A 57,671-nucleotide genomic window follows, 5' to 3' on the forward strand; every position below is an offset into this window, starting at 1 on the left:
TTGTCTAGTATATTACACCTAATACATAGAAAAGTATCAATATTTATTTTGATTGATTTATGCACTTTTTACAATACATATAGGAGAGAACTATCCCTCCTATTATTATCACAAGTTACACGTTTTGACGATATCATTGAACGCATATTCGTACCTTTTCTAATCAAGTATATTATTGTTAATATTATGCAGTATTAAGTATTCATATTTTTCGATATAGATATTATGCACTATCTTCATGAAGATAAGATGAAGAAATGTGAAATTATTTCAAGAGGTGTTCAAATCTATCTTTTCATCGATTGTATAACGTACATACAAAAGACACCCAGCCTTTCGACTGAGTGTCCATTTTTATCATACTCTAAGGCATTCACCTCATGTAAGCTGTATTATTTTTTTGCTTCCAGCATTGTTACACGTTCGATAAGCATTTTAATTTGTGCTTTCATTTCCTCATTCTCTGCATCTTTTTTAGCATTCTCCGCATCTTTGCGAGCATTTTCAGCTTTCAGAGCAGTGATTTCATCTTGCATTACATACACAGAAGAAATTGGACCACCTTTGTAACGTTCTGGAATCATGCTGTCTTCGCCACCGAATCGGTACGTCATGCCTGCATTCACCATGTTTTCACCATTGCCTACGCTGACCCCTACGTTGAATAGAGTATCTTCGTTAGCATAGTGTGCCACGCCGAGTGCCAATGCACTATTACCTTTATAAGCGCCGTATCCAGCCATGACTTGGGATTTTTTGAGAGGATCATAGCTCAATGGATTCATCGCTGCTAGTGCCGCTGCATGAGCCCCAGTTTGGTTCACCTGACGACTCACCGCGCTGGCTGCTGCCACCACTTGACCAAGGGTCGCCGCATCATCTGCTGCTGTACCCGGTCCTACATGATGAATCGCATTGCCACCGTTATCCAGTCCATCTGCGGTCAAGCTAACGGATGGTTTGTTCAATCCTTTCACTGGAGTAATCGTTACACCTTCTCCATTCACAGTAGTTGTGACTAAGTTAATCGGATTACCCGTTTTGTCTGTTTGGTATTTCACAGTTCCATCTGCGTTCTTAGCGATGTCCTTCGTACCATCAGGTTTTGTGATTACCTCAGGCAAGTAGTAATTGTAGGACGTAGAACCGTCTTTCATTTGTACATCTTTCGCTAAGCGCACTGTCATAGTAGCTGGCGTTTTGCCATTAGCTGAAGTTAATTCTACACCAATATTGTGGTCTGTTAATGCACCTGTAGCTCCACCTTTAATCGCTAACGTATCTCCTAATGCCACTGTAGTAGATACTACACCAGTATCAGCTGCAAATACACGGCCTTTTTGTAATGTGTCAGACACATCTTTCACTTGACCTTGTGTAGCTGCCTTACTACGATCAGTATCCGTTACTTTTGTTGGATCCCATTTCGTATTTGTCAAGCCAGATACTGTGCCATCTTTAATGATTACAGTGGATGTTACTGTACCATCAGGTTGTTTTGTCGTTACCGTTACACCTTCAGGGGTTACCGCCGTATTTGTTGTATTAGCATCACCCGCTTGAATTGTATTCGTGTTCACTACATTGATCGTAGCATTTGGTACTGTAATAGTACCTGTTGTGCCATCGATAGTAATTTTGTTACCATCTTTACCAAATGTCACTTTGTCATCCAGTTTCGCTGTGAAAGTTTTTACTCGTGATGTATCATCCGTAGCATTTGTTACAGTAATACCATTTGTGCCTACTACATTGACTAAACCTGTTACCACATCTTTACCAGCATTGGTAAGGTTGCTCAAATCTTTTGTCGCTGAATTACCTTGTAATGCTTGGATGGCTTGGGCATTCTTGCCAATATTAGTAGTATTATTCGCAATATTGGATGTGTTAGTTGCAATATTACCTGCATTTGTAGCTATATTTTTTGTATTAGTAGCTATATTGCCAGCATTAGTTGCAATATTCTTAGTGTTCGTAGCGATATTACCTGCGTTAGTTGCAATATTAGTTGTATTTGTTTTGATATTACCGGCATTGGTTGCGATATCTCCTGCATTTTTAGCAATATTGCTTGCATTTGTTTTGATATTGCCTGCGTTAGTTGCGATGTCTCCTGCATTTTTAGCAATATTAGCTTTGTTAGTTGCTATGTTTCCTGCGTTAGTAGCGATGTTGCCTGCATTCGTAACAATGTCTGCTTTAGCTTTCGTCATATCCCCTTGTAAAGCAGTGATATTTCCTTCCGCTGTGGTTAAACGAGTATCGATACCTGCGATTCTGTTGATTTCTGCTTTTGCTGCATCTGTCAAATCTATTGTGTATTCTCGTTCGCCTTTAGCATTTAGATTGCCACCTGTTACAGATACGCTGCCACCTGTAGCTGCTTTCACAGTGGTATCACGACCATTCACAGTATACGTTGTGACATTATCTTTCGTTTCTGTACCAATCGTTACATTGTTGCCAGCCTCTACCTTAACTGCCCCTTGTGCTGCATCGGTAATTGCTTTTTTACCTGCTGGAGTCAAGTTGCTCAAGTCTTGGTTCGCTGCATTGTCGATAGCACTGCGTGTGTCGCTGTCTAAACCGATATTGACCACACCATCAACGTCTGTGGAAATAGCGATACCTTTTTTAGTCGCCACAGAATCTGTCGCCGCTGTTGGGCTAGTTGCAGTTGTTACGCCTCCTGTTGGATTTGTGCCATCTGCTGCTTGAGCTTTAGGTGCTACTGTGCCAGTGCCTGCTACGAAGTTGAATCCGTCTGCTAATTTAACAGAGCTTGCTGTTGCTTTTTCTGCATTGTTCGCACGGTATTTAATGGATGCATCTAAGTTTTTAGCTACTACATTGCTGTCACCGAAGTCTACAGTAGCCGGTTTAGCTGGTGTTGTCACGTCACCTGTCGTAGGATCGTTCACAGCTGGTTTTGCCGGCTTCAAGGTAATCGTTGCATCACCATTTTTGATCACTAGGTTATCTGTACCATTACCAGCAACTTCTTTGATATTCGCAAGATTTTCTGCCAATTTCACATCGAATCCATCGCCTGCCGTGTTTTTCACTACATCAATGTTATTCGTACCAGTACGTGTAAAGTTCTCGGCGCCTTTCACTTTTAAAGTTTCACCAAGGTTACGGTGTACTTTATCTGAGTCTGCAGTATCTTTATTGCCGTAGAAGTCTAAGCCTTTTGTAGCTAAGGAGCTGTTTGCATTGTTGATACGGCTATCTAATTTAGAAATCGCATCCCCTACGGTTTTCGCTTCTTCGGTTGTGTTAGTACCGTCATCTTTTGTGATGTTGTACGTAGGACCTGTAAAAGATCCATCAGCATTGACTTTGGAATCACCGCCAAGGGCTGTAGCTAGGTCAGATTTCACAGTGTGTAATTGACCACCGTTCACAGCTTCTTTGGAGTTAGCTGCTACTTTGCCATCTGCAATGTTAGATAGTGTGGTCGGAGCTTTTGTATCTCCATTACCGTTCACCACACGTGCTTGTGGGTTGTCGATTGCTTGTGGTGCTTTGCCATTGTTTTCATCAGCAGTTTTTACAGTACCATCAGCTTTTACTTCGTCAGCTTTGTAGTATTTGCCATCTTTTGCTTTTACCACACGGTCGCCAGCTTCGTTAGTGTATACCACAGATCCAGCTTCACCATTACGTAAAGCGTTTACTTTGTCATTCAATGTGGCATTGTTTAAGCCATCTGCACCCGTTAAGCCTTTCGCACCAGATACTCCATCTTTACCATCACGGCCGTTAGAAGCTGTATCCCCAACTTTAGCTAATTGGTCTTTCACAGCTTGTGCCAATTCCACAGTAATCGTATCGCCTTTTGCTGTAGTTACAATGTTGGTATTATCACCGTTGACATGTAATGTACCTTTCGCTAAGGATAAGCCTACTTTTTCTGTATCTTGATCCTGTGCGTCTTTCGTCACATTACCAGCAAAGTTCAATGTCGCGTTATTCGTTAAAGTTTCACCTAACTTATTGATAGCGCTATCTACGTATTGTTTGTTCGTCGCATCGCCATCATTTTTAGCTTCTCCTACATTTGTGATGTTCATGTTACCAGCATTAATACCATCTTTACCGATAGTGACAGTTTTCGTTTCTCCTGTTGTAGCACCTGCTACTGGAGCTTGCGTATTCGTAATTGTTACGCCATCAGCACCTAACGTAATTTTGCTACCTGGTTTATTATCTGCATCGGCATTTGTGATAGATGTGATGTTTTTCAAATTGCTTGCCAATTTTACGTTCAATGTAGTCGCATCGGTACCATCTTTCTTCACGGAGATATTATTTTGACCATGGATGTTTAAAGTTTCTCCTAATTTACGAGCTACTTTATCTGCCATCGCATCATCACCGATGAACGTCATACCACCGTCTACCAAATTAGAAATTCTTGTATCTAAATTAGTAACCGCTGCATTCACATCAGCTTTATCTGCTGCATTGTCGATAGCGCTACGTGTGTCACTGTCTAAACCGATATTTACCACACCATCAACGTCTGTGGAAATGACGATACCTTTTTTAGAAGCTACAGAATCTGTAGTCGCGCTTGGACTTGCCGTACCTGCTTCTAGATTTTTTGGCGCTACTGTACCAGTACCTACTACAAAGTTCAAACCTTTTTTCAGTTTTACTGTATTTGCAGCTGTATCTTCAGCATTATTCGCACGGTATGTAATAGAGGCATCTAAGTTTTTCGCTACCACATTGCTGTCACCAAAGTCCACTGTAGCTGGTTTAGCTGGAGTCGTTTCATCTCCAGTAGCAGGATCCTTCACAGCTGGTTTTGCCGGTTTCAATGTAATTGTCGCATCACCATTTTTGATCACTAAGTTATCTGTACCATTACCAGCAACTTCTTTGATATTCGTAAGGTTTTCTGCCAATTTCACATCGAATCCATCACCTGCTGTATTTTTTACCACATCAATGTTATTCGTACCAGCACGTGTAAAGTTTTCTGCGCCTTTCACTTTTAAAGTTTCACCTAAGTTACGATGTACTTTATCTGTATCTTCAGTATCTTTATTGCCGTAGAAGTCTAAGCCTTTTGTAGCTAAGGAGCTGTTTGCATTGTTGATACGCGTATCTAATTTAGAAATCGCATCGCCTACATTTTTCGCTTCTTCAGTTGTATTACTACCATCATCTTTTGTGATGTTGTACGTAGGACCTGTAAAAGATCCATCAGCATTGACTTTGGAATCACCGCCAAGGGCTGTAGCTAGGTCAGATTTCACAGTGTGTAATTGACCACCGTTCACAGCTTCTTTGGAGTTAGCTGCTACTTTGCCATCTGCAATGTTAGATAAAATCGTCGGAGCTTTTGTATCTCCATTACCGTTCACCACACGTGCTTGTAGGTTGTCGATTGCTTGTGGTGCTTTGCCATTGTTTTCATCAGCAGTTTTTACAGTACCATCAGCTTTTACTTCATCAGCTTTATAGTATTTACCATCTTTTGCTTTTACCACACGGTCCCCAGCTTCGTTAGTGTACACCACAGATCCAGCTTCACCATTACGTAAAGCGTTTACTTTGTCATTTAATGTGGCATTGTTTAAACCATCTGCACCAGTTAATCCTTTCGCCCCAGATACGCCATCTTTGCCATCACGGCCGTTAGATGCTGTATCGCCAACTTTAGCCAATTGGTCTTTCACAGCTTGTGCCAATTCCACGGTAATGGTATCGCCTTTTGCTATCGTTACAATGTTTGTATTATCGCCGTTGACATGCAATGTACCCGTTGCTAAGGATAAGCCTACTTTATCTACCGCTTTATCTTGTGCGTCTTTTGTCACATTACCTGCAAAGTTTAGGTTTGCATTATTAGTGACTGTTGTTTGTAGCTTAGTAATCTCATTATCTACATATTCTTTATTTGCTGCATCGCCATTCTCTGTTGCTTTCGCTACATTAGTGACTTTCATTCCACCAGCATTGATACCATCTTTGCTAATAGTTACAGTTTTTGTGTCCCCAGCTGCGCCATCTGCACCTGCTGCTGTATTAGCAATGGATACACCATCTGCGCCTAAGGTAATTTTGCTACCTGGTTTGCCATCTGCATCGGCATTTGTGATGGATGTGATATTTTTCAAATCACTAGCTAACTTAACATTTAATGTAGTCGCATCGGTACCATCTTTTTTCACAGTGATGTTGTTTTGACCATGGATGTTTAAAGTTTCTCCTAATTTACGAGCTACTTTATCTGCTGTTGCATCATCACCGATGAACGTCATGCCACCATCTACCAAGTTAGTAATTCTTGTACCTAGATTCGTAATCGCTGTATTTTGACCTTGGTTAGCTGCATCCAATTTTTCGATAGCATCTTTTAAAGTATTTGCAGTATCAGTACCACCAGTTGCTTTCGTAATATTGAAAGTTGGTCCTGTTACTGTACCATCTGTAGCAATCGTTGTGCCACCAATGACATTTGCCAAATTACCTACCGCTGCTAATTTACCTTTGGTAGCATCAGATAAGTCTAATGTATAAGCACGAACTTTTGAAGTAGCATCTGGAGTGCCACCAGAGATTGCTAATGCATCTCCATTTACAGCTACTGTTGTGTCATTTGCATTCACTTTGTAGATTGTTGTACCTACTGTAGTCGTTGTATCCGTAGTAACCGTTGTATTGATACCGTCAGCCACTTTTACCGCTGTTTTCGCTGCATCTTTTGCTAATTCTTTGAATTTTTCTTTACCAGCATCAGATAAATTGCTTAAGTTTTTATCGGCTGCATTGTCTACTTTACTACGAGTATCTTTATCTAAGCCGAATGTAACTTTACCATTATCCTCTGCTGTAATCGCTAAACCAGATTTAGGACCTTCTGCAGTTGTGGTTGCATCGTTACTTGCTACGTAATTAAATCCATCTGCTAATTTAACGGATTTCGCATTCGCTACTGCTTCATCATTTGCACGATATTTGATAGACGCATCTAAGTTATTAGCAACTAATTTCGTATCTCCGAAATCAATGCTGCCTGTATTTCCAGCTTTAGGAGCTTTTACTGTAACCTTAGTATCCCCGTTTTTAATCACTAAGTCATGGGTACCATCCCCAGTGATTTCTTTGATGTTCGCAAGGTTTTCAGCCAATTTCACATCGAATCCATCGCCTGCAGCATTTTTCACCACATCAATGTTATTCTTAGTACCTTCAGCACGAGCAAAGTTTTCTGCGCCTTTCACTTTTAAAGCTTCACCCAAATTACGGTGTACTTTATCTGTGTCAGCTATATCCTTGTTACCATAGAAGTCTAAACCTTTTGTAGCTAACGTAGAGTTTGCATTGTTGATACGAGTATCTAGCTTAGAAATCGCATCACCTACATTTTTAACATGTTCAGTCCCATTAGTACCATCATCTTTTGTGATGTTGTACGTAGGACCTGTAAAGGATCCGTCAGTATTCACTTTGGAATCACCGCCCAATGCTGTAGCTAGGTCAGATTTCACAGTGTGTAATTGACCACCATTCACAGCTTCTTTGGAGTTGGCTCCTACTTTGCCATCTGCAATGTTAGATAAGGTAGTTGCTGTTTTTGTATCTCCATTGCCATTCACCACACGTGCTTGAGGGTTGTCTACTGCTTGCGGTTCTTTGTTATTGTTTTCCGCTGCAGTTTTTACAGTACCGTCAGCTTTTACTTCGTCAGCTTTGTAGTACTTACCATCCTTAGCTTTTATAACTCGGTCCCCAGCTTCGTTAGTGTACACCACTGAACCAGCTTCGCCATTACGTAGAGCGTTTACTTTATCGTTTAATGTGGCATTGTTTAAACCATCTGCACCAGTTAAACCTTGTGCACCAGATGTACCATTTACACCATCACGGCCATTAGAGGCTGTATCGCCAACTTTAGCCAATTGGTCTTTCACAGCTTGTGCCAATTCAACAGTAATGGTATCACCTTTTGCTGTGGTAACAATGTTTGTATTATCGCCATTAACATGTAATGTGCCAGTAGCTAATGCTAAGCCTATTTTATCCGCAGCTTTATCTTGTGCGTCTTTTGTTACATTACCAGCAAAGTTTAGATTTGCATTGCCTGTAATTGTGCTATTTAGGTTAGTTAGTGCATTTTCTACATACTCTTTACTTGCTGCATTATCAAGAGTGGTACGTGTAGCTTTATCTAATCCAAATGTAACCTTACCATTATCCTCTGCTTTGATCGCTAAACCAGATTTAGGACCTTCTGCAGTTGTGGTTGCATCGTTACTTGCTATGTAATTAAAGCCATCTGCTAATTTAACGGATTTCGCATTCGCTACTGCTTCATCGTTTGCACGATATTTAATAGATGCATCTAAGTTAGAAGCTACTAATTTCGTATTTCCGAAGTCAATGCTACCTTTTTCTCCATCTTTAGGAGCTTTTACTGTAACCTTAGTATCGCCATTTTTGATGACTAAATCTGTTTTACCATCACCAGCGATTTCTTTGATGTTCGCAAGGTTTTCTGCCAATTTCACATCAAGAGCTTTATCATTTTTCACAACTTTAATGTTGTTCTCATTGGCTCCTCGTGTGAAGTTTTCTCCACCTTTGATCGTTAAGGTTTCTCCTAAATCACGGTGTACTTTACCATTGTCTGCTGTATCGTCGCCAGTGAAGTTCAACCCTTTTGTTGTGGCGGCTGTTGTAGCTTGGGTAATTTTGTTAGATAAGTCATTGTAATTATTAGTAACTGTTGTTCCCAAATCTGTTACTTTGCCCGCAATTTCAGAGATTTTTGTATTTTGTCCTTCATTGGTAGCATTTAATTTATCAATAGCATCTTTTAAAGTATTTGCAGTATCAGTACCACCAGTTGCTTTTGTAATATTGAACGTTGGTCCTGTCACAGTACCATTTGCAGCAATCGTTGTACCACCGATAACGGTAGCCAAACCACTTACAGCAGTTAATTTACCTTTTGTAGCATCGGATAGGTCTAATGTATAAGCACGAACTTTTGAAGTAGCATCTGGAGTTGCATTATTGATCGTTAATGCATCACTACCTACTGCTACAGTTGTATCAATTGCATTCACTTTGTAGATTGTTGTACCTGCGGTAGTCGTTGTATCTGTCGTTACCGTTGTGTTGATACCATCTGCTACTTTTACAGCTGTTTTCGCCGCATCTTTCGCTAATTCTTTTACTTTGTCTTTGCCAGTATCAGATAAATTGCTTAAGTTTTTATCAGCTGCATTGTCTACTTTTTCACGAGTAGCTTTATCTAAACCAAATGTAACTTTACCATTATCCTCTGCTTTGATCGCTAAACCAGATTTAGGACCTTCTGCAGTTGTGGTTGCTTCGTTACTTGCTACGTAATTAAAGCCATCTGCTAATTTAACGGATTTTGCATTTCCTGCTGCTTCATCGTTTGCACGATATTTAATAGACGCATCTAAGTTAGAAGCTACTAATTTCGTATCTCCAAAATCAATACTACCTGTGTTTCCATCTTTAGGTGCTTTTACAGTAACCTTACTGTCTCCATTTTTGATAACTAAGTCATTCGTACCATCACCTGCGATTTCTTTGATGTTCGCAAGATTTTCTGCTAATTTCACATCAAGAGCTTTATCATTTTTCACAACTTTAATGTTGTTCTCATTAGCTCCACGAGTGAAGTTTTCTCCCCCTTTGATCGTTAAGGTTTCTCCTAAATCACGGTGCACTTTACCAGTATCCGTTGTGTCGTCACCAGTGAAGTTCAACCCTTTTGTTGTAGCCGCTGTCGTAGCTGCTGTTCCAGCTTGGGCAATTTTGTTAGATAGGTCATTGTAATTATTAGTAACTGTTGTTCCCAAATCTGTTACTTTGCCCTCTAATGTTGTTACTTTACCTTCTAAGGTAGTTACTTTACCTGCAGTTTCAGAGATTTTTGTATTTTGTCCAACATTAGTTGCATTTAACTTATCGATAGCATCTTTCAAGGTAGTTGCATTTTCACTAGTGCCATCTGCTTTGGTAATACTGAAAGTTGGTCCTGTTACTGTACCATTTGCAGCAATTGTTGTACCACCGATAACGGTAGCCAAACCGTCTACAGCTTTTAATTTAGCTTTTGTAGCATCGGATAAATCTAAGGAATACTTACGTACTTTATCTGTACCTAGATCACCACCAGTAATTGCAAGGCCATCTCCTGTAACTGCTACTGTTGTGTCATTTGCATTCACTTTGTAAATTGTTGTACCTACTGTAGTTGTTGTATCTGTATCCACTGTTGTGTTGATACCATCTGCTACTTTTACAGCTGTTTTCGCCGCATCTTTCGCTAGTTCTTTTACTTTATCTTTGCCAGCATCAGATAAATTGCTTAAGTTTTTATCGGCTGCATTGTCGATAGCACCACGTGTGTCGCTATCTAAGCCGATGTTAACTACGCCATTTGCAGCTGTAGAAATGGCGATACCTTTTTTAATGGCTACTCCATCTGTTGCCGCTGTTGTGCTTGCCGTACCTGCTGGTAAATTTTTAGGTGCTACTGTACCAGTACCTGCTACGAAGTTAAATCCATCTGCTAATTTAACCTTATTCTTCGCTGTTTCAGTGCCCGCTTTATAGGCAATATCTGCGTCTAAATTAGATGCTACCACTTTTGCATTGCCAAAGTTAACCGTACCATTGTCGCCAGCTTTGCCCGGTGTGATAGTCACTGTATTCGTGCCATTTTTGATCACTAAATTATCTGAGCCGTTACCAGCGATTTCTTTCATACCAGACAGCTTGTCAGATAATTTAACAAGTAATCCATTGGCTCCATTAGAACCATCTTTTTCAACACGAATGTTCGTATTCGCTGTGGTAGATGTGTAATTAGCGCCGCCTTTCACCGTTAACGTCGTGTCTAATGTACGAGCTACGCCAGCATTATCGTCGCCTGTGAAAGTAATTGCTTTACCTTTGAAAGCGTCAAAATCAGATTGACTAACTTTTCCCCCTACCGCAGTAGTAAGATTGGAAATCTGTGTCGTATGGGTATTCACTGTTGTATTGATACCATCTACTACAGATTTTTGCGCAATGTCCTTAATTACTACACGAGTGCTTTGGTCTTGGTTATTACCATTTTGTTGAACCAAAGATGCTTTACCATCAGCACCAACTGTATACTCACCAGTTTTGATATGCATCTCTGCAGTTTTATCAATTTTATTATCAAGGGCAGTTTTCACGATGCCAGAAGTTACCAGTTTACCATCTTCACCAGTGGCTCCTACAGAGCTTGCAATATTAGGGGTAATGGTCACAGCTCCGTTACTAGGGTTCACCGTCAATGCTGTATTGTTTCCACTGGTAATAGAAGTCACTACATCCTTAGCTTTAATGGTAACCGTACCATTACTGTTTTCGATAGCGATGTTATCACCTGCTTTTAAGGTAACAGCTTTTTTCGTCAAACCACTCACAGTTTGTGGAGTAGCATCTGCTGTAGTAGTACCATTTTGCGTGCGTAGCATCCATTCATCAGATTTTTTTGCTACGTCCGTAATTTCAGCTGTTTCACCAGAAACATCTTCTCCTTTACCGTTTACGTAATTAAGAGTGATTTTACCAGTAGCATCTGGTTTATAGGCTGTATTTCCCGTTTTTGCTTTGATATGGCGCTCATTGGATTCTAATGCTTTCACCTGTTTCAAGTTTACCGCATCATAATCACTCACACCACCTGCTAGACCTGTCAAACGACGGGCGATAGTTTGTCCATCATTAGAGTCTCGTTTTTTACCGATTGCTACAATGCCGTTTCCTGCATCATTAGCCGCATCTTCCGATGATTTATCTAATAAATAAGCATATGTCTTTTGTGCGTCTGGTACTTTGTTGGAAAGTGTTACTTCATTCTCCCCAATCTCTGTTCCCCAGCCAATGGCTACGCTACCTTGTCCGCCTAATACTTTCGCACTCGTACCGATAGCCACACTGTGGTTTGCTTTAGCTTGTGCAGAATCACCTAACGCAATAGCGGAATTAGCAGCAGCAGTAGCACTATTACCAAGAGCTAGAGCTTTTTCAGCCGAAGAATTAGAAGTTGAACCAAGTGCTAAGGAATTTGAAGCCGTTGCTTTTGCCCCTTTGCCCATAGCAGTAGCACCTTCCGCTTTTGCTTGTGCCGAAGTACCAATGGCTACGGAGTTTGTAGCAGAAGCAATTAACTCATCCCCTGTATCTGGGTTAGAACCAATAGCAATAGCATTTTTGCCTCCTACTTTTGCTTTATAACCAATGGCTGTGGAGTACTGCGCTGCTTTCTCTGTAGTATTGGTGGAACCAACGTTAACCGATTGATTCCCCTGTGACGTAGAATTATAGCCTAATAACACACTGGCTGTGGCGGATTCACTAGCAGTCAGATTCATGCCTACTGCCGTTGTATACTCTTTCGCATTTTGTACGTTTTTACCGATAGCAACGGCTCCACTGCCACCTGCTGTTGTTCCAGAACCGATAGCAATGGTATACGATGCTGTAGCACTCGTTGTGTTGTTACCATCGTTATTACCAATACTGATGGCTCTATCGCCAGAAGCAGTCACTTTATAACCAATACCTACCGCTGCTGATCCGGATACGGCTGTATTAGAGCCGGCACCGAAAGACTGATTCCCACTTGCATTCACTGTATAACCAATGGCCGTCGATCCACCACCAGTTGCTTTGGCTGCATTACCAAATGCACTATCATTAGCATTCGATGCACGGGAAGTAGTACCTACTGCAATAGTATCTGCTGCTTGTGCTTGTGCATCATTACCCATAGCGATACCACTAGTACCACCTGAAACAGCTCCTTTACCAATGGCTACGGCATTTTCTTTTTCTGCATTAGCTCCATCACCGATAGCTGTAGCACTAGCTTCTGTTGCTTCGGCTTCATTACCGACAGCAATCGATTTAGCTTTTGTAGCTTGAGCACTTGTACCGATGGCTGTAGATGCATCGCCTTTACCTTCTGCTGATGTGCCAAGTGCAATGGCATTCGTATTCCCTGCTAGTGCCTCTTTACCAATGGCTGTAGAGCTATCATTATTCGCTTGTGCTTTTGTACCAACAGCAATGGCACTCTCTCCTGCAGCTACTATTTTTCTAGCATCTGCATCACTTGAACCGATGGCTACCGCATTTTTACCAGTCGCTCTAACTTCATAACCGATTGCTGTGGATCTAACTTTGCTTGCCTGTGCATCTGTACCAATTGATGTTGCATTAGCATCACTAGAATTAGCTTTAGATCCAATAGCTACCGCATTTTCTGCGGATGCAGATGCCTTGTTTCCTAGGGCAGAGGCACTTTTACCAGATGCTGTAGCGTTATATCCAATGGCAGTTGCTTTTTCAGCTGTAGCTTGTGTCCGTTCTGTATTATCATTAAAGCTATTGCCATTACCACCGCCGATAGCTACGGCATTTGTTGCTGTAGCCGCTGCATTACGACCTAAGGCTGTAGCATTACCACCGGTTGCCAAAGCACGTAAACCTACAGACATATCACCCCAGCTATTATAATCGTTAATCTTGCTCTCATTATCTTTATTAATGTCATTACCTGGTACACCAGCTGTATAGACATCAGCGCCAGCTAGAGATTGCCAACCAATGGCAATGGCACCTTTGCCATATCCACGAGAGCTAACACCTAGTGTAGTAGCCCCTTCTTTAACGGAGCGAGCTTGTTCCCCCATAGCAATACCATGTAGTGTAGCCCGTGTATTATAACCAATACCAACACCATAATCGCCTGTAGCTACCGCTGTACGTCCAATAGCAACCCCATAATTAACATCTTGAGGTGTTAATCCATTAACACGAAATCCAGACTGCGCATTACTACCTATAGCAATAGAGCCCGCACCATTTGTTCGTGCTGTATTACCAATAGATACCGAGGATATATCCTTATCACCAGCATTATATCTGTCATTTCCACCATAGGAACTACTACTTACCCCCAATGAAACTGAATTGGCTGTCGTAGGTCCTTCAGGTACCGCAGAAACTGTTACTTCCGACCCCACAGCCATAGCCGCCAAGATGCTTGCTACGACGATTTTCTTTTTCCCAGAATGGTTTTTCGCCATTTCAGAGACAACGATATAACATTGTTTAGACTTGCTCCAGATAACTTTAAATATCTTATTCATTGTGTTTTGACTCCTATACACACTGTTAACTACGTTCCATATATTCTGCACTCGCTGTTACTACACGCTTTCACCTTTGAAAGTCCTACTACGACCAGAGCGATTCACACTTACTTACTATCTCTCGTCAGCCTACTATTGAATGCTTATGTATATTATTATGTTTTCTTTCACCATCCTACGTAATCCCATAGATAAACATCCAATACATATTACGACATACCTGATAACCTCCCATACTATCTAGAACAGTTGATTTTTAAAACGTAAAATTGACATCATTCCCTTCTCAAAAAATGATGTCACATAATTACGATTATATACCCAATTAGTATTTTTTACAAATTGAAAAAAATAGAATTTCTTTTAAGTTGTAAGAAATTGTTTCACTTGCATCAATTTTAGTCAGCACAAACGTGTCGCCTAAAGCACATATTCACTAATTCATAATCATTCTAGCTTCTATAAATGTGCCTTCTTATTATAGCAAAATACTATAATACTAAGCAATTAGATTGTTACATTTTACCCTGCAAAATGTAAGCGTAGAATACATTTTTGACAAAACAATTAAAAGAGTCTTAATACTCTCTTAAAGGCACATCAAAGATATGCGAGTAGCTATAATACCCTAGCACAGAGAGGTGTCTATAACAATAAAAGGAACATCGGCATTGCTACCGATGTTCCTTTGTGTTGTATATAGTAAATTAACCTCTCATCTCAAGAGATAATAATTGTACAATTTCATTTAGATTAAGATTATTTTTATTAAAAATAATCTTAGATATATATTTTTTATCGTTACCTTTTTCAACAATTAAGTCAACCGGACTAGGATTTCTAAGCATATTACCTTTTAATAAAGTCAATGGCTTAGAATTTTTATCAAGAATAAATCCTAATGTACACGTTCCATCAGAGGTTGCAAAAGAGCACACAACCTTATTTTTTATAAATCGTTCTTCGACATTAATTGTATGTGTTCCATCAAAAAGGTTTACTGCTGTCTTTAATACCTTTATCTTTTTTCTAATCGAACCCTTTCTACTTTTATCACCTAGATCAAAATCACTTTCTTCTAATATTCTAGCAATACATTTATCAAAAAATACACTAGCTTTTAAATTAGTTATTACACCAGTCAAGTGCAAATAATTGTCTTTCTTAGCATCAATTATATAGTATGCATTTTGCGTAAAATTACTAGAATACACTACATATTTTTTTCCAATATAGTTATGTAAATAATCTAATGCACATTCTTCAAGAACTAATTTAACTCTTGTCTTAAATGATACTTCCATATTTACACCCTCCTAAAAAAATAGAGGGTGATGACTCACCCTCTAGCTGGAATTTTTCACAGTTCCCACTGCAATTGAAATGGGTTTTCAGTCTCCACTCCGACCACTTATTATAGATTTAACGTCTCTATACCGACTACTATCTATACTTATTCTAAAACTTCATTTGCGGTTTGTCAATCTCTCTAATGAGCTAGATACATCATAGTCTTATGACTTACCCAATTCTGCTCGAATCTCTTTTGTTGCTTGTACCATGTGTTGTAAACTAGCTACGGTTTCTCTTTCGCCACGAGTTTTCAATCCGCAATCTGGGTTTATCCATACATGTTCTACTGGGATTTTTGAAACGATCAAGCGTATGACTTCTTTGATTTCTTCTACGCTTGGTACTCGTGGAGAGTGGATATCGTATACACCAGGGCCTACTTCTGTTTGGAAGTTATTTTCCAATAATGCATCTAGCAATGTTAATTTGGATCGTGACGCTTCGAAGGTAATCACATCTGCATCCATGGCATCGATTTCAGAGATAATATCTTCAAACTCGCTATAGCACATATGCGTATGAATTTGCGTTTCCACTTTCACTTTTGCATGGCATAGACGGAATGCTTTGATGGCAAAGTCTAGGTAATCGCTATACCAGTCCACACGGCGCAATGGCAACTTTTCACGAAGGGCTGCCTCATCGATTTGGATAATACGAATACCTGCCGCTTCTAGGTCAAGTACTTCTTCACGGATAGCCAATCCGATTTGATACATCATTTCTTTCGTGGAAATGTCTTCACGAGGGAAGGACCAATTCAAGATAGTCACAGGACCTGTCAACATGCCTTTTACTTCTTTATCTGTCAAGCTGCTAGCATACGCATTATAATCCGTGGTGATTGCTTGCTTTCGTTTGATGTCACCGAACACAATTGGCGGTTTTACGCCACGTGTGCCGTAGGACTGTACCCACGCATTAGACGTAAACACATAGCCATCTAAGTTTTCTCCAAAAAATTCCACCATGTCATTGCGCTCGAACTCACCATGCACTAGTACATCTAAACCGATGTCTTCTTGTAACTTGATGCAGTCTTTGATGAACTCTTTCGCTTTTGCACGGTATTCCGTTTCAGAAATCTCACCTTGGCGGAACAATTTACGATTTTCTTTTACGGCCTTTGTTTGTGGAAAGGAGCCAATCGTTGTAGTTGGCAACAATGGTAGTTTGAAGATGGCTTTTTGCGCCGCTTGACGTTCTTTGATATTTTGTGGACGATTGAAATCTTCTTCTACCAAGGCTGCTACTGCTTGTTGCACGCTTTCATCGGTACGAAGTTCGGATTTTGCAAACAACGCTTGGTTCGCTTGGAATGCTTCTTCAGATGTATACTCTGAAAGCTCTGCTAGATCGGCGATTTCTTTCAATTCCCCTAGTTTTTCATAGGCGAATGAGAAATGTTGTAACACCTCTTGTGAAAATTTCGGCTCGTTCGCCACGGTGTATGGCACATGCAGTAAGGAGCAAGATGTGCTAAGCACCACATCGATGCCAGCTGCTCTTAATTCATCTACCTTTGCCAACACTTTTTTATAGTCAGTACGCCAAATGTTTTTACCGTTTACTAAGCCTGCAAAGAGTAATTTACCTTTCGGGAATCCATGGGATTTCACTAAGGATTCTGTTTGTTTCCCTTCAATGAAGTCCAAGCCAATGCCGTCAAAGTCAAGCCCTGTCACTACTTCATAAGCATCGCGGATATCTCCGAAGTAACTTTGCAATAATACATGTAAGCCTTGTTTTTGTAGGAGCAAGCTTTCATAGATACGAGCAAACAATGCCACATCTGCTTCACTAAGATCATACACCAAGTACGGCTCGTCTAGCTGAATCCAGGATACGCCTTCCTCTTTGGCTGCCTTGAATATATCCGCATAGGCTGCGATTACGTCGTCCGCCACGTCGTCGATACCTTTAGTACCTCTAAAGTCTGCTAATTGCAAGAATGTGAAAGGACCCACCAAGACAGGTTTCGTTTCGATACCTAATGATTTCGCCTGACGATACCCATCTAGAAAGTCTGTGGACCTCAATTGCAAGTTCACATCATCGTCGATTTCTGGCACCAAGTAGTGATAGTTCGTGTTGAACCACTTCTTCATGGAGAAGGCTTTCACATCGCCCTTCTCACCTTGGTAACCACGAGCCGCCGCAAAGTATGTATCTACTTCTCCTAATCCAAGGTCTAGATACCGTTTTGGAATCGCATTCAACGTGAAAGCTGTATCCAGCACGCCATCGTATAAGGAATAATCATTGGATGGAATGAAATCTGCCCCAGCCGCTTGTTGTACCTTCCATTGTACCTCTCGTTGCTCTTTCACAACCGTCGTCAAATCCTCTAGGCTCACATAGCCACGGAAATAAGATTCAGTAATAAATTTTAACTCTCGTTTCGCCCCAATACGTGGGAATCCAGTTACAGAATATTTCATATATACAACACCTCCATATAGTGTACATCGATAAGTATCAATCTGATGTCTATACTATACTCCTTAGGTAGAGATTTGTATAATATGTATAAAAGATAGTGTGTTATATATTAAAACTATAACAAAGATATTTCGCATGTGAAGTAGTAATAAGAGCCCTGAGGAATGCAGTTAGGCATAGCAGCCTTGTGGCGTTCCTTATTACCTAAATCACACAAACATAAGAAGAGCACGGTGTGCCCCCGAACAAACAACACAAACTATTCTCTGAGGAACGCAGTGATGAGTAGAAAACTTGTGGCACCCATATTGACTGAATTACACAAATACAAAACGAGCGCGACATATTCCAGAGCAAACCTACCGTAGGATCAGTTTGTGGAGGAATGTGTCGCGCTCGTTCATTTAACCACTCAATGCGTGCCACAAGTTTTCATAGCATCGCAAGAGACGATTTATAAGAGCGCATGCTCTTTTCCAATTTGAATCACTTGTTCTACAGACATATTGGTAATACGGGCAATCATCTCTACCGATAATTTTTCACGTAACATACCAATAATAGCCTCTAACATACCTTCGTCTTTTCCCTCACGCCAATATTTCTTTCGATCCATTTCCAGCTTCATATACTCACCCCTCCATTCCTTACTTTGTTTCACTACATGCACAATCTCATCCATCTGTTGTACTAAACCATCTACTGGTGGTCTACCATCTACATAGTCTAAAAAATTCTGCAATAATTCCGAAACATCATTCATTTGTGCCTTAGTACTTAAAAATATAGTAGTTAAACCATCTTCCAATTCTCTGCCCAGTTCTTCTGTACATTTTTTCGTATACGTGTACTTATGGCGCTTTCCAGAAAATATAGGAAACGTACAGATAAAAATGACAAAACAATCATTCAATGTCATATAGTCAGCGCCCGTTTCCATAGAATAGTGGTCAATCGCACTATGATAAAACCGTGACCGTTTGATTAACTCTGGCATATTTTTGTATGTTTGCATTTCAATATTATAGACGGTTCCTCTCTCATCATTGACGTACACATCTAAGCGAATCCCCTTTTCATCAAGGCCAGATTCCATCGTTTTTTCCGTTTCAATATACGCAATGTCCCGAATAGAAATCTCCAATACCCGTTCTAATAATTCCTTACAAATTGACTTCTCACGCATTACCTTTTCAAAGATAAAATTATCTTGAATACTCAACTCATCAAAGGACTTGAATTGCATAGATATACCTCGCTCTTTGCGTTAATTAAATTATACCACATCTATCATGCAGTACGGTAGCACACCATGCACCACCTATCCATACAATTCATAAACTGTCACTTATACTCCTTTAAAATTTCCTACTAGTATATATTCTTCCAAGGGCCCCAGTTAAGCGTAGAAAACTTGCGACACCTATATTCATTGAATCGCACAAATACAAGAAGCCCATGGCATGCTCCTGACCAAACACCACAAACTATCCTCTGAGAAACGCAGTTAGGCGTAGCAGCCTTGTGGCGTTCCTTATTACCTAAATCACACAAACACAAGAAGAGCACGGTGTGCCCCCGAACAAACATTATGAAATACCGTTTGTGAGGAGTATACCATACTTTTCATTCTCCTGAGGAACGCAGTGATGAGTAGAAAACTTGTGGCACCCATATTGACTGAATTATACAAATATAAAACGAGCGCGACATATTCCGGAGCAAACCTACCGTAGGATCAGTTTGTGAAGGAATGTGTCGCGCTCGTTCATTTAACCACTCAATGCGTGCCACAAGTTTTCATAACATCGCAAGAGACGATACAAGTAGTATTTTTTTTAGAAGTATGCTAGAATATAGACATAAACAAGAAGAGCCATCAACGTGTCTAAGGCGTTAGGCTCATCTCAAACAACTAAAAAAGTGATGATGCCTAACGTGTATAAGTGCTGCGAACACTTATTTTGACGTTAGGCTTTTCACTTACATTTGCATATAAGTCAAAACTGCTACAACAAGCAATCCGAACTGAATTAATAACATTAAAACTTCGAATAGTATCATAGTACCACCTCCTCCCATATTAGGAAGAGATGAGCCCAACTCACGTCGGTGACCCTTCTATACTTAGATTATACTACAAAATTTTGCAAATCGTTAATAAATTTTGAAACTTATTCTTATGCATTGTCCACACGCAAACAAACCTTCCCCAAAGGAATGCAGTTAGGCGTAGCAGTCTTTGTGGCAGTACTTTATCGACTACATAATAGCTAACGTAAGATGACCGCAATATACCTCCGAAGAAACATTATGAAATACCGTTTCTGAGGGGGTGTATTGCGGTCATCCCTTTATCTAATCAGAACCGCCACAAGACTACATAAACTAATAAGTGACGATTCATTATGAAATACCGTTTGAGAGGGGGTATGCCGTGCTCTTCCCTTTTCTATATTCAGTTAAGAACGCCACAGACTGCATAGCGTTACAAGTGACGTTTTACTCTGGCTGAATCGTAAAGGACAAGCTAGAGAAGTATTTAGTTTGTTCCCCTTTTGTTTCTGTTGGGAATGCTACTTCTACGCCTACTACGTTCACGCCGTTAGCAGCTACTGTTACCATGGCTTTACCTTGTGCATCAGCTTGGCTTTCATTAGTCAAATCATTGATAACGTCTTTGATTAATGGAGCGTTAGCATAAGGCATACCATCTTTGAATACTTGGATTTCGTAAGTATCACCTTTACGCAATGTCAATGGGTTAACGCTTGGAACGATTTCGATTGGCATGTTCAAACGTTCAGGTTTTACTGCCGCATTCCAATAGTTTACATTATATTTCACAGCATGCGTAGATTTCACCGCATTTGGTACATCTTTCATCATGGCTTTATGCATTTTGCCATCTTTATCTTTTGTAAAATAGCCATAGTCAAATGTAGTTGCTGTAGTACCTAACATTTCATTTTTCTCAATAGTTACATTGTGTTCATGAGGCATTACTTTCATATCCAGTGGATTATATGCTACATCATAAGCTTCAAAGCTTTTTACCATGGATGGTTCGTATGCATTATCTACAGGGCCTTCTCCTAATACCAATGTTGGTTGATCAATGCGTTCTGCAAACCACACGCCATGTGCTGATGCATTGGATCCCACAGATACCGCTCCTACTAATGCTAATGCAAGAATTGCTAACTTACTTTTTTTCATGATGGATACCCTCCTATAAAATATAAAATTACAATACTTACATTGTACATCCTTTGAGAATCACTAGCAATATTTATTTTTAATTATGAATTATTTCTATAATTAACTATTGTTTTTATCTATATATTAACAAAACACATATTCATTAATTACAGGATTAGATGAACAATACTTTCAAAAATACCCAAAATCACTGCAAATACTGGACGAATCACAGCACCTAAGAATCCAAATTGTCCCAATACCAGAATTCCGATAAAGAACCATAGCTGAGCCCCTAATAGTTTTTCTTGCCACTCATAAGGCAAATATTGCAGTAGCACATAAAATCCAATAAAGCCTGGTACTGGTAACATATTAAAGACCCCAAAGCCTATGCACAAGGTCACGATATAGGACATGACCATTTGTAAACCAGTGCTTACTGTGCTGACTTGCATAGCGATGGACATTCCCACATAGGCTAGAAACGCCACTAAGATATTAGCACCTAATCCAGCTAAGGCAATTTGTATCATCGCAGTGCGTGGGTTTTTAAAATGATAGGGAGAAAAGGGAATTGGCTTACTCCACCCTACGCTAGCAATAAGCATCACCAAAATACCTAGTACGTCAATATGAGCAAAGGGATTGATTGTATCTCGCCCCCATTGTCTCGGTGTCGTATCCCCTAGATGGATAGCCATCTTTGCCTGCGCATAGTTAAATATCGAAATTGCGATAGCAATAGCCGGTAGCATCGCAATATAATGAATCATATCTTTCATAATATCTCCTTTTAGAATCAAACCTATTTTTTATTATACACGATAGGCGTCCTCTTCCTCCATAGGTGATGAAAAATTTCCTGCCAGTCATACACACTCCTACCAGTGAGTAGACAACTTGCCCTATTCTATGCATACTGAAAGTAAACTATCTTAACAGCAACGCATACGAGGAGGCCTATTATGAGCAAAGCAAAAAAGTTCATCATTTCGATTCCCTATGAATTACTGTACCAACTCTATGTAACTCAGCACTTAACTACCAAAGCTATCGCAGATCAATTACACTGTAGTCAAAGTACTATTTGCCAACGACTACGAGAGTATGGGATCCCCTTTCACAATAGAACCCCGAATATCCCCAAAGAGGAACTGACTCAACTCTATAAAAGTGGTACATCCATCAAAGCTATAGCTCAGCACTTTCATGTGTCCCCTCGAACCATCTATAGCCGTTTACATGATTGGCACCTAAAAGAACCTCACCCTAGTCCTTCCCTAACAGCACTACCTATCTCCTATATCCTAGAATCCTACGATAGAGGATCTAGTGCCGCCATGATTGGTCGAGAATTACAGGTGGCACCTTCTACGATTATTCATGTCTTACAACGTCATGGTATTCCTCTACGAAATAGTGTGAAACGCATTGACTTACCTATCGATGATATTTGTCAGCTCTATACGCAACACAAACTCTCTACCATCCATATTGGTAAACTATATGACGTCAAAGCCTCTACCATTGCCTCGAGATTACGAGAGCAAGGGATTATATTACGTGGGAATAAAGATCAACTTCCTACATACTCCATTATTTCTGACTATGTACAAGGTACCACGTTGCAACAGTTAGCGAGCACCTATCAGACTAAGTATCATACTATTCGTAATCTATTAATCCGTCATGGGGTCTATCAAAAAGCACGACGTATTCGCGACTTCGCCTATACTATACAGACCTTGCACCAAGAAGAGGCCCTCTCAGTAGCCGAAATTGCCACCCACTATGGTTGCCATACAGAAACGATTCGCCGTATCCTCAAAGATATGCCTCCTAAGGAAAAATCTATCCATTGATATCCTTGCTATGCGTTCCAAAGTAACGTATACTAAAAGTGAATATATCATTTTTTGAAAAGGAGTTCATCATGGAGTATATCTTTGCCCTACTGCCTTACTTTACGATAGGTATCGTAGCAGCGTTTATCTCTCGATTCACGGGAATTACTATTTCTTTCTTATTAGTACCAACCCTATTATATTGGGGAGCCACACCCGTAGAAGTGGTGTCATTTATGTTGACATTTACTTTGTATAACACATTTACCTTAGAAACACAGGATGTACGATTAGATTTTAAAGAGTTAACCTTCTTTCCAGGTTGGAAGTTAGCGATCCCTCTTGTTATCTCTTTTGGATTAAGTCTCGTATCTCCGCACTTATCTATCGGTTTATTTATTTTCTTCTTTATCTTGGAATTAGGTGCAGCCTTATACAAACGCATTCCACAAGCAGAGCGTCCTAGCCTACGACAAATTGGAGTTTCCTCCTTACTTGCAGCTGGTTGGACTATTGTTGGTGTCTTAGCATACCGTCATATTCCTGATACTTGGTACTTCCTATTGGTGGGGATTGCTATGTTGGGCTTAACTTGGTTTGCTTACTATGCAGGGGCTAATCGCTATGCTATGCGTCAATCTTGGACTGCTATTTGGCCATCCTTATCCTTACTATTAGGTGTATTCGGATTGGAAATCTCCTCCTATATTCATGGTGTGAAACGAAATTTCCCATCTCCGTTTGATCGTATTGTACCTATGGTCACAGTCATCGGTGCTTTTGCTGGTACCATGGTACTGTTTGTATTAGAAAACCAATTCTCCTTAGCGTCCTTAATTGCTGCCGTTGGTTGTGCTTTCGGTATCCGCATGTTTGGATACTACGGATTCAGTAAGTCTGGTAAATTCTCTTGGTTAATCATCGGTTTAACCATCCTCATCGTGCTTTGCTTATATTTAGTAAGTCCTGCTCCAGTTGGTATGGATACTGGTAACGCTTTATTGCAAGCACCTATTGTAGAATAATCTATAGCTAGCTATAAAGGGAACTACAGCAAATTAGTTCCCAATACAAAAAGAGGAAAGTTGATTAAAAATTATCAACTTTCCTCTTTTTTATAAGTTTATCCCTGTGAAAAAGCTCCTACAAACTCCCAAACGCTCATATCTGGCAAATGATTTTGTACACACATGGTTTGCAATGTATCCATACACCATGGTATGGTCACATTCTTCTTCACATACATATAATTATGATCATCTTTGGATAAAGCAATTTCTAAATTTAATTGATCCGGATGTTCTTCATCCATAATAGCTTGGACAAAGTGGCAGTTTTCTTTTGGTGTGTCCCAAAACAAACTAAAGAACACGCGTTCATCTGCCACAATCTGATGTAGCACTGCTTCTACATCGTTCCAAGTGCCTTGTTCATAGGTTTCTTCATCCGTCACTAAGCGAAACATTAGGCTTCTCCTTGTTCAATGCGGATTACATCGCCAATACGGTTACATAATTCATCCAGTTGGTCTTGGTCTGGACCTTCTGCCATAATACGAATCAATGGCTCTGTACCAGATGGACGCACCAAGATACGACCATTGCTACCTAATTCTTCTTCTGCTTCACGAATAGCATATTGGATGGCTGTATTTGTTTCCCAACCTGCTTTAGTTAAGACGCGTACATTCACCAACAATTGTGGATATTTCGTCATCAAACCAGCTAGTTCCGATAGGGATTTTCCTTTTTCTTTCATGATGGATAAGGTTTGTACCGCTGTCAATAAGCCATCGCCAGTACTGTTGTAGTCCAAGAAGATAACATGACCAGACTGTTCACCACCAATAGAGTAGCCGTCAGCGAGCATTTTTTCTAATACATAACGGTCTCCTACGGCTGTGCTACATGTTTGCATACCCAATTCTTTAGCCGCCTTATGGAATCCGATATTACTCATCACTGTGCCTACAATCATATTATCTTTTAGTTTACCTTGTTCTTTCAAATGTAAACCACAAAGCAACATAATTTGGTCACCGTCTAAAATTTGTCCTTTTTCATCTACCATTAGACAACGATCTGCATCACCATCATTGGCAATCCCCACCTGAGCACCTTCACGAAGCACTGCCTCTTGTAAGCCTTCTAGATGAGTAGACCCTGCATTGTCGTTAATATTCGTACCAGTTGGTGTTACATTGATAGCAACTACTTCTGCCCCTAATTTACGAAGAATCTTAGGTCCCACATAGGAAGCTGCCCCATGGGCTCCGTCATAGACAACTTTCAACCCCGTTAAGGCATCGCTAGTGGATACTACGAAGTTTACATATTCTTCCACCCAGTCTTGATGATAGAAGATTTGACCAATATCACCTTTTGTTGGTCGTGGCAAGCAATCATCTGCGCTAGCTGTACATAATTTTTCAATTTCATCTTCTACGGCATCTGGCAATTTAAATCCATTACCATCAAAGAACTTAATACCATTATCTGGATACGGATTATGGGATGCAGAAATGACAACCCCTGCAGTACATCCTTTCTGACGCACTAAATAGGCAATCGCTGGTGTCGGTGCTTCCCCTAAAATGATAACATCTCCACCTACAGCGCAAATACCAGAGGCTAAGGCATTTTCTAGCATACCTCCAGAAATACGTGTATCACGTCCAATTAAAAAGGTTGGACGTTCTACGGATTGACCAAAGTAAGACGCCGCTGCACGACCTAAATGATAGGCCAACTCTGGCGTTAAAAATTCATTGACTAAACCTCGTACCCCATCTGTACCGAATAATCTACTCATGATGTTCTCCTTTCAAAGGGCCATATGTATTCATAATTAATATGGCAGTTTCTGCCCCATCTAAGGCGGCACTCATGATGCCTCCTGCATAGCCTGCACCTTCTCCAATAGGATATAACCCCTTCGTGGACTGTGAAAGCCTGTTTTCGTCTCGTACGATGCGAAGTGGTGCTGATGTTCGTGTTTCCACCCCAGTCATACACACATGATCCGCATCAAAACCTTGTATGCGTCGCCCAAAATATGGCAACGCCTCCGCTAATGTATTCGTCACATACTCTGGCAAGCATTGACGAATATCTGCTGGCGTGACCCCTGGTTCATAGCTATATGCCTCACATTGTACGTCATTTGTCTCCGTACGACCTAAGAAATGCCCTACCGTCTGAATTGGTGCATGGTAATTGCGACCACCCACGATAAAAGCCTGTTCTTCCCATTTACGCTGAAAGTCTACCCCAGCTAAAGGATGCTCTCCAAAGTCACGAGGGCCTACAGTAACCACCAATGCACTATTCGCAATCCCACTGTCACGAGCGTATAAACTCATACCATTAGTGACTACACCACCTACTTCGGAGGCACTGGCAACCACTTGTCCCCCTGGGCACATACAGAAACTATAACAAGAACGATCTTGTTCTTTATCGTGATACACCAAGGAATACTCTGCTGCTCCTAAGCCAATGTCTGCTGGATGCACGCCATATTGTGACGTATCGATCACATCTTGATCATGCTCGATACGAACTCCGATAGCAAAGGATTTCCCTTCTAAATAAACACCTCTGTCATAGAGCATACGATAGGTATCGCGCGCACTGTGACCAACCCCTAACATTACAATATCTGCAGGGATTCGTTCTGTTCCATTAATAACAACACCCGTTACAACTTGGTCTTGTACTTCAATATCTGTAACCTGTGCACCAAAACGGACTTCTCCGCCCCATGCAATAATCTGCTGACGCATAGCTTTGACCATATGGCGCAAAATATCTGTTCCTACATGGGGTTTATGTTTATATAAAATTTCTTCAGGAGCTCCAAATTCTACGAAGTACGTAGCAATCTCATGAAGTCTTGGATGTGTTACACGAGTGGTTAATTTACCGTCTGAAAAGGTACCTGCTCCCCCTTCACCAAACTGTACATTTGATTCCGGTTTAAACATACCCGTTTTCCAAAATTCTTCTACATCTAAAGTGCGTTGATCCACATCTTGACCTCGTTCTAGTACGATAGGACGATATCCTTCTCGTGCTAAATAAAACGCTGCCAGCATGCCAGCAGGGCCAAAACCAACTACCACAGGGCGATGTTGCATGGGCATAGTACCACGCACAATAGGATCTGGCATTTCAGGCTCCATTAAGGTAATATCTTTATGCCGACTTAACTTTTTCATCAATTGTTGCTCTTGGTCTACTTCTAAAAACAAAGTGTACACAAAAGTAATATGCGGTTTCTTCCTCGCATCCACGGCCCGTCGCACCACATGAATTGCTTTAATATGTCCTTGTAATGGGCTATATTTTTTAACAAGTAATGTTTCTAACCGCTCTGCCTCTTGCACGGGTATCCGAAAATTAATAATACGTAACATGTTTCTCTCCTACATATGTGGTTCAATTTCTACTTTCACCACAACTCGGTCTGTCGTTGTTGTCACACCTTCTGGCAAGACTAGACTATACCCACCAGTAAAGCTACTAGTAGCACCATGGATAGGGATATCAATAGTTTTGACCCCATCAATGCCATTGAGGATAGATTCTTTTCCTACAATCGTCAACTCTTTTGGTTCTACCACCACTCGTTTCACTGTATAGCCGCTAGGTACATTACCAACTACATTAGTTTGGACTGGAACCTTTTTTTCCATCCGAATGCGTTCTAGCTCATATTGAATTTGCGCGCCTTTCGGTGTGATTGTCAATCCTTCTACCACATTGCCCGCAGAATCTACTGGTAAAATATCCCCTACTTCTGTAAAGCTTTCACGATGTTTATCTAGGTTAATGCGAATCACTGCATAGGATGCTCTGCTTACCAAGTGGGCTGGTCCAGAAATCGTTACCGTCGTAGGCATAACTTTAGAGTCTTTAATGGCAATGTCATTCGGTACCGTTCCCAATGGTTGGGCCTGCACTTGCAACTCTTTCACCATATATTCGTCCACCGTAACGGTCACATTTTCTGGGGTTATACTGTCTATGAAAGTCCCTGTTGGAGCCGTAAAATTGATAGCTATGTTTTCCTGACCTACACGGGCATTCTTCATATTTACATAAGCTTTCAATACAGATGGGTTAATATCAAAGATCGCATTACGAGGTCCTCGTAAATGAACACGTACTTCACTCGGCACCCCTTCTACTAAATAGTTTTGGTCTAAGTTTTGCACTTGTACCGGCACAGTGTAGGTCATTTCAATGATAGGGTTTTGATCCTTCATGACATACACCCACATACCAATGGCGCAAAATAAGCAAAACAATTTCATGCCCCAATTATGTTTTAATCCTACTATCCAATGCATCATTTCGATTCACCTCGTTTTATTTTAAGTAAAGAGCTGACTGCACTAGGTGTTGGCTCAAGTAATGATAACATAACGGTGCGCAATGTGTCTTCTGTAACACCACGATGAATTTGTCCACCTAAGGCATAAGAAATTTGTCCTGTTTCTTCGCTGACCACCACCACTAAGGCATCACTTTCTTCGCTTTGCCCTAAGGCAGACCGGTGTCGTGTGCCTAATTCTTTGCTTACATCTCGGTTTTGACTGACAGGTAATAAACTAGCTGCTGTCTCAATACGACCGTTACGAATAATAACCGCTCCATCATGAAGAGGAGATTTCGGATAAAACAAATTCATCAGTAGTTCACTGGTCACAAGTCCATCGATACGAGTCCCCTGCATGGATAATACATCTAACTTCATGTTTCTTTCAAAGACCATGAGAGCCCCAATTTTACGACGAGACATACTACGGCAAGCAATGACAACTTCTTTCACAATGGATGTGAGCTCTTCTTTAGAAATTTTAGTACGGGATGAAAAAAATCCAGTACCACTGCCCAATTGTTCTAAGAGGCGTCGTAACTCTGGTTGAAATACAATCGGCAAAGCAATCATTAGGACGGCCACACTTTGCTGCATAATCCAACTAATGGTATGCAATCCCATGAAGTGTGCCACGATATTGATGACCACCAACACGCCTAACCCTTTCAATAAGCCTAAGGCTCTTGTATTTTTAACTAATCGATATAACCAATAAAATAAGGTGGCTACCACTATAATATCTACGATATCTAAGAATCGTAATGTTTCTAATGTAGTTTGTAATTGAAACAGCATAGAATATCTCCTATCCTTTCTAATACAAAATAAGGGTACATGCTCTTGCATGTACCCTTTTATTGTATCCTATATTGGTATTTTTTTCTAGTAAACCTACGATTTATGCACGGTAAGTTTCGATAAGTACGTCCATATTACCGCCGCAAACCATACCTTCTTTGACTGCTACATCATCGTTTAAGTCCACATAGATACGACGAAATGCCTCTTTCTTCTGCAAAGCATCTACAGCACTTAAGCGAATTTCATTTTCTGCACGGCCCCCACCAATGGTACCAAAGATAGAGCCATCAGGATGTACAATCATAGTAGTCCCTGCTTTCCGTGGAGTGGAGCCATGTGTATTTAAAATTGTTGTCACTGCTAATGTGTCTTGCTTATGTTGTTGTAAATACTCAATAAACTCATACTTCATGTGTGTACCTCTTCTTTGATAAAAAACCACCTTGTTTACGATAAGACACCGCCATATATTCTGCTACGATGGATAGTGCTATCTCTTCTGGTGTTTGGGCTCCTAGATCTAAGCCAATAGGGCCATATAACATATCTAACTCTTGCTGTGTCCAACCTTCTTCTTTCAACACTTCAAAAGCATGGAAAATACGTTTTTGGCTGCCCATCACACCCACATAGGTTGGTAACACATGACGCACTTGGTGCAAGCACATGCTATCGAACTCATGAGCTCTAGTGACTACCACAATGCCCGTATAGGCATGAAGATTCAAATTATCCTGTAATGATGTAAAGTCTAAATGCACTCGTTTCACACGAGAATCAAAAAAGTTTTCTTGTAAGTATTCCGCTCGGTCATCCACTACGGTAACGCCACAACCAATGAATAAAAATTGGTCAGCCACACAACGGCTTACGTGACCAGCCCCTAGTATGAGAACTTCTGGATCTTTTTCTACTGGTTGTAGAAAACATTCCATATCTTCAATAGAAAATAATTGTGGTTCTATTCTTTGAGGTACTGTAAAGCCTTCAATAGCATTGCCATACACCACTTCACCAGTATGGCTATACATCACTTTATCGCCTCGTCGCTCCCCAGATAAAATCGTTACAATCAACGATGATTCATCCTTTGCCATACGTTCTTGCGCAATATCAATCAGATTCATGGTACTACTCCTTTATCTGCTCATATTCCCAAGCAGTGATGGCCTCCATCACACCACCGCCGACAGCTAATGCTTTATCTGATATAGTAAAGCAATGGCTCTCTTCACATCGTGCGTCCACATCCGCTAATTTAAAGCCTTTCGTTACTAATATATTAGAGGCTAAAATACCTCGTAAAGTGCCGGTAATTTTTGCATGCACTGGTACATCCTCTACATAGCCTATGATAGAACCCGCCTCTACTTGATCTCCAATATGGCTTTTCGCTACAAATAGACCTTCCGTTGGGGACTTAATCACTCGCTCATGCGTATAGCCTCCCACATTGCCCGGAATTCCCGTATTCGCTAAGGCGGGGCCCTCATAAATGCATCGTCCTAAGGTATGACCACGCATAGTCTCAATAACCACGTGCACATCCTTACCAGCATTGAATCCAGGACCACATCCAATGACTAAGGAAGCATCACTTTTTTGAGTCCCTACATTTCGTTTCGCCAAAATGGCATCTACCACGATAGCTGGTTGTATCGTAGCTAATACAGTTTCATAAGGCTCAGTGACCACAGGAATGGCCTCCCGGCTAGCTAACAATTTTTCTACATCTTGTAAGGCTACATGACGTGAGCGCAAGCGCTCTAAAATCATTTCCCCTCGGTGCACTGCATTTCCATAGGACACTTCTCTACGAATCATGGTAGGAATGGCAATTTCATTAATCACCACAGGATACCCTGCTCGCCATAAACGATACACAGCACCAGATGCTACATCTCCACCGCTACGGATGAGAATCATTGGTTTCATAAGGTCCTCCTTCGCTCACAATACGGTTATAGTCTTCCTTCGTATCAATATCAATACCACTATGCATAGTACGTTGCCTTTCAAGCCATACATATGTAACATGAGGTGCCCCTTCGCCCCTCAAAATGACACGTCCCCCCATATCGCCAGGAATCAAGCGTAACGCATCCGCCCAATATCTCCCAAATACTACGGGATTACCTCGTTCTTGATGCGGTCCATACTGTGGCTGTACAATGGCTTTCTCGTCGCCTATGGCTCTGAAAGCATTACACAAGTCGTCAATGACTTGTCCATCCAATAAAGGTTGGTCGATCACACCACATACAATTGCTTCCAGTCGCTCTTTCTGTGTATGTTCCCATTGCAATAAGGCCTCTACCCCTAATCGGATCGATGTACCCTGTCCCAACTGTGGTTGCTCATTAGGCACAGGAATCCCCTGCACCTTACGCACCATATCTTCCACACCCATACGTGGGTCTATGACCACTGCTAGCGGTTGTATCCTACCATACTTAGACAGAGCAACCTCTAATAAAGTGCATCCTTGATAGGTCAATAATTGCTTGGCGCATCCCATGCGTTTCGATTGTCCAGCCCCTAATAATACACATCCTATTGCCATGTTAGTATCCTTTGTATGCAACAATTTTCACGATATCCATTCGCCAACACCACTTTGTGCAATGAAAGGGATTGCAAGGCTCGTAAAAATGCATCCACCACTGTTGAGTCTACCGTATCACATCCTGTACAGAACACAATTCGTTTCCTCTGAGCATATTGAAAGATACCATTGTCGTGTCCTAATAGTCTTGCTACTCCTTCTGGAGTTATCCTATCCCCTAGTGGAATCCCCATGATAGCCTGTACTTCTTCTATGCGATGTACATAGTCCTCTGTGAGCGGTTTGCCTAAGACCTGCATATTCACTACTGCAATGGTAGTCACCGTGTTTGTGGGTATCACTGGTTCGTGAGGCTTAGGGGCTTTCAACCACTTGGTTTTTGCCCCATCTGCCTCTATGATAATCGACCAATCTGGATGACGCTCTTGTACTCTATCTAGCAACTCTGGATCTAATCCTAGTACCTTATGGCCTGCTACGGATTGAAACCAAGAACCCATCCGTCCTTGTGCCAATTGTTGTTCTATATGATTTTCCCCAAGTGTTAGGTCATCCCCATAGTAGGGGTTCCAAGGAGCCACTTGTTCAGATCCCATCTTTGTTGTAGTCGTTACCACTACTGGTCGCTCTAGACTGATTGCCACAGCACCTAGTTTAGATACAACAGTTGTTTTACCACCAGCCCCTACGACAGCAAGTATCCCAGGTTCTAGCAAGGACTCCCAGTACTTCCTATCACTCATCTTGACTCTCCTATTGCTTACTCTACTTATTTTCTTGTAACGCCATATACACGCGTTCTGGAATCATTGGCAATGTAGTGACCTCAGCACCTGTAGCATTCAAGATAGCTCCTTGAATAGCTGGACAAGATGTATTAATAACAACTTCCCCTATGGATTTAATTCCATAGGCTCCAGTTGGTTCATAGGATTCCACAAAGTCTACATGAATATTACCAGTATCTAGTCGTGTTGGTAATTTATAATGCATGAAGTTATTCGTTTCTAACACACCGCGAGAAGAATAGCGAATTTCTTCATACAATGCCATACCAATACCTTGCACAACACCGCCTTCTGTTTGTACAGTGGCTAGGTTTCTATTCACAATCGTACCACAATCAACTACAGCATAGTAGTTTTCAGGCGTTACTTTACCCGTTTCAATGTCTACTTTCACCTCTGCAATGCCTACCATGAAAGGAGGTGGAGATGTTTGACTGCCCCAAGTTGCCATACCGCTTAAGTAATGTCCTTTCGGGCCTGACACAAGTTTAGGTGCTAATTCTTTAGTAGTCATTGTTTTAGAACCATCTTCGGTCCACACTTTTTCCCCATCAAAGGAGAGTGTGCTTGGATCCACTTCCATTAGACGACCAAATTCTTGTAAGATTTTTTCTTTCAACTCGTCACAAGCTAGTTTAGTAGCAGTCCCTGTCACATACGTCGTACTCGATGCATAAGAGCCCGGATCAAACGGTACAACATCAGTATCTGCTTCATAAACAACCATCATATCCATGGGACAGCCCAAAGTTTCACAAGCAATTTGTGCCAACGCTGTATTGGAACCTTGACCCATATCTGTAGAACCAGTAAATAACATATACGTACCATCATCAAGCATGCGCACTTCTACCGAGGCAGAGTCAATATTGGCAATCCCCGAACCTTGGAACGCCAGAGCTACTCCTAAACCGCCCATATGACGGTCATCAATTTTCCAAGATTTTGGACGATTGTCCCAATTAGACATTTCTTTCGCTTTTTGGATGGCTTCTTTCAATAGACCAGATGCCAACACTTCTCCTGGATGGAATGATTGTGCAGTTTCTCCTACACCAATTAAGTTTTTCAAGCGTAGTTCGATCTCATCTACACCCATTGTATGAGCCAATTTTGTAATAGCACATTCTAGTGGCCACAAGGCTTCTGTAGCGCCATACCCACGGAATGCACCACCTGGCATATGGTTTGTGTACACTACATTAGATTCATAACGAATCGCTTTCGTTTTGTTATATAGAGGCAAGGATTTATGTTCCCCTGCTGTGAAAGTCGTCAATGCATGGCTACCATGTGCTCCTGCATCGGATACTGCTACCATGTCGATGACTTGGATAATACCATCTTTTGTAGCCCCAACACGAACTTTCCAATCCCGTGCATGTCGACTAGTGGAGCAGTTATTCGCCTCATGACGATCGTATATGATATAGGATGGTTTTTTCAATTTCCATGTGACAAAAGCTGGGAACATTTCTGTACAACCTGTTTGTTTAGAGCCAAAACCACCGCCAATACGAGGTTTGATAACACGAATTTGAGCCGCTGAAAGACCTAACGCATGAGCCACATGTCTACGAATATGGAATGGTACCTGTGTCGAACTTGTAATCACAAGACGATTAAATTGGTCTATGGTAGCAAAGGTCCTAAAAGTTTCCATCGCCGATTGTAAGGTGGCTTGGTCAAAGTAAGACTCTTCTACTACATAATCACATTTCGCCAATTCTGCTTCTAAATCACCCACTACATGACTATAGGAACAAGCAATGTTTCGCTTAGGGTCTCCCCCTACTGGGAAGTTATAGTGGAAGTCATCTTCCGCGTGAATGATGCTAGGATGATCGATGGCTGTATGCATATCCAATACAGGTTCATAGATCTCATATTTTACTTTGATGAGAGGCATCGCTTTCAATGCTGTCCGTTCATCCACAGCCACTACTAAAGCTACTTCATCCCCCACATAGCGAACCACTTGATCTAAAATCAACATATCGTATGCAGATGGTTCTGGATAACTTTGACCAGCTAAGGTAAATCTAGTCTGTGGCACATCTTTGTAAGTATAAATAGCTTCCACACCAGGCACTTTTAAAGCGGCGTCAATATTAATATCTACAATTTTAGCAAAGGCATGAGGACTGCGAAGTATCTTAATACATAAGGCATTGGATGGAATAAAATCTTCTGTATAGGCTGCTTTACCACTTAAAATCGTTGTGGAGTCTTTTTTCTTATAACTTTGTCCTAAATGTTTCATATCGTTTTGCCTCCTAAAAATTTACGAATCCCTCGCATATGTGATTCATAACCAGTACAACGACATAAATTGTTGTTTAGGTAAGCTTTAATTTCTTCATCCGTAGCATTTGGATATTTACGGCTTAATGCAATGGCACTCATCATCATGCCTGTTGTACAGTAGCCACATTGGTCAGCCCCTTCTTCTGCCAAGCAATCCGCCAAATGAGCCGCCTCTTCCGCTACGCCTTCTAGGGTAGTAATCTCGTGACCTACTGCTCTGAAAGTAGGATACGCACAAGACAACATAGGATCTCCATCTACCCATACAGTGCATAGACCGCAATTTGTTGTATCACAACCGCAACGCACACTGTAAAAGCCTAAGTTACGTAATGTTTCCAATAACATTTCATCTGTTTCGATGAGAACTTTTCGTTTCACTCCGTTCACTTGTAACATTATTTCCATTGTGCCACCTCTTTTACCAATCGTTTAAACATGTTTTTTGCCATCTCTAAGCGATACTCTGCACCTGCATGTGAGTTACTTTGAAAGGATAATTCCTCTTGTATCAAGGTTACCGCTTCATCCAACGCATCCAATCCTTTTTCATTAATAAGCTGGCAAGCTTTCGTCGCTAATGCTGGTTTTCCTGGTCGACAACCAATATATACGGAATAGCCTTGATCATCTAATCGAGCAGATCCAGTTAAATAAGGAAAATCTGAAGTCGATTTCCGTAATGCTTCAATCGCTACTGGTACTTCTTGTTTCGGTACAATGATTTCAAGCAATAAATCTCTTGTTCCATAGGTTAAGTATTGTTCTATTGGCATACGACCCGCTTCAAACAAACGCACCTCTGCTCGTAATGCTAATAAGGCAGGAATAATATCAGAGAAACCGAATTTCGCTGCTACCGACCCCCCCATGGTAGCCATACTCCGAAATTGGACACCTAAAATATCTTTCACAGCTTTTGGGAGCACTCCTCTACAGAATGTTTTAAATGGTTCATATACCTCTACATCCCGTTGTGTAGCCATGGCACCAATGCGGTATTCCGTTTCGTCCTCCTCAATATAACGGAGACCTAATTCAGACAAGTCAATTACCATAGGCCATTTACGATTTCCCAATCGTGTCCAGCAACCACCTGCTAAGATAGGTGCCATCTTTTGCTTCACCATGAGTGCATGTGCCTCTTCTACTGTTTTAGGCTGTTGCACTTGCATAAACATAAGCATACTTATACCTCCTTACTCCGACATCTCTATACCCTTATTGTACCATGTATATGAAGATTTTGGCATATGAATTATCTCAGATACTACGCATCCATATATGCATAATCCATATACATCATAACTTACTAACAATCATGGAAATAAAAATAGGCATACACAAACTACTTCGTACTCCAATGAATCTATCATTATGCGAGACTAGTTTATGTATGCCTAATATCAATTTTATATGAGATATAGTTTGCAAGCTGTTCAATTACTTTTATAGATCTCTCTATATCCTTCTCTTTGTTTCTCTACAACCTGCTCTATATCTTCTAAAATATCTTCAGGAATGTCTTCAACAATGCATCGATCCACTTGGAAAATTGCACATGTACCACATGATGAGCTAAGCCAACGTGGAACAGGCTGTAAGTGTACCGCAATCGATGCTTGCTTACAAAATTGTTCAAATTGGATAGCCCCAAAGTGAGAGTAAAACGTTGCTACATATTCCATATTATTGTTTTGTAATAGTGAGGATATACTCACCATTCTCTTCTTTAGACACGATTGTATAACTTTGAGCCAATACAAATCGAGTAATATTTTCTACCGCTGTTTTAGAGTCAGATTGCACAGTATATTCACCGTCACCTGATGCCATTGCTTTTTGTACCATAATCACTGGTTCTGGACAAGATAGTCCTCTTACATCAATCATAGTTACCTCCTAAATTTCCTATTTACGCATATTTTTAACAGCTATAACTAAGGCAATCACAAAGCCTACACCTACTGCAATTTGGCCCGCTACTGGAACACCTGTACCAGTGGCTGCTAATCCAAAATTGTGTGCGAATGCTGCGCCTGCTGCTAGGCCCACTACTGTAATCGTGGAATCGGAGTTACCTTCACCAGATAAGATTAATTGACGCAATGGACAACCACCCATTAATGTACAGCATAAACCTGCCAAGGCCATACCCAAGAAGTTCCACAATCCATCTGTATGCGCAATTGGTTGTTTCACAAAACCAGGATGGAAGTTGCCAACGGAAATGTTCACTAGGAACGCTGCTACAAGAATCGCAATAAAACCAAGAATTAATTTTGTTTCTTTAAATAAAATGATATCTCGGATACCACCTACCATACAAAGACGGCTATATTGTGCCAAGCCTCCTACTACTAAACCAGCTGCTAAAGAAATCCACAATGGAGCATGAATGGCACCTGGACCTTTTTCAGTAAAGAAAATGAACGCTGGTGCTGCCACCACAAGACTTAATAGAATTACCTGTGCTGCTGGCATAATATAGGAATCCATTTTAGATACAATGTACGTTCTACCCAAGGAATACCCACGTTTTAGGAATACTGTACCCACTGCAATACCACCTGTGAATCCTAATAGACCCATGATTGCATTCCAGTCACCACCGGCTAAGCGCAAAATCATACGGAATGGACATCCCAAGAAAATAAGACAGCCAATCATAGTAAAGAACCCTAAGGTAAATCGTGTTGCTGGAGCGGAACCACCTTTAGCTGATCTCTCTCCACGGAACCAAGATAATAAAAAGGCTCCTAATACTAATCCAATAATCTCTGGACGAATGTATTGTACTGGTGCTGCTCTATGCAGACCCAAGCCCCCTACAGAATCACGAATGAAACAGGCAATACAAAAACCCATATTTTGTGGGTTTCCGGCTAGCACTAACAAACTAGCAATCGCACCAATAATTAATCCAGCAATAATAATTCTTTGCTTTTCACTTACTACACTCATAGTACCTCTCCTACTAAACATTACCTTTTCGACTAGTTTACTTTGGTCCCTACAAATTGATATTTTGCACGCATTACTTTATACTAAATATAATATACATATTAAAAGGAGTTATAATTATGAAGTCTATCTATGCAGATAATAGCAGTACCTCTTTCCCGAAAGCGCCCACTGTAGCGCAAGCTATGTATGATTACATTTCCTATAATGGAGCTTCTGTTCATCGCTCCTCTAACGAAGAGGCGTACCAAGTGGAACGTTTGATCCTAGAAACACGCCAGCAGTTACAACAACTATTAGGTGGACCTAGTCCAAAATACGTTATCTTTACTCCCAATGTGACCACTAGTCTAAATATGGTCTTACAAGGTCTTTTCTCCGCCGGTGATCACCTCCTAATTTCCAGCTTGGAGCATAACGCAGTGATGCGCCCACTCCATCAATTATCTATGAAAGGTGTATCTTACTCCACCATTCCAAGCACACCTCAAGGTGAAATGATTACCTTTACCTTAGAATCACTTCTCTTGCCTACTACAAAGGCCATTCTAGTAACTCATGTCTCTAATGTATGTGGTACCATTCAACCCATTGCCGAAATTGGTGCATTTTGTAAAGAACATAATCTATTGTGTATCGTAGATGCTGCCCAATCTGCTGGTATCTTACCTATCCACATGAAAGAGATGAACATTGACATCCTGTGCTTTACCGGTCATAAAGGCTTATTGGGTCCCCAAGGGATTGGAGGATTTCTCCTTACCAAAGATGTAGCCCATCAAATACAGCCTCTGCTAAGTGGTGGTACTGGTAGTTTCTCTCACACCTTAGAGATTCCCACTACCTTTCCCGATCGCTTTGAACCAGGTACGCCCAACATTCCTGGAATCCTCGGCCTCCATGCTAGTCTATCCTATCTCAATACAGTAGGTATCGAGAGTATTTACCAACATGAATTGTCTTTGACCAAGCAATTTCTATGTGGATTACAAGAATTTCCGAAGTATACGATTCACGGTATTCCCGATATTCGCAATCGGACAGCCGTGATTTCTATTTCTCCCACTCATTGTGATCCAGCGGAACTGGCACACAATCTAGAACAAACTTATCACATTATCACTAGAGTTGGGTTGCACTGTGCTCCTACAGCCCATCAAGTACTAGGCACCTATCCTATAGGAACAGTTCGCTTTTCCTTTGGTTATCACAATACATCTGATGAGGTAGATACTATATTAAATAGCTTGGATCTATTACAACACAAACACCTCTTATAGCTAGAATATTACACATTAAAAATAAAGTAAGCACCAATTATACATATAATTGGTGCTTACCTATTTTCGTGCTACTTTCTATATAAAGAAAGCACTTATATATGTAACCTAACTCTAACTATATACAATATTGTGATTAAATGGATCTATTTCTGCGAACCTTACGTTCTGCTTTCCATTTATCTAATCGAGCAATCGCTTTTTCACGACGTGTTGCTTGCGCCACATGCGTTTCATTGCCATAACCATTCAACAATACATTAAGAGCCACTGCCATCAAGCTACCAAATGTAATACCACTGTGAAGAACAATTTTTAGCCATTCAGGAAAATGATCATAGAATGTTGGAACTGCTAAAGGAATCATACTCACGCCAATACTGATTGCTACAATCATAAGGTTGTAAGTGCCATCAAATTGTACTTTAGACAAAGAACGAATACCACTAGCGATAATCATACCAAACATAGCTACACCAGCACCACCTAATACAGGATTAGGAATACTTGCTACAACAGCCGCCATTTTAGGGAATAAGCCTAATAACACTAAGATAACTCCAGATGCTGCCACTACGAAACGACTTTTTACATTGGTTACTGCTACAAGGCCAACATTTTGTGCGAATGCTGTATGTGGGAAACTATTTAAGAATCCACCAATCATAGTTGCAAAGCCGTCTGCTCGTAAACAAGCTGCTAATTCTTTCTTACCGATTGGTTTTTCTACAATTTCGCCGATAGCAATACAGTCACCAGTTGTTTCTGTCATAACAACTAACATAACAATGACCATAGAAATTATGGATGAAAATTCAAAAGTTGGCCAGCCAAAAGCAAGTGGTGTAACTACTGCAAACCATTCAGCTTCACCAACGGCTCCTAAATGGGCTACGCCAAGAGCCATGGACACTAATGTTCCTACTACTAACCCTACTAATACGGCTACATTACTCCAGAAGCCTTTACCAAATCGATATACAGCTACCACGATAACTAATGTTAAGATAGCTAGAAATAAATTGACAGGGTTCGCAAAATCAGGAGAACTAGGATTACCTCCCCCTACCCAACGAACGGATACTGGCATCAAGGTAATACCGATAATTGTAATAATGGTACCTGTTACTACAGGTGGAAAAAAGCGGATTAAACGACTAAATAAATGGGAAATCAAGAATGTAACTATCCCTGCTACAATAACAGCCCCATAAATACTTGTCATCCCATGTTCCTGACCAATTAAAATCATAGGGGATACTGCGGCAAATGTAATCCCTTGAATCAAAGGAATTTTTGCGCCGACTTTCCAAAACCCTAATGTTTGAATCAATGTAGCGATCCCACAAGTAAATAAGTCTGCATTAATTAATTGAATCAATTGTGCTCCTGATAAGTGCATAGCTTGAGCTATAATAATTGGAACCGCTACAGCTCCTGCATACATTGCCAACACGTGTTGTAAACCGTAAGCAAACAATTTAGGAATTGGTAGCATTCCATCTACATGATTAACACCCTGAATTTGATGTGCCATATGAATCACCTCATATTACTTAATAGAATATACTAGTCTTATGCTTATATCATGTTTTGAATTTTTTACATCATCTGATGTAGTAGCAAGCACTTCCGCACTTGCTACAACATCGAACTTCATAGACTTAGCACACTCTCTCCCTTACTGATTATTTTCGATATCCAGTTTTCTCAAGTGGTAAAGAACAACGTTCCATACCGTCCAAACGATTGTATGCATTTGCAATAGCTGGAGCAATTGGAATACTACTGATTTCCCCAATACCTTTCGCACCATATGCATATTGGTCTGGCGTACCTTTTTCTATGAATGTACATTTGATTTCTGGGCGTTGTGTAGCTCTTAACAATCCTAATGTGCCATATTTTGTAACTACCTTACCTTCATTGTATTTGAAGTCTTCTGTTACACCATAGCCCATCCCCATGATTGTGCCACCTTCAACTTGGCCTTCACAAGATTGAGGGTTCACCACTCGTCCTACATCATAGGCCACATGAATTTCACTTACCTTATTATCATCTCCAATCGTAGCTACGCAAGCTCCATATCCATAAGCCACATGGCTCTTAGGATGCTGTTTGTCCGAATCGAATGGATCCGTAACACCTAGGAACTCTTCGTATATTTCTTTTCCTTCAAGGTCTGCTAACGTTTGAGTTTTCAATAATTCTGCCAATTTTTCAGCAGCTCTACGTGTTGCTTCCCCTGTAAATACCGTTTGTCGAGATGCTGTAGTGGTACCAGAGTTTGGTGTCCGTTCTGTATCTGGTGCTTCTACTACAATTTGTTCTGGTGAAAGTTTCGTAGCTTCTACCACAATTTGTGCCGCCACTGTACCTACACCTTGACCAATACATGCTGCGGATGTACGAATACGAACTTTACCGTCACGAACCTCTAGGATAACCCGTCCTGTATCTGGCAAGCCTACACCAACACCACTATTTTTCATACAAATAGCAAGTCCTGTACGATCGCTGGCATAATACGAATCTTTAACGGCTTCCAAACACTCCACAATGCCTGTATCTGGAGTACATACTTGTCCATTTGGTAAATAATCACCAGGTCGTACCGCATTTTTATAGCGGAATTCCCAAGGATCCATACCTACTTCTTTAGCTAGTAAATCAATATTTACTTCTTGCCCAAAAATCGTTTGTGTTACACCAAATCCACGGAATGCACCACCAGGTACTGTATTCGTATATACACAAATACCATCCATGGAGAAGTTTTCAAAATTATATGGTCCGCTAGAGTGTGTACCTGCCCGTTGTAATACCGGTCCACCTAACGATGCATAAGCTCCACAATTGGAAACAATTTTTACTTTTGTAGCTACTAATTTACCTTCTGCATCACAAGCTGTAGTAATATCCATTTCCATGGCATGCCGTTTTGTATGTACTTCTAAACTTTCTTGTCGAGTTAACTGTACTTTCGTTGGAAGTCCTGTTTTCCAAGCTACAAGTGCTGCATGATGTTGCACACTCATATCTTCTTTACCACCAAATCCACCACCTACTAGCATGCTATGGACTTTTACTTTGGATACATCCAACTCTAACATACGAGCCACTTCACGTTGATCATCATATATACTTTGGCTACCTGTATAGAGTTGAACTCCATCTTCAGTCTTCACTGCAATAGCACACTCTGGTTCCATAAATGCATGATCTGTTTGTGGTGTAGAATAATGGCGAGTAACCACATGCGCCGCATTGGCAATTGCTTCATCTGCATTACCACGACTTAATGACTGATGCGACAAAATATTACCATTTGGATGTAATTGAGGCGCCCCTTCTGCTAACGCCTCTTCTGGAGTGACTACAGGTGTCAATTCTGTATAGTCTACGGTCACTAAATTACATACTTCTTGTAAATATTGTTTTTCTTTTACCGCAACTACTGCAATGGCATCGCCTACATAGCGAGTAATATCTCCTTCTGCAATCATTACGTCCCAATCTGGAACAATATGACCTGTTTTATTAAAAGGTACATCTTTTGCTGTTAATACAGTCACGCATTGAGGATGTGCCAAAGCTTCTTCAATATGAATCGCATCTACACGAGCCCTTGGATATTTAGAGCGAATAGCTTTCGCATAAATCATGCCATCCACTACCATATCATCTACGTATAAACCTGTACCCAATGCTTTCTCCATCGCATCAACACGATGCAACCGAGACCCAACCGTTCCGTCTGCATCATTTTTAGGAACAGGTGCATTCTCTTTAAACATACGAGCTGCTAATAAAATAGCATCTTCAATCTTTACGTAACCTGTACAACGACAAATATTGCCCAGTAACGCTTTTTGAACATCTGCTCTTGTAGGCTCTAGTGTAGTATCTAATAATGCTTTAGCACTGATAATCATGCCTGGAATACAGAAACCACATTGCACAGCTCCGCACTCTGCAAAAGCATATACATACACATCTTTTTCACGTTCTGTAAGGCCTTCAATCGTAATAATTGATTTACCTTCCATTTGTGAAACTTTGCCTATACAAGCTTTTACTTTTTTCCCATCAATGAGAATTGTACAAGCCCCACAAGCACCTGCACTACAACCATCCTTTGTTCCGGTTAAGCGTAGGTCATCACGAAGATAATCCATTAGTCGTTTATCTTCTTCTACCTCTCGCCAAACACCGTTGACCTGAAATCGGTACATACAGAGACCTCCCTCCGATTATTGTTGGAATTCCCCTTTATAGGCTTCCACTAATCTTCTATCTTGCACCACATGGTGTCCACGTAAAAACACATCATCTATTCGACCATGTACAGTCATTCCCTCATAAGGTGTATAGTCTGACCGACTATGAGTTGTATCCGAAGTCATACATTCTGTTACATCCGGTGAAAGTATCACGATATCCGCATCACTTCCTACCTGTAACGTTCCTTTTTTTGGATATAATCCATATAACTTAGCTGGTGTTTCGCTAGTTAATTTCATATATTCTACAGGATCGATTCGTCCACTATGAACAAACATATCCCACATTAGAATCATCCGCTCTTCTACACCTGGCAAACCACCTGGTGTTTTCGTAAAGTCACCAAGACCCTGCGCTTTTTGCGCTAATGTATAATTGCAGTGATCCGTACATAATGTTTGGAAAACTCCACGCTCTACCGCCGCTTGCAAAATCTCCACATCTCTTTGTTTTCTAAGAGGTGGACTTAAGATATATCGCAATCCTTTTCCATCCGGCTGATTATACAATTCATCTGTCAATAATAAGTATTGAGGACAGGTTTCACAGGTCACTTTTGCCCCATTCTTTCTGCGTTCCTCGATCACATCTAATCCTGCTGCAGAGCTCACATGTACAATATGTACTGGATAATCTGCTAATTCCCCTAGTCGAATGAAACGATGCATTGCTTCTGCTTCTATAGTATCTGGCTTTGAAAGCGGGTGATACTTTGCTTCCGTATCTCCTTCCTCTCTCATTTCCTGTACTTTTGCTGCAATCATCGCTCCATTCTCACAGTGGGCTGCCACCAACGCACCGGTTGGGGCGATTGCTTTGATTGCTTCATATATTGACCGATCATCAATACTAAAGCTGTAGGCCATATATACTTTGAAGGATGCGACGCCTTCTTCAACGACCTTAGGAATTTCTTCTGCTATTTGCTCATTCATATTCAAAATTTCCATATGAAATTTATAATCACAAGAGCAACGTCCCTGTGCCCGTTTCTTATCGCGTCGCAAACCTTCTAACAAAGATTCTTCAAAAGGCGATGCAAAGTTGATAATCGTCGTGGTTCCCCCCATAATAGCTGCCTTTGTACCACTGTCAAAATCATCTGCCGTGGTGGCAAAAGCATTGGTCATTTCAAAATGGGTATGTGTATCGATTCCTCCAGGCAATATATAGCGCCCTTTTGCATCGATTCGTACATCTCCTGGTTTTGCCTCAATATGAGGAGCTACCTCTACAATTGTATCGTTTTCAATTGCTATCGTCCCTTGCATAACTCCCGTTGGGAGTACAAGATATCCTTGTTCAATGAGTATCATAGATATAATATGGAAGTTCTTTAATGAACGCTTCCACAACTCCTTTCAACACCTCTGGTAAGGCATCAATCGCTGTGCGACCTGTAGCGCCTTGGAAGCGATATCCGCATTCCTTACCTTGAATATAAAAGCCGTCATTATCACTTGCTAATAAGCGTTCTTCATCAATGAAGTATGTTAATTTATCTTTATATGGGAAGCATGGTTGTACGCAATGACAAGCACAGTTACCACATTCATTACAAGACTCATCAATGTGAATGATCAATTTTTTACCATCTACAGTAATGCATTCATTCGTTCTATTTGGACATACACGTACGCAAGTACCACATACCACACGGCATTCATGATTTTTGTCATGAGCTGTTGGGAAACCTGGTTGCTCTTCGCGTTTTTTCTTAGCAGCTGCAGATTTTTTGTATGTTGGCGCTGTTCCCATAGCCTCAGCAAAAGCTTTGATCTCTGTTGGTTTAACTACCTTAGCAGTATTATAATCTTCTGCTTCTACTAATTTAGCCAAGTTATCCAATTGGTTATAACCTAAACCTTGTAATAAGGTTGTACATACTGTGATTGGCCAAATACCTGTGCGGAATAAAGCTGCAATATTTTTCGCATCAGCACCACCGCTATAAGACATTGGTAAGCGTTCACCAAATGTTTCACTCAATAATTGAGCCACACCGATGGATAATGGTAATAAGGATTTACCAGACATATACATTTGCTCACCTGGTAATTCTTTTTCGTGAATCGAAACAGGGAATGTATTTGTCAGTTTCACACCGAATACTAAACCTTCTTCTTCTGCAATCGTCAACAATCGTTCAATCATTGGCACTGCTTCTTTAAAAGATAAGTCCACTTCAAATTGATGTGCATCAAAATCAATATATCCAAATTCTGCTTGATCTAATAATTCTCTTACACGATCATAGCCTAATAATGTTGGATTACATTTTAGATATAAATTTAGATGTTTTTCTTTCATTAGGTATGTGCAAATCGATTCAATTTCGCCTGCAGGACAGCCGTGCATTGTGGATAATGTAATACCTTGGCAAATGTTGTCATCAATATTGCGAATGTACTCTTCTGTTACATGTTTAAATTGATGTACATTAGCTAATGCCCATTCTTCGCATTCTTTCCAAACTGGTTTAGTACGTGCTGCACGTAAACATTCCATATAGGAATCTACATCTTCACTTTTAATGCCCGCTAAGTTGTAGCCAACACTCATAATAAAGATGAATCCATCTGGATCGCCGATGCCCCATTCTTTACTAATTAATTTAATAGCAAACCATGCTTTAATGTATTCATCAGCAGCCGCATGGCAATGGTACTCAGAGGACCATTCCACATTGTATGCTTCATCTTTTGAATAAATACATGGTCTTGGGATGCCCAATTCTTCACCGAACATAATTTGTACTGTTTTTAATTCTAAGAATCGGGAACCACCAACATAGGCTGCTACTAAGTTTTGAGCTAATTGAGTATGTGGACCTGCTGCAGGGCCTAATGGATTTTCTAGGTTACGACCAAATAAGGATAACCGTTGATCCGTGCCTGTTGTGTGCATACGCTCCACATTATATACTCGATTGTGTGTAGCATATTCTGTTAGAATATGGTTCATTAAATGTCCGAAACTTACCGGATACATGATATCGCTCATAGTATTCACTCCTTACTGAAAGTGTATTATGGGACTAATCGTTTCCATAAACGATGGGAAATTTGTCGTACTTCTCGTAGCAATTCTTCTTTATTCATGCCACATAATTGACGATCTAGCATACGTACCTTACCACCAGAAATCGTTGTAATTACATTGAGACCATTAAGGCCAAATAGTAAATGACCATTAATATTATCAGCATGTAAATCTGTTCTAGGAATATAATCTAACACAATTACATCTGCTTCTGCCCCCGGTGTCAAGGTACCAACTTTTACAGGGAAGAATTTTTCAATCATTGCTGGGTTAGTATTGAATAACATATGTGGAATTTCAGTCCAACCAACATTTGGATGTTGCATGTTATGTTTCACTAAGCAATTTGCTACTTTGTAGGATTCTAACATATCGCTAGTATATCCATCTGTACCAAGACCCACTAGAATACCCGCTTCCATAAGTTTTAATACATTAGGTGCTCCTACAGCATTACCCATATTGCTTTCTGGATTATGAGCCACCATGGTGCCAGTTTCAGCTAATACCTTCACTTCACTATCATCTACATGGATACAATGTCCAGCAATTGTTTTCGGCCCTAGAATACCATCTTCATGTAAGCGATGTACTGCACGCATGCCATATTTTTCTTGGCTATCTTCTTGATCTGTTGTGCCTTCTGCTACATGGATGTGATATCCTAAATTATCTATATTTTGTTCACGAACATAAGCCAATGTATCTTTGCTCAATGTGAAAGATGCATGTAAACCCATCATCGCTGCAATTGTTTCAGGGTTTTCTTTTGCTTCTTTACCAAAGCGTACGTTTTCTGCTACCGCTTTCTCCATTTCTTCTTGGCCATTCCGATCACTTACTTCATAGCACAAGCAAGAACGAACGCCGAAGTCTTGAGCAACCTCGCTAATAACAGATAAGCTACCTTCTGTTTCCCCATAACTTGCATGATGGTCGAATATGGAAGTCACACCATTTTCGATACATGCCATATAGGTCACAATAGCACTTGCCCACACATCTTCTTTAGCAAGACGTTTATCTAAGTAGAACCACAATCCATCTAAAATTTCTTTAAAATTTGTTGGGTTATTACCAGGGATATATAATCCACGGGCTAAGGCAGAATAAATATGATGATGAGCATTTACAAAACCAGGCATAATCAAGCGTCCGTGAGCGTTCACTCGATATGCTTTTGGATATTGTTTGCGCAATGTTTCGTATGAGTCTACTGCCACAATTTTAGTGCCATCCATTAGTACCCCACCGTCTTCAATAATCGGTTGTAATGGATTGCGTGTAACGACAGTTCCTTTTCCTAATAAAATCATAGATAGGCTCCTTTCTATGAAAAACAGTATTCAATGAAATACTACTATTATAATTCGATGTGAGTGCCTGTTTTCCCTTCAATACCTTCTCTAGATTTTTCTAGTTGTGTGATAATTGCTTTTCTACCTGGTTTCGATTTAGCAAATGCCACTGCTGCTTCCATTTTTGGTTTCATAGAACCTGCTGCAAATTCACCATTTTGGATATGTTTTTCTGCTTCTTCTACAGTAATGTGTTCTAACCATTGTTGGTTTTCTTTACCATAGTTAATCGCTGCTTTTTCAATAGCTGTTAAGATAATCAATACATCAGCATCAACTTCTTGTGCTAATAAGCTACTAGTCCAGTCTTTATCGATAACTGCAGAGGCACCTGTTAAGTGATTTCCATTGCGAACTACAGGGATACCGCCACCACCGCAAGCGATTACTAATTCATGACCAATTAAGCCTTTGATAGCTTGTAATTCAATGATTTCTTTTGGAGCTGGAGATGCTACTACACGGCGATAGCCACGACCTGCATCTTCTTTTACCACATAATCATATTGGTTCACTGCATGTACAGCTTCTTCTTTTGTCATAAAGTGACCAATTGGTTTTGTTGGATCTAAGAATGCTGGATCATCTGCATCTACACGAACTTGTGTAACCATTGTAGTAACAGGTAAGTCTTTAATACCTCTATTTAACAACTCTTCTCGCAATGCGTTTTGTAAATCATATCCAATATACGCTTGGCTCATGGCTACACACACAGACAACGGGGTATTAGGTTGATCTTTTACTTCTCTAGTCAACGCAGCCATAGCATTATTGATCATACCGATTTGAGGACCATTGCCATGGGTAACGATAACATCACAATCTGCTTCGATTAAATCTACGATTGCTTTCGACGTTTCTTTTACTGCAATCATTTGTTCTGGTAATGTATTACCTAGGGCATTGCCCCCTAAAGCGATAACAACACGTTTTTTCATAGGGTACCTCTCTATGGTGTATATATTCCTAACTACTTTGTAGGGATTAAAATAAGGGACTGTCTGAACAGACAGCCCCTTTGCTCTTAGCGGAGAACTCTTTCTGTTCCCTTTTCTTCTAGCTCTTTCAATAATTCTACTGGATTTTCAAATTTGCTTAATAAAATCATAGCAGCAATTACATATGGTTTATAGCTCGCTTCTTTGTAAAGAGGTACACGATAACGATCAAATACGGATGCGTCAACTTCACCTTCTTCACAGCTTACGCCAGTGATATCAGCTGGTAAGCAATGTAAGTATAATGCTTTACCGTCTTTTGTAAGACTCATCATATCTTCTGTGCAAGCCCAATCTTTATGTTGTGCATTTTGTTCTAATAAACGACCTTCTAATTCTTTAATGCCTGCTGTATCGCCTTTGCCATATAAGTCAGTTCTTTCTTCCATTGCTGCGAAAGGTGCCCAGGATTTAGGGTATACAATATCAGCATCTTTGAAAGCTTCTTTCATGTCGTTTGTACGTTTGAAAGATCCGCCACTAGCTTGTGCTTGTTTTTTAGCAACTTCTTCAACTTCTGGCATTACTTCGTATCCTTCTGGATGCGCTAATACAACTTCCATACCTAAACGAGTGAATAAACCGATAGCACCTTGTGGTACGGAAAGAGGTTTACCATAGGATGGGGAGTATGCCCAAGTCATAGCCACTTTTTTACCTTTTAAGTTTTCAAGTCCACCAAATTCATTGATAAGGTGAGCCGTATCAGCCATCAATTGTGTTGGATGGTCAATATCACATTGTAAGTTTACCAATGTAGGACGTTGTTCTAATACGCCGTCTTTATGGCCTTCTTCTACTGCATCAGCTACTGCATGCATGTATGCATTACCTTTACCGATATACATATCATCACGGATACCGATGATGTCAGCCATGAAGGAGATCATATTCGCTGTTTCACGTACAGTTTCGCCATGAGCGATTTGAGATTTTCCTTCATCTAAGTCTTGTACTTCTAAACCTAATAAGTTACAAGCAGATGCGAAGGAGAAACGAGTACGAGTGGAGTTATCACGGAATAAGGAGATACCAAGGCCACTGTCGAATACTTTTGTAGAGATATTGCGCTCACGCAATGCACGTAATGCATCAGCTACAGCCCAAACAGCTTGTAATTCGTCGTCTGTTTTTTCCCAAGTCAAGAAGAAGTCATTGTTGTACATGTTTTTTGTGTCTAACTTAGCTAATGCGTCTACACATTTTTTGAAATCTGCCATTTTTGCACCTCATTAATAATTTATAGCTTTATAAAATGTAAACTATTATTTGCAATAGTTTGTAGGTAAGATTGCATATACTGCTGCACATGTTACAAGGTCTTGTTTCCATGTGATTTCGTTAGGAGCATGTGCTTGTGCTTCTGCGCCAGGACCGAAACCGATGCAAGGAATACCATTACGTCCCATGATGGATACGCCATTTGTAGAGAATGTCCATTTATCAGTTAACGGACGAGCTTTACGTTCTGCCAATGTAACTTCTGCACCAATACGTTCTGTACCGTATAAGGAGATGTAAGATTCTTCTAACGCTTTTGTTACTTTATGATCTTTAGGAATTACCCATGTTGGGAAGTAACATTCGATCGGATATGTTAAACCAGTCCAGGATGGACGAGCATATTCATACATAGATACTTTTGCGCCATGTGCTTTCACAGCTGGTAAATCTTCAATTTCTTTTAAGCAGCTTTGCCATGTTTCGCCTGCAGTCATACGACGGTCAAGAGATACTGCGCAAGAGTCTGCTACTGCACAACGACTCGGAGAAGTGTAGAAAATTTGGGAAGTTGTTACTGTACCACGGCCCAAGAAACGAGCTTCTTCATAATGGTCAGGGTTGAATTTTGGATCCAACATTTTTTCCAAGCCTTTAACGCGAGTGCTTTCAGTAGAGTTATTTGCATTTAATGCACGAACATCTTGTAAAATGTCAGCCATTTTGTAGATTGCATTGTCACCACGATCTGGTGCAGAGCCATGGCAAGATACGCCTTCTACATCGATACGAATTTCCATGCGACCACGTTGACCACGATAGATACCGCCATCAGTTGGTTCTGTGGATACTACGAATTCTGGACGAATGCCACGTTCTTTAATAATGTATTCCCAGCACAATCCGTCGCAATCTTCTTCTTGTACTGTACCAACTACTAATACACGGTATTTATCATTCAATAAACCTAAGTCTTTCATGATTTTTGCACCGTATACTGCGGATACGATACCACCTAATTGGTCAGATACGCCACGGCCACCGATTTCAGTATCGCTTTCAAATCCCTCATATGGATCAAAGTTCCAGTTGTCACGGTTACCGATACCTACTGTATCAATATGTCCGTCAAAAGCAATCAATGTTTTACCAGTTCCCATATATCCAAGAATGTTACCCATAGGATCCACTTCTACTTCATCGAATCCTAAGTCTTTCATTTCTTTTTCAATGCGGCGAACGTGTTGTTCTTCTTCTGCACTTTCACCAGGGAATGCGACGATTTCTCTTAAAAATTTTGTCATCGCTGGTCCATAAGCTTCTGCTGCTTTTTTTACTGCTTGTAAATCCATACCTTTTTCCTCCTTAAATACACATATACGTAAAAGTTAAAGTTAACTGTATATGACTACTTGATTATATTAAAATTTTCCTTGCCATACGATTTCTTGATATCGTGTTGGATCTGTATCCCCTTCTGTGGAGAAACAAAGAACTTTGGAATCTTTTGTAAGGCCTAAGTCTTCACGTAAATCTTTATATTCATCCATTGTCATAGCCGCTGCTACTAAACCAAATGGTACGGCACCAGATTCACCAGATGTGATGCTCGCATCACCTTTGATAGGAGCTGCACTCATGCGCATACCTAGGGATGCTACCCAGTCTGGAGCGGATACGAATACGTCCACATGGTTTTTTAAGATGTCCCAAGAGATTGTATTTGGCTCACCGCAAGCTAACCCTGCCATGATTGTTTGTAAATCGCCACCAACAATGCGTAAATCCCCGTCACCTGCTTTAGCACCTTTGTATAAGCAATCTGCCGCAGATGCCTCTACAACAACAATTTTTGGTTTCACAGGAGCATCTTTATAGCGGTTTACTACATAACCAGTAACAGCACCTGCTAAGGAACCAACGCCAGCTTGTACGATAACATGTGTTGGTACATCCACGCCTGCTTTTTCTAGTTGTTCAGTAGCTTCTAATGCCATTGTGCCATAGCCTTGCATAATCCATGCTGGAATTTCTTCATAACCATCCCAAGCTGTATCTTGGATAACAACACCATGATTAACTTTTTTTGATTCTGCTGTGGCTAAGCGTACGCAATCATCGTAGTTCATTTCTTCAATCGTAACTGTTGCACCTTCTGCCGCAATGTTTTGTTTACGAGTTTCTGTAGAACCTTTTGGCATGAATACTACAGATTTTTGGCCCAATTTATTAGCTGCCCAAGCTACACCACGACCGTGATTACCATCTGTAGCCGTGAAGAATGTAGCTTGTCCAAATTCATCGCGTAATTCTTTTGATGTTAATACAGAGTATGGTAACTCAGATACTTCTTTACCTAATTCTTGTGCCACAAACTTAGCAATCGCATAGGATCCCCCCAACACTTTGAAAGCGTTTAATCCAAAGCGATAGGATTCATCTTTGATAAACAATCTGTTCAATCCTAAATGCTCTGCCATACGTGGTAATTCAGTTAATGGTGTTTCTTCATATTGTGGGAAGCTTTTATGAAATTCCCTTACACCTTCACTTGATTTCACACTCATAATATGCGTATTTAGGTCCTCAGACCCAGGCATATTATTTTTCACCCATTGAATCCGTTCCATGTAATTCCTCCTCTTCTTTCACCTGATTTAGGTCATTATATAAAGTAAATTTAGAAACGTTGAAATATTCCGATATTTTATCAGATGCCTTTGAAATCAAAAAAGCGCCCTGGCAATATAAATATCGTATTGCTTCCAGACGCTCATTCTTATTCATTAAATGTGCTGGTCGCCCTACTACTTTTTCAGCTTGAGATAACATATCGCTCAACAAATCGCTAACAGATGTAACAATTCGTTCGCCTTTTGTTTCCCACGCTCGATTACTGGATGTAATAATCCGATCTAACGAGTTTTGCAATGTAATAAAATCAGTAATATCATAGTTGATACACAATAAATACTGTAATTTATCATTATCATCACGTATATACATCGTCGTCGATCGAAGAACCCTTCCATCTTTGGTTCGTGTAAGATAAGCTTGTTTACCCTGACACTGACCATCGTCATTTCGTATCGCATCTAGTACTGCATGCGAGGCGCCATCACCTACATTTCGGTTAGAAATATCCCCGTGCTCAATATACACAATAGAACTCTCTAATGTTTCTATTTGCACGTCGTGAATTAACACTTCACATGAAGCTCCAAATTGTGTCGCAATACCATGCGCAATTACCTTTAATTGTTCTAATTTCATACTTGTCTCCTAACTATTATTTAGGCTTTCTAACAATTTATTAGGTATGCCCTCATTATAGCACCATCAATTCTATAATTCAATACTTTTTCTAAATATTTTTTAGGTTTTCTAATTTTTTGTTAGGTGATAATTTTCACAGCCTAGACATATAAAAAAGATAGAGGTAGGTTGAGTCAACACTTCAACCTACCTCTATACTATATAAGAGTTCTTTATCTTAGTAAGGAACTTCTGTTTTACGTGCTACACCAGTTTTGATAGCTGTTTCAGCTACTGCTTTTGCTACTGCTAATGGAACACGTTTGTCGAATGCATTCGCTACTACGTAGTCTTCTGCTAATTCTTCATCTGTTACAAGAGCTGCTAGCGCCTCAGCGGCTGCCAATTTCATTTCATCATTGATTTCACGTGCTTGTACATCGATGGCACCACGGAAGATACCAGGGAATACGTTAACATTGTTAATTTGGTTCGGCGCATCGCTACGACCTGTACCCATAACACGTACGCCAGCTGCTTTCGCTTCTTCGTACATAACTTCTGGAACTGGGTTAGCCATAGCAAATACGATAGCATCATCCGCTAAGCTTTCCAAAATTTCTTTTGTGAAAGCACCAGCAGCAGATACACCTAACAATACATCAGCACCCTTTGCGATCTCTGCTAAGTTGCCAGTTTTTGTTTCTTGACCCAATGTTTTGATCAACTCAGCTTGTAAAGAATCTAGACGTTTGTAGTCTTTGTTCAATACGCCGGAGCTTACCATTAATGTAATGTCACGAGCGCCTGCTAAGTATAATAGACGAGCAATATTAGCACCCGCTGCACCAGCACCGTTTACAACGATTTTAACTTTGGATAAATCTTTTTTCACAAAGCGAAGGGCTGCTTTTACACCTGCTAAGCAAGCGATCGCTGTACCATGTTGATCATCATGGAATACAGGGATTTCTAACTCTTTTTTCAAACGATTTTCGATTTCGTAGCATTTAGGAGAAGAAATATCTTCTAAGTTAATGCCAGCAAAGTTTTTTTGCACTAATTTTACAGTGTTGATTAACACATCTGGATTTTTTGTATCGATTACCAACGGAATGCAATCTACATTGCCGAAACGTTTGAACAATAGGGATTTACCTTCCATTACTGGAATCGCAGCAGCCGCTCCGATATCACCTAAACCCAATACACGAGTACCGTCGGATACAACGGCTACCATATTAGAACGACATGTTAAGTCGAAGGATTTGTCTTCATCTTCTTTGATATGAAGGCATGGTTCTGCTACACCTGGAGTGTATGCTACCGTTAAATCATGAGCATCTTTTAATTCGTATTTTGTGCCAGTTTGCAAGAAACCTTTTAGTTCCAAGCGTTTTTCAATTGCCTCTTGTTTTACGTCCATGGGAAAACCTCCTAGATTTTCAATGATGGTAAGTTTCTACCGTAGAATATTTCCGCCATCTCTTGTTTGAGTTGTTGGTTAATTTGTTTGCGCTCTTTTAGCGTCAAATCTTCTTCGGTAATACCAAACAAATAATTATTAATGTCGTACTCTTTCAGCATCATTTTGGTATGGAAAATATTTTCTTGATACACATTCACATCGATCATATTGTAAAGATTACGAGTTCTAGAATTGATGTAATTTTGGATGGAGTTCATGCGGTGATCCATGAATAATTTTTTACCATGAATATCACGAGTGAATCCACGCACTCTGTAATCTAAGCTAATGATATCGGAATCAAAGCTATCGATGAGATAGTTTAATGCGTTGAGCGGAGAGATTTGACCACATGTGGACACGTCAATATCTGCACGGAATGTACTAACTCCATTGTCTGGATGGCTTTCAGGGTAGGTATGAACCGTCAAATGAGATTTATCGAGATGCATCACCACATCATCTTTATCTACTTTATCAACAGGTTCTTCCGAAATCAGAATGGTTACGCTTGCCCCTTGTGGATCATAGTCTTGCTTTGCCACATTCAACACATTGGCTCCGATAATATGTGAAACCTCTGTTAAAATATCAGTCAGGCGCTGTGCATTGTAAACTTCGTCAATGTATTCAATATATTGGCGTTTTTCTTCTTCTGTACGCGTATAACAAATATCATAAATATTAAAACTCAAGGTTTTCGTTAAATTGTTAAACCCATAGAGTTTCATTTTATTTGATTTTACAGATGTATCCATAACTTAATATCTGCCTTCCTTATAATACCTACCATTATTATATCGAATTAAATAAATATATTCAAGACTTTCGATATAAAATTTTCATTTTTTTATTAATTACTTAATTATAGTGTGTCGCAATTGCTCCACCAATGCCCGTAGCGCCTTACCTCGATGGCTAATAGCTTGTTTTTGTTCCATAGAAATATTGGCCATCGTCGTTTTTAATTTTGGAATGTAAAAGTATGGATCGTAACCGAATCCACCTTTTCCCATTGGGCTTAACTGAATAAGTCCTTCACAAGTGCCTGTAGCTCGAACACATTGTCCATCCGGTGTAGCCCATACAAGAGCACATTGATAACGTGCTGTTCTATCACTTGGAGTAACATCCACCAATTCCGCCACTAATCGCCGATTATTATCTTCATCACTGCGATGCAGTCCTGCATAGCGCGCAGAATATACACCTGGTGCACCGCCTAAGGCATCTACTTCTAAGCCAGAATCATCTGCCACACAAGGTAAACCACAAGCCTCTGCATAGTATAAAGCCTTCAGTTCTGCATTTTCCATAAAGGTAGTGCCAATTTCTTCTGGTTCGTCAATATCTACAACGTCATCTATCGTACGCACTTCAAAGCCTAATTCTTCAAAGGCTGCGGTAAACTCTCGAATTTTTCCTTTATTCCGTGTGGCTAATACCACTGCTTTCGGTGCATTTTCATGACCCACCATATGTCCAATTTCACCTAATGCTTCACGTTGTACTGCCATTAGTTGTTGTGTACCAGCTTCACCTAAATCTAATAGGCTATTCAACTCATTTCTTGTGAAAGTCCCATGTTCACCTGTTCCTTGCACTTCTACTAATTGGCCTTTACCGGTACAAACCACATTCATATCCACAATGGCTGCACTATCTTCTTCATAGCACAAGTCTAGCATAGGACCATCTTCACCAATTCCCATAGAAATAGCTGCTAAATAGTCCGTTACAGGAAACTTACCATATCCATCGTACATAGAATAGATAGCATCTACTAAAGCCACAAAAGCCCCTGTAATAGAAGCTGTGCGAGTGCCACCATCAGCTTGTAGTACATCACAGTCTACCGTAATCGATACTTCGCCTAAAGCTTCTAAGTCTACAACAGCTCGCAAGGCACGACCAATCAAACGTTGGATTTCCACGGTGCGACCTGTCTGTTTACCTTTGGCTGCCTCTCTAGGTACACGAGTATGTGTAGCTCGTGGTAACAAGGAATATTCTGCTGTCACCCAGCCTGTACCAGTGCCTTTCAAAAAGCGGGGAACGCGATCCTCAACGCTAGCCGTACAAAGGACTTTTGTATTGCCACATTCAATTAGTACAGATCCCTCTGCATAGGCAGTGTAATGCCTAGTAATTTTCACAGGGCGTATTTCTTTTAAACTACGACCATCAATTCGCATCGTCATTCCTCATTTCCCATTACAATCGGATTATACATACCTCTTATTATACACAATCTCATGGCGGATTGGCAATTTATGTTCGCCTTTGACTGAGGGGTCTTTAGTCGTTCATGAGTAGGCATTTTTGGTGTGAATCTCCAAAATGGCAGAATGCGGTGCACTCCCTCAGAAACGGCACTACGTAATGTTTCTTCGGAAGTACACCGCATTCTTATAAACTGTATTCATTAACTGATTAACAACCGCCTACTCACATTCACTCTACTAGCAATGTCTATGTATCAGTCAAAGGCAATCATCTACTTTGGGTCCGCCTATACGATTGTGTATGATCATCGGTATATGAGGGAAGAACTATACAAAATGACATTGCGCATTTAGTTGCCTGTATTCTATGAGGAAGTAAGTATAAGGCAAGGGTGTTTGTGCACAAAAATGCGACATATCTGGTACAAACTATATAATACGGTTTGTGCCTAGTTATGTCGCATTTACTTTATATTATTTGATACCAAAACTCGTAGCATGGAGTTTTGGTGCGTTTATAATGTTTGAACCTTACACTCTCAACATAGAGTTTAGGAATACTTGTGTTCTTGGGTTTTGTGGATTCCCAAAGACTTGTTCTGGTGTTCCTTCTTCTTGGATTTTGCCGTCTGTCATAAAGATGACTCTATCTGCTACTTCACGGGCGAATGCCATTTCA

At 40.5% G+C, this 57,671-nt stretch carries 40 protein-coding genes and 1 pseudogene (1 of these 41 running past the window's edge); 3 read left to right on the forward strand and 38 right to left on the reverse strand.

Annotated features, from left to right (window positions below; translation table 11 throughout):
• Positions 1 to 392: 392 nt before the first annotated feature.
• From EO116_RS05915 to EO116_RS05940, 7 genes are all read right to left on the reverse strand, one after another.
• Positions 393 to 14,198 (reverse strand): YadA-like family protein, encoded by a 13,806-nt coding sequence (locus EO116_RS05915; RefSeq protein ID WP_127161050.1) that lies wholly within the window; start codon positions 14,196 to 14,198, stop codon positions 393 to 395.
• A gap of 710 nt (positions 14,199 to 14,908) precedes the next feature.
• Positions 14,909 to 15,505, reverse strand: coding sequence for a PBECR4 domain-containing protein (locus EO116_RS05920; protein ID WP_127161051.1), 597 nt, complete (start codon positions 15,503 to 15,505; stop codon positions 14,909 to 14,911).
• A 210-nt stretch (positions 15,506 to 15,715) separates the two neighbouring features.
• Complete coding sequence (gene metE, locus EO116_RS05925; protein WP_127161052.1) at positions 15,716 to 17,995, reverse strand: 5-methyltetrahydropteroyltriglutamate--homocysteine S-methyltransferase; 2,280 nt, start codon at positions 17,993 to 17,995, stop codon at positions 15,716 to 15,718.
• Positions 17,996 to 18,450: 455 nt separating this feature from the next.
• Complete coding sequence (locus EO116_RS05930; RefSeq protein ID WP_127161053.1) at positions 18,451 to 19,242, reverse strand: Rpn family recombination-promoting nuclease/putative transposase; 792 nt, start codon at positions 19,240 to 19,242, stop codon at positions 18,451 to 18,453.
• 737 nt (positions 19,243 to 19,979) lie between these two features.
• On the reverse strand, positions 19,980 to 20,078 hold the full coding sequence (locus EO116_RS08780; protein WP_370447270.1) for a putative holin-like toxin: 99 nt from the start codon (positions 20,076 to 20,078) through the stop codon (positions 19,980 to 19,982).
• 420 nt (positions 20,079 to 20,498) lie between these two features.
• Positions 20,499 to 21,215 (reverse strand): DUF4198 domain-containing protein, encoded by a 717-nt coding sequence (locus EO116_RS05935; RefSeq protein WP_127009045.1) that lies wholly within the window; start codon positions 21,213 to 21,215, stop codon positions 20,499 to 20,501.
• Positions 21,216 to 21,364: 149 nt separating this feature from the next.
• Positions 21,365 to 21,982, reverse strand: coding sequence for a site-2 protease family protein (locus tag EO116_RS05940; protein WP_127161054.1), 618 nt, complete (start codon positions 21,980 to 21,982; stop codon positions 21,365 to 21,367).
• 183 nt (positions 21,983 to 22,165) lie between these two features.
• Between EO116_RS05940 and EO116_RS05945 the strand changes: the two genes are divergently transcribed.
• Positions 22,166 to 23,062, forward strand: a complete 897-nt coding sequence (locus EO116_RS05945) for a helix-turn-helix domain-containing protein (protein WP_127161055.1) — start codon at positions 22,166 to 22,168, stop codon at positions 23,060 to 23,062.
• A gap of 71 nt (positions 23,063 to 23,133) precedes the next feature.
• Entirely contained in the window at positions 23,134 to 24,069 is a 936-nt protein-coding gene (locus EO116_RS05950; protein ID WP_127161056.1) for a hypothetical protein, read from the forward strand.
• A 98-nt stretch (positions 24,070 to 24,167) separates the two neighbouring features.
• Here EO116_RS05950 and EO116_RS05955 read toward each other — a convergent pair whose 3' ends face one another.
• The 16 genes from EO116_RS05955 to yedE form a co-directional block, all read right to left on the reverse strand.
• Entirely contained in the window at positions 24,168 to 24,509 is a 342-nt protein-coding gene (locus tag EO116_RS05955; RefSeq protein WP_127161057.1) for a hypothetical protein, read from the reverse strand.
• A complete protein-coding gene (glmM, locus tag EO116_RS05960; RefSeq protein ID WP_127161058.1) occupies positions 24,509 to 25,855 on the reverse strand; it encodes a phosphoglucosamine mutase in 1,347 nt (448 codons plus the stop codon). Before glmM ends, EO116_RS05955 begins: the two co-directional genes overlap by 1 nt.
• On the reverse strand, positions 25,848 to 27,461 hold the full coding sequence (locus tag EO116_RS05965) for an NAD(P)/FAD-dependent oxidoreductase (RefSeq protein ID WP_127161059.1): 1,614 nt from the start codon (positions 27,459 to 27,461) through the stop codon (positions 25,848 to 25,850). The genes glmM and EO116_RS05965 overlap by 8 nt, the downstream gene beginning before the upstream one ends.
• Before the next feature lie 9 nt (positions 27,462 to 27,470).
• Positions 27,471 to 28,400 (reverse strand): YbbR-like domain-containing protein, encoded by a 930-nt coding sequence (locus tag EO116_RS05970; RefSeq protein WP_127161060.1) that lies wholly within the window; start codon positions 28,398 to 28,400, stop codon positions 27,471 to 27,473.
• Positions 28,397 to 29,224: a diadenylate cyclase CdaA gene (gene cdaA / locus EO116_RS05975; RefSeq protein ID WP_127068299.1), complete on the reverse strand. Its 828-nt coding sequence runs from the start codon at positions 29,222 to 29,224 to the stop codon at positions 28,397 to 28,399. The genes EO116_RS05970 and cdaA overlap by 4 nt, the downstream gene beginning before the upstream one ends.
• A gap of 103 nt (positions 29,225 to 29,327) precedes the next feature.
• Positions 29,328 to 29,642 (reverse strand): XdhC family protein, encoded by a 315-nt coding sequence (locus EO116_RS05980; protein WP_127161061.1) that lies wholly within the window; start codon positions 29,640 to 29,642, stop codon positions 29,328 to 29,330.
• A complete protein-coding gene (locus tag EO116_RS05985; RefSeq protein WP_127161062.1) occupies positions 29,632 to 30,357 on the reverse strand; it encodes an XdhC family protein in 726 nt (241 codons plus the stop codon). The genes EO116_RS05980 and EO116_RS05985 overlap by 11 nt, the downstream gene beginning before the upstream one ends.
• A gap of 4 nt (positions 30,358 to 30,361) precedes the next feature.
• Complete coding sequence (gene yqeB / locus EO116_RS05990) at positions 30,362 to 31,165, reverse strand: selenium-dependent molybdenum cofactor biosynthesis protein YqeB (RefSeq protein ID WP_127161063.1); 804 nt, start codon at positions 31,163 to 31,165, stop codon at positions 30,362 to 30,364.
• Complete coding sequence (locus EO116_RS05995; protein WP_127161064.1) at positions 31,140 to 31,793, reverse strand: NTP transferase domain-containing protein; 654 nt, start codon at positions 31,791 to 31,793, stop codon at positions 31,140 to 31,142. Before EO116_RS05995 ends, yqeB begins: the two co-directional genes overlap by 26 nt.
• Complete coding sequence (gene yqeC / locus EO116_RS06000) at positions 31,784 to 32,539, reverse strand: selenium cofactor biosynthesis protein YqeC (RefSeq protein ID WP_127161065.1); 756 nt, start codon at positions 32,537 to 32,539, stop codon at positions 31,784 to 31,786. Before yqeC ends, EO116_RS05995 begins: the two co-directional genes overlap by 10 nt.
• 22 nt (positions 32,540 to 32,561) lie before the next feature.
• Entirely contained in the window at positions 32,562 to 34,847 is a 2,286-nt protein-coding gene (locus tag EO116_RS06005; protein WP_127161066.1) for a xanthine dehydrogenase family protein molybdopterin-binding subunit, read from the reverse strand.
• On the reverse strand, positions 34,844 to 35,299 hold the full coding sequence (locus EO116_RS06010) for a (2Fe-2S)-binding protein (RefSeq protein WP_127161067.1): 456 nt from the start codon (positions 35,297 to 35,299) through the stop codon (positions 34,844 to 34,846). Before EO116_RS06010 ends, EO116_RS06005 begins: the two co-directional genes overlap by 4 nt.
• Entirely contained in the window at positions 35,290 to 36,078 is a 789-nt protein-coding gene (locus EO116_RS06015) for a xanthine dehydrogenase family protein subunit M (RefSeq protein ID WP_127161068.1), read from the reverse strand. The genes EO116_RS06010 and EO116_RS06015 overlap by 10 nt, the downstream gene beginning before the upstream one ends.
• Positions 36,079 to 36,330: 252 nt before the next feature.
• Positions 36,331 to 36,579 carry a DUF3343 domain-containing protein gene (locus tag EO116_RS06020; RefSeq protein ID WP_127161069.1) on the reverse strand — a complete coding sequence of 83 codons (249 nt, stop codon included), beginning with the start codon at positions 36,577 to 36,579 and terminating at the stop codon, positions 36,331 to 36,333.
• Between the two features lies 1 nt (position 36,580).
• Positions 36,581 to 36,784: a sulfurtransferase TusA family protein gene (locus EO116_RS06025; protein WP_127161070.1), complete on the reverse strand. Its 204-nt coding sequence runs from the start codon at positions 36,782 to 36,784 to the stop codon at positions 36,581 to 36,583.
• A gap of 18 nt (positions 36,785 to 36,802) precedes the next feature.
• Entirely contained in the window at positions 36,803 to 37,855 is a 1,053-nt protein-coding gene (gene yedE, locus EO116_RS06030; RefSeq protein ID WP_127161071.1) for a YedE family putative selenium transporter, read from the reverse strand.
• A 119-nt stretch (positions 37,856 to 37,974) separates the two neighbouring features.
• On the opposite strand from yedE, the gene EO116_RS06035 reads away from it, so the two are divergent.
• On the forward strand, positions 37,975 to 39,135 hold the full coding sequence (locus tag EO116_RS06035) for an aminotransferase class V-fold PLP-dependent enzyme (RefSeq protein ID WP_127161072.1): 1,161 nt from the start codon (positions 37,975 to 37,977) through the stop codon (positions 39,133 to 39,135).
• Positions 39,136 to 39,271: 136 nt separating this feature from the next.
• On the opposite strand, the gene EO116_RS06040 is transcribed toward EO116_RS06035, so the two are convergent.
• The 15 genes and pseudogenes from EO116_RS06040 to EO116_RS06105 form a co-directional block, all read right to left on the reverse strand.
• Positions 39,272 to 40,672: a nucleobase:cation symporter-2 family protein gene (locus EO116_RS06040; protein ID WP_127161073.1), complete on the reverse strand. Its 1,401-nt coding sequence runs from the start codon at positions 40,670 to 40,672 to the stop codon at positions 39,272 to 39,274.
• Positions 40,673 to 40,823: 151 nt separating this feature from the next.
• A complete protein-coding gene (gene xdh, locus EO116_RS06045) occupies positions 40,824 to 43,373 on the reverse strand; it encodes a selenium-dependent xanthine dehydrogenase (protein ID WP_127161074.1) in 2,550 nt (849 codons plus the stop codon).
• Positions 43,374 to 43,391: 18 nt separating this feature from the next.
• Complete coding sequence (hydA, locus tag EO116_RS06050; RefSeq protein ID WP_127161075.1) at positions 43,392 to 44,738, reverse strand: dihydropyrimidinase; 1,347 nt, start codon at positions 44,736 to 44,738, stop codon at positions 43,392 to 43,394.
• Positions 44,725 to 46,425 carry a selenate reductase gene (locus EO116_RS06055; RefSeq protein WP_127161076.1) on the reverse strand — a complete coding sequence of 567 codons (1,701 nt, stop codon included), beginning with the start codon at positions 46,423 to 46,425 and terminating at the stop codon, positions 44,725 to 44,727. Before EO116_RS06055 ends, hydA begins: the two co-directional genes overlap by 14 nt.
• Positions 46,426 to 46,451: 26 nt before the next feature.
• Positions 46,452 to 47,780, reverse strand: a complete 1,329-nt coding sequence (gene ssnA, locus EO116_RS06060) for a putative aminohydrolase SsnA (RefSeq protein ID WP_127161077.1) — start codon at positions 47,778 to 47,780, stop codon at positions 46,452 to 46,454.
• A gap of 47 nt (positions 47,781 to 47,827) precedes the next feature.
• On the reverse strand, positions 47,828 to 48,763 hold the full coding sequence (arcC, locus tag EO116_RS06065) for a carbamate kinase (RefSeq protein ID WP_127161078.1): 936 nt from the start codon (positions 48,761 to 48,763) through the stop codon (positions 47,828 to 47,830).
• Positions 48,764 to 48,849: 86 nt separating this feature from the next.
• Entirely contained in the window at positions 48,850 to 50,043 is a 1,194-nt protein-coding gene (gene ygeW / locus EO116_RS06070; protein WP_127147514.1) for a knotted carbamoyltransferase YgeW, read from the reverse strand.
• 45 nt (positions 50,044 to 50,088) lie between these two features.
• Complete coding sequence (locus EO116_RS06075; RefSeq protein ID WP_127161079.1) at positions 50,089 to 51,396, reverse strand: YgeY family selenium metabolism-linked hydrolase; 1,308 nt, start codon at positions 51,394 to 51,396, stop codon at positions 50,089 to 50,091.
• A gap of 69 nt (positions 51,397 to 51,465) precedes the next feature.
• Positions 51,466 to 52,674, reverse strand: a complete 1,209-nt coding sequence (dpaL, locus tag EO116_RS06080; protein WP_127161080.1) for a diaminopropionate ammonia-lyase — start codon at positions 52,672 to 52,674, stop codon at positions 51,466 to 51,468.
• Positions 52,646 to 53,317: a transcriptional regulator gene (locus tag EO116_RS06085; RefSeq protein ID WP_127161081.1), complete on the reverse strand. Its 672-nt coding sequence runs from the start codon at positions 53,315 to 53,317 to the stop codon at positions 52,646 to 52,648. Before EO116_RS06085 ends, dpaL begins: the two co-directional genes overlap by 29 nt.
• A 220-nt stretch (positions 53,318 to 53,537) precedes the next feature.
• Positions 53,538 to 54,725 carry an NADP-dependent malic enzyme gene (locus EO116_RS06090; protein WP_127161082.1) on the reverse strand — a complete coding sequence of 396 codons (1,188 nt, stop codon included), beginning with the start codon at positions 54,723 to 54,725 and terminating at the stop codon, positions 53,538 to 53,540.
• An 11-nt stretch (positions 54,726 to 54,736) separates the two neighbouring features.
• Entirely contained in the window at positions 54,737 to 55,525 is a 789-nt protein-coding gene (gene speD / locus EO116_RS06095) for an adenosylmethionine decarboxylase (RefSeq protein WP_127161083.1), read from the reverse strand.
• Between the two features lie 99 nt (positions 55,526 to 55,624).
• Complete coding sequence (locus tag EO116_RS08645; protein ID WP_231723404.1) at positions 55,625 to 56,245, reverse strand: XTP/dITP diphosphatase; 621 nt, start codon at positions 56,243 to 56,245, stop codon at positions 55,625 to 55,627.
• Positions 56,237 to 56,962: pseudogene (gene rph / locus EO116_RS08650) on the reverse strand (ribonuclease PH); the annotation flags it as partial. The pseudogene rph and the gene EO116_RS08645, both read right to left, overlap by 9 nt.
• A gap of 561 nt (positions 56,963 to 57,523) precedes the next feature.
• On the reverse strand, positions 57,524 to 57,671 hold the 3' portion of the coding sequence (locus EO116_RS06105; RefSeq protein ID WP_127161084.1) for an amino acid ABC transporter ATP-binding protein. Its footprint extends 620 nt past the window's final position; the window shows 148 of its 768 coding nt (coding positions 621–768); its start codon lies off the right edge, out of view; its stop codon occupies positions 57,524 to 57,526.

This window comes from Veillonella sp. VA137 (assembly GCF_003992015.1).
GTDB lineage: Bacteria > Bacillota > Negativicutes > Veillonellales > Veillonellaceae > F0422.

Coding starts and splice junctions, on each gene's coding strand:
- hydA (WP_127161075.1), bottom strand. CDS start 44,738: ATGATACTCATTGAACAAGGATATCTTGTACTCCCAACGGGAGTTATG.
- EO116_RS05935 (WP_127009045.1), bottom strand. CDS start 21,215: ATGAAAAAAAGTAAGTTAGCAATTCTTGCATTAGCATTAGTAGGAGCG.
- EO116_RS06090 (WP_127161082.1), bottom strand. CDS start 54,725: ATGGACGTAAAACAAGAGGCAATTGAAAAACGCTTGGAACTAAAAGGT.
- EO116_RS06005 (WP_127161066.1), bottom strand. CDS start 34,847: ATGAAACATTTAGGACAAAGTTATAAGAAAAAAGACTCCACAACGATT.
- ygeW (WP_127147514.1), bottom strand. CDS start 50,043: ATGGCAGATTTCAAAAAATGTGTAGACGCATTAGCTAAGTTAGACACA.
- arcC (WP_127161078.1), bottom strand. CDS start 48,763: ATGAAAAAACGTGTTGTTATCGCTTTAGGGGGCAATGCCCTAGGTAAT.
- EO116_RS05970 (WP_127161060.1), bottom strand. CDS start 28,400: ATGATGCATTGGATAGTAGGATTAAAACATAATTGGGGCATGAAATTG.
- EO116_RS05930 (WP_127161053.1), bottom strand. CDS start 19,242: ATGCAATTCAAGTCCTTTGATGAGTTGAGTATTCAAGATAATTTTATC.
- EO116_RS06020 (WP_127161069.1), bottom strand. CDS start 36,579: ATGGAATATGTAGCAACGTTTTACTCTCACTTTGGGGCTATCCAATTT.
- yqeB (WP_127161063.1), bottom strand. CDS start 31,165: ATGAAACCAATGATTCTCATCCGTAGCGGTGGAGATGTAGCATCTGGT.
- EO116_RS06035 (WP_127161072.1), top strand. CDS start 37,975: ATGAAGTCTATCTATGCAGATAATAGCAGTACCTCTTTCCCGAAAGCG.
- EO116_RS06010 (WP_127161067.1), bottom strand. CDS start 35,299: ATGGAAATAATGTTACAAGTGAACGGAGTGAAACGAAAAGTTCTCATC.
- EO116_RS06085 (WP_127161081.1), bottom strand. CDS start 53,317: ATGAAATTAGAACAATTAAAGGTAATTGCGCATGGTATTGCGACACAA.
- metE (WP_127161052.1), bottom strand. CDS start 17,995: ATGAAATATTCTGTAACTGGATTCCCACGTATTGGGGCGAAACGAGAG.
- yedE (WP_127161071.1), bottom strand. CDS start 37,855: ATGAGTGTAGTAAGTGAAAAGCAAAGAATTATTATTGCTGGATTAATT.
- glmM (WP_127161058.1), bottom strand. CDS start 25,855: ATGAGTAGATTATTCGGTACAGATGGGGTACGAGGTTTAGTCAATGAA.
- dpaL (WP_127161080.1), bottom strand. CDS start 52,674: ATGGAACGGATTCAATGGGTGAAAAATAATATGCCTGGGTCTGAGGAC.
- EO116_RS05915 (WP_127161050.1), bottom strand. CDS start 14,198: ATGAATAAGATATTTAAAGTTATCTGGAGCAAGTCTAAACAATGTTAT.
- EO116_RS05985 (WP_127161062.1), bottom strand. CDS start 30,357: ATGAATCTGATTGATATTGCGCAAGAACGTATGGCAAAGGATGAATCA.
- EO116_RS05945 (WP_127161055.1), top strand. CDS start 22,166: ATGAGCAAAGCAAAAAAGTTCATCATTTCGATTCCCTATGAATTACTG.
- EO116_RS05980 (WP_127161061.1), bottom strand. CDS start 29,642: ATGAAGTATGAGTTTATTGAGTATTTACAACAACATAAGCAAGACACA.
- EO116_RS06015 (WP_127161068.1), bottom strand. CDS start 36,078: ATGCTTATGTTTATGCAAGTGCAACAGCCTAAAACAGTAGAAGAGGCA.
- ssnA (WP_127161077.1), bottom strand. CDS start 47,780: ATGATTTTATTAGGAAAAGGAACTGTCGTTACACGCAATCCATTACAA.
- EO116_RS05950 (WP_127161056.1), top strand. CDS start 23,134: ATGGAGTATATCTTTGCCCTACTGCCTTACTTTACGATAGGTATCGTA.
- cdaA (WP_127068299.1), bottom strand. CDS start 29,224: ATGCTGTTTCAATTACAAACTACATTAGAAACATTACGATTCTTAGAT.
- speD (WP_127161083.1), bottom strand. CDS start 55,525: ATGGATACATCTGTAAAATCAAATAAAATGAAACTCTATGGGTTTAAC.
- EO116_RS05955 (WP_127161057.1), bottom strand. CDS start 24,509: ATGTTTCGCTTAGTGACGGATGAAGAAACCTATGAACAAGGCACTTGG.
- yqeC (WP_127161065.1), bottom strand. CDS start 32,539: ATGAGTGATAGGAAGTACTGGGAGTCCTTGCTAGAACCTGGGATACTT.
- EO116_RS08645 (WP_231723404.1), bottom strand. CDS start 56,245: ATGGTGGGTCATGAAAATGCACCGAAAGCAGTGGTATTAGCCACACGG.
- EO116_RS06055 (WP_127161076.1), bottom strand. CDS start 46,425: ATGAGCGATATCATGTATCCGGTAAGTTTCGGACATTTAATGAACCAT.
- EO116_RS05965 (WP_127161059.1), bottom strand. CDS start 27,461: ATGTTACGTATTATTAATTTTCGGATACCCGTGCAAGAGGCAGAGCGG.
- EO116_RS06040 (WP_127161073.1), bottom strand. CDS start 40,672: ATGGCACATCAAATTCAGGGTGTTAATCATGTAGATGGAATGCTACCA.
- EO116_RS05995 (WP_127161064.1), bottom strand. CDS start 31,793: ATGGCAATAGGATGTGTATTATTAGGGGCTGGACAATCGAAACGCATG.
- EO116_RS06025 (WP_127161070.1), bottom strand. CDS start 36,784: ATGATTGATGTAAGAGGACTATCTTGTCCAGAACCAGTGATTATGGTA.
- EO116_RS05920 (WP_127161051.1), bottom strand. CDS start 15,505: ATGGAAGTATCATTTAAGACAAGAGTTAAATTAGTTCTTGAAGAATGT.
- EO116_RS05940 (WP_127161054.1), bottom strand. CDS start 21,982: ATGAAAGATATGATTCATTATATTGCGATGCTACCGGCTATTGCTATC.
- xdh (WP_127161074.1), bottom strand. CDS start 43,373: ATGTACCGATTTCAGGTCAACGGTGTTTGGCGAGAGGTAGAAGAAGAT.
- EO116_RS08780 (WP_370447270.1), bottom strand. CDS start 20,078: ATGGGAGGAGGTGGTACTATGATACTATTCGAAGTTTTAATGTTATTA.
- EO116_RS06075 (WP_127161079.1), bottom strand. CDS start 51,396: ATGGATTTACAAGCAGTAAAAAAAGCAGCAGAAGCTTATGGACCAGCG.